Genomic DNA, 57671 nt, shown 5'->3' with positions numbered 1-57671 from the left:
TCCTGGCAGCTCCACTGCTAATCGGTTCATAACACGACCTCCCCCGCCCGAAATACCGGACCGTCGCTACATACTTTTTTATATGCCGTTTCGCTATGCGGCACGCGGCATACGCAGGCGAAACAAGCACCGATGCCGCAACCCATTCGTTCTTCAAGCGACAAATATACGTCTTGATGTGGAAACTCGTTTGCGAGCGCCCGTAGCATCGGCTTCGGTCCGCATGCATATAACACATGAAACGAAAGGCGATGGTGATGAATGACGTCGGTGACAAATCCTTTCATGCCGTACGAGCCGTCTACGGTCGCAACGTACGTCTCGCCAAACGATGCGAATCGCTCCTCGTAAAATACGACATCTTTCGTTTGAAAGCCGAGCACAATCGTCACAAATACTCCTTTTTTCACTAGTTGTTTTGCCAATTCATATAACGGTGGCACACCGATTCCCCCACCGACAAGAAGTGCGCGTTGTCCGCTTGACAGCGCAGAAACCGAAAAACCGTTTCCGAGCGGACCGAGCACATCGACCGTGTCTCCGGGCAATTTTTGCGAAAGGAGCGTCGTTCCTGCCCCTTCGGCGCGGTAAATGATCGTACATTCATTCGCTTCTTGATTGATGTCGCAAAGGCTGAGCGGACGTCTAAGTAGCGGTCCGCTGTTTGCTACTTTCATGTGCACAAACTGTCCCGGGGTACGCATGCGCTGAACGAGCGAGCCAGCGAGCGTCAATTCATAAATGTCTTTTGCGATTTGGCGGTTAGCGATGATCTTCATATTCTCCTTCATACATTCACCTTCTTTTCCGTCATCGCCATTGTCGAAAACGTCATCGCTTCTAAAACGAGAAGCATCGCTTTCGCCGTATCGAGCGACGTTAAACACGGAATGCCATTTTCGACTGCCTCGCGACGAATGCGGAAGCCGTCGCTTTCCGTTTCTTTTCCTTTTGTTAATGTGTTAATGACGACTTGCGCTTTGCCTTGACGAATCACATCAAGAATGTTTGGTGAACCAGTATGAATTTTATTGACGACGGTTACCGGAATGTTCGCTTCCCGTAACGTTTGTGCTGTGCCGTTTGTCGCAAGCAGCTGGTAACCGATATGGTAAAACCGGCGGGCGATGCCGATCGCTTCTTCTTTATCTTTGTCGGCGATCGTCAACAACACGGCACCGTATGGACGAATGTGAATGCCGGAAGCAACAAGTCCTTTATAAAGCGCCTTCGCAAACGTTTCATCTTTTCCGATCACTTCCCCTGTCGATTTCATTTCTGGTCCGAGCGAAATATCGACGTTGCGCAATTTCGCGAACGAAAAGACAGGGGCTTTCACATATACACCGTCGCTTTCTTCTTTTAATCCGGTGTTGTATCCGAGCGCTTGCAACGTTTCTCCTAAAATGACTTTTGTTGCTATGTTGGCCATCGGCACGTTCGTAATTTTACTTAAAAACGGAACGGTTCGGCTCGAACGCGGATTCACTTCTAGTACGTACACCTCGCCGTCATACAATACAAACTGAATGTTCAACAGTCCGACGATGCGCAACCCTTTCGCGAGCGCAATCGTGTAGTCGACAATTTTTTGTTGAATGTCTTTTGATAACGTTTGTGGCGGATATACGGCAATCGAATCGCCAGAGTGGACGCCCGCGCGCTCAATATGTTCCATAATGCCTGGGATAAACACATCTTCTCCGTCCGAAATGGCATCGACTTCGATTTCTTTTCCGATTAAATAACGGTCGATGAGTACTGGATGTTGTGGATTTACTTTGACCGCATGTTCCATATAATGAAGCAATTCTTCTTCCTTATACACGATTTCCATCGCCCGACCGCCGAGAACATACGATGGTCGAACGAGAACAGGGTAACCGATTTCGTTCGCAATATGGACAGCTTCTTGTACGGAATATGCTGTTTTTCCTTTCGGTTGCGGAATGCCGAGTTGCGCGAGCGTTCGTTCAAATTTATCGCGGTTTTCTGCACGATCTAAATCTTCAAGCGATGTGCCGAGAATGCGCACGCCGCGCGCCGCTAATTCCGCCGCTAAGTTGATCGCTGTTTGTCCGCCGAATTGGACGATGACGCCAATCGGCTGTTCTAAATCGATGACATGCATCACATCTTCAATCGTTAACGGTTCAAAGTACAACTTATCGGAAATGCTAAAGTCGGTTGAAACGGTTTCTGGATTGTTGTTAATAATGATTGCTTCATATCCCGCTTCTTTAATTGCCCATACACAATGAACGGTCGCGTAGTCAAACTCAATTCCTTGCCCGATCCGAATTGGACCAGAGCCGAGGACGACGACACTTTCCCTCGCGGTCACGATCGATTCGTTTTCTTCTTCGTACGTGCTGTAATAATACGGTGTTTCAGATTCAAATTCCGCCGCACACGTATCGACCATTTTATATACAGGTGTGATTTGGGCGCGTTTACGCATTTCATATACGTCGCGTTCAGCCATATGCCAAAGTTTAGCGATCGCCACATCAGAAAAGCCCATTGCTTTTGCTTGTTGAAGAACAGTCATATCGCCAACACGGTCGCTTAAAACCGTTTCGAAGGCGACGATACGGGCGATTTTCGTTAAAAAGAACGGGTCGATTTGGCTCCATGCATGCACTTGTTCGACCGTTATGCCGCGGCGAAACGCTTCGGCGATGTAAAATAGACGCTCATCTCCCGCTTTTCGAATGCGCTTTTGCAGCAAGGCGTCATCAACTTGTTCTTTTAACTCGAGATGATATACGTTCGTTTCAAGCGAGCGTACCGCTTTTAATAGCGACTCTTCAAACGTGCGCCCGATCGCCATCACTTCCCCTGTCGCTTTCATTTGCGTGCCGAGATGACGGTTCGCTGATTCAAATTTGTCAAACGGAAAGCGCGGAATTTTTGTCACGACGTAATCGAGCGCTGGCTCAAAGCAAGCATACGTCTTTCCTGTGACCGGATTCATCATTTCATCAAGCGTTAAGCCAACCGCAATTTTTGCGGCTAGTTTCGCAATCGGATATCCGGTCGCTTTAGATGCAAGCGCCGATGAGCGACTGACGCGCGGGTTTACTTCAATGACGTAATATTGAAAACTGTGCGGATCAAGAGCGAGCTGGACGTTGCACCCTCCTTCGATGCCGAGCGCGCGAATAATGCGAAGCGAGGCGTTTCGCAACAGTTGATATTCGCGATCGCTTAACGTTTGGCTCGGGGCGACGACGATCGAATCGCCCGTATGAATGCCGACAGGATCGATATTTTCCATATTGCAAACGACGATCGCGTTGTCTTTTGCATCGCGCATCACTTCGTACTCAATTTCTTTATAGCCTGCGATACTTTTTTCTAATAAACATTGATGAACCGGGCTCATTTTTAAGCCGCTGGAAACGATGTCGACAAGCTCTTCTTCGTTCGTACAAATGCCGCCGCCTGTTCCGCCGAGCGTAAATGCCGGGCGGACGATGACCGGATAACCAATTTGTTCAACGAACGCATACGCTTCTTGTAAACTATGAACGATGGCGCTTTCTGGAACCGGCTCGCCAAGTTCGTTCATGAGCGCGCGAAATTGTTCGCGGTCTTCTGCTTTTTCAATCGCTTCTAATTTCGTGCCGAGAATTTCAACGCCACATTCCTCAAGCACCCCTGCTTTCGCTAATTCGACCGCTAAATTTAGCCCTGTTTGCCCGCCAAGCGTCGGCAAAATGGCATCCGGACGCTCTTTCCGAATGACGCGCGCAACAAATTCAAGCGTTAACGGCTCCATATATACTTTGTCAGCAATTTCTGTATCAGTCATAATCGTTGCTGGATTGGAGTTGACGAGAATGACTTTATACCCTTCTTCTTTTAATGCTAAACATGCTTGCGTACCTGCATAATCAAACTCTGCTGCTTGACCGATGACGATCGGCCCTGAACCGATGACAAGAATCGTTTCAATATCTTGGCGTTTAGGCATGAACGACCCCTCTTTCTTTTTTAAACTGTTCAATCATCGTCATAAAATCATCGAATAAATCGTTTGCATCTTCTGGTCCCGGTGACGCTTCTGGATGGTATTGCACCGTAAATGCCGGCACGTCGCGATGGCGAAGCCCTTCAATCGTTCCGTCGTTTAAAGCGATGTGCGTCACTTCTAATCTCGTATGAGCAAGCGACTGCTCCGTGACGGTGTAGCCATGGTTTTGTGAAGTAATCGCGACTTTTCCTGTTCCAATTTGTTTTACCGGATGATTCGAGCCGCGATGACCGAACTTCATTTTTTCTGTGTTTGCTCCGCATGCGAGCGCAAACAGTTGATGGCCGAGACAAATCCCAAAAAGTGGAACGTGACCGAGTATGCCTTGAATCATATGAATCGCCTCTGGCACATCTTTCGGATCCCCCGGTCCGTTCGATAACATGACCCCATCAGGATGCAACTGCAACACTTCTTCTGCCGTTGCATTGTATGGGAGTACGATGACGTCGCAATGACGTTTATTTAACTCGCGCAAAATGCCGTGCTTCATGCCGAAGTCAATTAAAACGACGCGATGACCGCGCCCCGGACTAGCGTACGCACTTTTTGTCGATACGCGCTTCACTTGATCGCGTATAAGCTCCGTTTCTTTTAAATACGCGATCGCCTCTGTCACCGAAACGTCCATGTCGCAAATCATCCCTTTTAACGTGCCGTGTTGACGAATAATGCGCGTCAGCTTGCGCGTATCTACCCCTGATAAACCCGGGATGTTTTTCATGCGTAAATATTCGTCAATTGTCATTTCACTTCGCCAATTGGACGGAGATAGGCACGCTTCTTTTACAATAAACCCGAACACGTGCGGTTCGATCGATTCAAAATCGTCTCGGTTTACGCCGTAGTTGCCGATCAGCGGATATGTCATCGTTACAATTTGTCCGCAATACGACGGATCGGTTAAAATTTCTTGATATCCTGTCATCCCTGTGTTAAAAACGACTTCACCGACTGTTTGCCTCTTACTTCCGAACGCTTCTCCAACAAAACGTGTACCATCTTCTAAAATGAGTTGTCGTTTCATCACTCTCTCCCTTTCTGCCAAACAATGTTTCCGTCGACGACCGTCATCGTCGGCCACCCTTTACACGTCCAGCCTGCAAATGGCGTATTTTTTCCTTTCGAAACAAACGTCGCTGGATCAATCACTTGTGTTGTATGTAAATCGATGACCACGAAATCTGCTTTTGCGCCAACTTTTAATTGCCCGCCGTCAAGGCGAAACGTCTCCGCTGGTTTTTTCGACAACCAATCGACAAGCTGTTTTAACGTACATACCCCTTTTTCAACAAAATGTGTATATAAAAGCGGGAAGGCCGTTTCTAATCCGACAATTCCAAATGGGGCAAGGACCATTCCTTCGCTTTTTTCTTCTTCCGTATGCGGTGCATGGTCGGTCGCAATAAAATCAATCGTTCCATCAAGCAATCCTTCGATTAACGCATGTTGATCTTCTTTCGTTCGCAATGGTGGATTCATTTTAAAGTTTGCATGTAGCGAAGGAATGTCTTCCTCGCAAAGCAACAAATGGTGCGGCGTTACTTCAGCGGTGACGCGAATGCCTGCCCGCTTCGCCTCGCGCACGATGCGTACCGACTGTTTCGTACTGATATGGCAAACGTGATAATGACAGCCGGTTGTCTCCGCCAATAACACATCGCGCGCAATATGTACCGCTTCGCAAACGGAAGGAATGCCGGAAAGCCCGTGTCGTTTCGCAAACGCCCCATCGTGTACGCACCCTTTATACGTCAACGTTTCATCTTCGCAATGCGCGACGATCGGCATATCAAGAGCGGCGGCTTGTTGCATCGCTTCATACATCATGCGCGCGCTTTGCACACCAACGCCATCGTCTGTAAAAGCAAACGCCCCTGCTTCTTTTAATGCGGCAAAATCGACAAGCTGTTTTCCGGCTTGGCGTACAGTAATCGCCGCATATGGCAAAACGCGCACGTGCGCTGTTTCGCGAATGCGATTGACGAGCCATTCCATTTGTTGTTTCGTATCTGGCACAGGTTTTGTATTTGGCATCGCCGCAATTGTTGTAAATCCGCCTTTCGCCGCAGCGAGCGTACCGGTCGCAATCGTTTCTTTATGCTCTCCACCCGGTTCGCGCAAATGAACGTGAACGTCAATAAACCCCGGGGCGACAAATTGACCGTTTACATCAATCACTTCATCGTGATCGTCCTCATCCATATGAGAAGCGATATGAGTAATACGACCTTCATCGATTTTTATATCGGCCGAGATGAACTCACCTTGTTCATTAAGCAAGCGCGCACGTTTGAATATGGTAGCCATTTTGTGTCCCTCCTTTTTGTAATGCCCGTTTCAATACAGCCATGCGCACGTATACGCCGTTTTCCATTTGTTTAAAAATGCGAGACCGTTCGCATTCCACAAGTTCGCTTGCGATTTCCACATCGCGATTCACTGGGGCAGGATGTAAAATGATGCTCGTTTGTTTCATTTGTTTTTCCCTTTCGATCGTTAAGCCATATTGTTCATGGTATTGCTCTTTCGTCCAGCCCATTTTTTCGTCGTGGCGCTCGTGTTGAATGCGAAGAAGCATGACGACATCTGCTTCTTTTACTGCCGTATCAAGATCGACGTATGTGCCATAACGGTTTTCTGTATCTTGCCATTCCGGCGGGCTGCAAAATAAAACGTTTGCACCTAGCCTTGTTAATATTTCAGCATTGGAACGCGCCACTCGGCTATGACGAATATCACCAACGATCGCTACATCGAGCCCAATAAATGTGCCAAATTGTTGACGAATCGTCATTAAGTCTAGCAACGATTGTGTCGGATGATGGCCGCACCCGTCGCCTGCGTTAATGATCGGAATGTCAATCGCATGACGGAGCGGTTCAAAATAATGATCGGATGGGTGGCGAATGACAACGGCTTCCACACCGATTGCTTGCAACGTCCGAATCGTATCATACAACGTTTCTCCTTTTTGGACGCTCGACATATCTGCATCAAACGGAATGACTTCAAGCCCGAGTTTTCGTTCCGCCATTTCAAAGCTGCAACGCGTCCGCGTGCTCGGCTCAAAAAATAAGTTGGCGACAAACGTTTGTTTATTCACTTTCCACGTTTCCCCGTTCGCAAATCGTTCCGCTTCATGCAAAATGGCAAGCACATCATCAACCGATAACTCTGCTAACGTTAGTAAATGGTTCATGAAACATTCCTCCTTTTTAGTAAAAAAACACCTTGCCGAGCGAGGCAAGGTGTTTGAAAGCATGAGGAAAGAGACCGTTTTAGTAAACGGATTTCCTCGTTCACACCTTTGTAAGCCTCGCTGGACTTCTTTTAAAAGGTGTGTTATGCAACATCGTGTGTTTGTTCAAATACGCTATCGCTAACTTTCGGACGGCCTGGCAAGATGAGATTTAAGATGATGCCTGTCATCGCGGCAAGCGCCATGCCGTGCACTTCAAATTGTTCCGATACTTTCACGACCGCATCGCCAATTCCAATGACGAGAATGACTGATGAGATTACTAAGTTTCGCTTGTCGCCAAAGTCGATGCGGCTGTCGACAAGCATGCGCAAACCAGAAGAAGCGATAATGCCGAACAATAAGATCGACACGCCACCCATGACTGGCGTCGGAATCGAGCTGATGAGCGCCGTCACTTTTCCTAAAAATCCGAAGGCGATGGCGAGCACAGCTGCGCCAGCTAACACATATACGCTATACACGCGCGTAATCGCTAATACACCGATGTTTTCTCCGTATGTCGTCTTCGGTGGACCGCCGATGAGGGCAGAAATCATCGTCGCTAATCCGTCACCGAGAATCGAGCGGTGTAACCCTGGCTCTTTAATGTAGTCGCGACCGACTACTTTACTTAACACAAGCTGATGACCGATATGTTCAGATAACGTGACGATGGCGACAGGTACCATCAAAAGCACAATATCGAGCGTCACGCGCACATCGTAATGAACGAACGGCAATAAGAAATCTGGCATTTCAATCCATTTTGCTTTCGCAACGCCGGATAAATCAACGACGCCAATGGCTAACGCGTACACGTAACCGACGATAATTCCCATGAGTACAGGGACGAGGCTAAACATTCCTCTTGATAAAATCGAAAACATAATTGTTGCGGCAAGCGTGACAACTGCAACAGAAAAGTGCGTCAAACTATATTTTCCATCTGGACCGTTCATCGCCATGCTGACAGCGACGTTTGCTAATCCTAATCCGATGACGACAATGACCGGACCGACGACGATCGGCGGAAGTAAATTCATAATCCAACGATAGCCTGCTTTTTTAATCGCTAAAGCGACGATGCCGTATACAAGTCCTGCTAAAAAGCTGCCGATCATCGCTGCTCCCGGTCCGCCTGTTGCTTTCGCCGCAATAATTGGTGTAATGAACGCAAACGATGAACCGAGGTAAGCAGGCACTTGCCATTTTGTAACGATTAAAAAGGCGATTGTGCCAAGTCCGCTTGAAATGAGTGCCATCGCTGGGCTCAATCCGACTAAGTATGGCACTAAAATCGTTGCACCAAACATCGCAAATAAATGTTGTAAGCTAAGTGTCATGAGCTGTCCAAAAGAAGGGACATCTTTTACATCTAAAACCGGTTTGTTCATTTTCTCTCTCCCTTTCTATTTTAATAAAAAACCCTCTTTGTCCGCACGAAGGCACAAAGAGGGTATAGGAAACGAATCCCCTTTGTCAGCCTCGCTGGACTGCCTTTAAAAAGGGTGCTTTATTCATGTATGCTCACTTGATCGATGTCATCGACTTCTTTTAATTCGACGACGATCATTTCGGCGCTCGATGTCGGAATGTTTTTGCCGACGAAATCCGCGCGAATCGGTAGTTCGCGATGACCGCGGTCAACGAGAACGGCTAGTTGAATTTGCGCTGGGCGACCGAGATCCATGACGGCATCCATCGCTGCGCGCACCGTTCGTCCTGTAAATAACACATCATCGACTAAAATGACTTTTTGATTTGTCACAGAAAACGGGACGTCTGTTCCTTTCACAAGCGGTTCACGGTCTTCTGTTTTGACCGTTAAATCGTCTCGGTATAATGTAATATCTAACTCACCGACCGGAATCGATGTTCCTTCAATTTGTTCAATGCGTTCGGCTAATCGTTTCGCTAAGTAAATGCCGCGCGTTTTAATGCCGACGAGCACGCAGCCATCAATGCCTTTATTGCGCTCAATAATTTCGTGAGCAATGCGCGTTAACGCGCGCCGAATCGCTTGTTCATCAAGGACAACTGCCTTTTGCATCGTCTCACCTCCGTATCAGAAAAGCTCAAAGCGCCTACCTATCGGCGAAGAGTGCACAAGCCCAACCGAGGGGAGCTCGAACCAAGCGGTTGCTTAGTTCTGCGTGGGCAACAACACCGAAGTATCTCAATGTGTCGCGACCGAAAGAAGGGGCGGAGCGACTCGAGCAGATGGCGCTTGGAGCTAGACAGCTTTTCAGACCGAAAATTTTATACTTTCTTGACCACAAAAAACCCTCTCACCGCTTGGCGAGAGGGTACATGTAGGCATACGTCACCTAAATCCGACACCTTCTCAGCCTCACGGGACTGAATTTAAAGGTCTTGTTCACTTGAACTCATTGTACGTTTCTTTTTTTGTTTTGTCAACGATTATTTCGCAACATATCGAGCAAGCGCTCAAATTCATGAGGAAGCGGCGCTTCAAACTGCAAATATTCGCCTGTGCGCGGGTGATGAAACCCTAATACGCCAGCATGAAGCGCTTGTCCGTCAATCGGCAACGTTTTGCGCGGACCGTATTTCGGATCTCCAGCAAGCGGGTAGCCGATATATTTCATATGAACGCGAATTTGATGCGTTCGCCCTGTTTCGAGTTGACATTCGACGTACGTATAATGTTCAAATCGTTCAAGGACGCGAAAATGCGTCACCGCCTCTTTCCCGCTTTCAACAACGGCCATGCTTTGTCGGTCGCGTGGGTCGCGTCCAATGGGCGCATCAATCGTTCCGTAATCGTGAGGGATGACGCCATGAACGATCGCATGATATTTCCGCGTCACCGTTTTATTGACAAGCTGATTGACGAGCGACTCATGGGCGAGATCGTTTTTAGCGACCATTAATAAGCCAGACGTATCTTTATCGATGCGATGAACGATGCCCGGGCGCAATACGCCGTTAATCCCTGAAAGATCTTGACAATGAGCAAGCAAAGCATTGACGAGCGTTCCGCGCATATGACCGGGTGCTGGATGAACGACCATGCCGCGCGGCTTATTGACGACTAATACATCGGCATCTTCGTAATAAATGTCGAGCGGAATCGGCTCAGGCTCAACGTCTAACGGCTCGGGATTTGGAATGGAAATGACGACTTCATCATCGACATGGCATTTGTAGTTCGGTTTTACTGCTTTTCCGTTGACGAGCACGTGTCCTTCTTTTAGCCATTGTTGCACTTGGGAACGGGACCATTGTTCATTTAATCCAGCGATAATTTTATCAATGCGTTCCCCGTCATGTTGTTCTTCAATCGTTAGTTGAATTTGCTCCATCGCTCATTCCCTTTCGTTTTTTTTCTTCCGTCCATGTTTGGATAAACAAAAGCGCCACGCCAACCGTTAATGCGGCATCGGCGACGTTAAAAATCGGAAAGCTGTAATCGAAAATATACGTATGTACAAAATCGACGACTTCGTTTCGAAACACGCGATCAATAAAGTTACCGATCGCTCCGCCAAGCATAAGCCCAAGAGCAACGCCAAATAGCCGCTCCGTCGGCTGCAAGCGCTGAATATATACGATAATCCCAATGACGACAACAATCGTAATCAAGTAAAATAACCAAAATTGTCCTTGCAACATGCCCCATGCCGCCCCGCGATTGCGATGGGACGTCATATATAACACGTTTTCGATGATCGGAATGCTTTCCCCTAATTCCATATAGCGAACGACGAGCCATTTCGTCCATTGATCGATGACAATGACGACAAAAGCAAGCAAATAATATAACATCATACCCCTCCAAAGCGAAATTCTTTTTCATTTTATCATAAACAATCCCCCCTTAAAAGAGAGGGGGGATGTAGGTTATTGCTTGACAATTGCCGCACAACGTGGACATAGCTCTGGGTGGTTGGCATCTTCGCCGACCGTTGGTGTCACAACCCAGCAACGCGCACACGTTTTTCCTTCTGCTTGTTTGACGACGATCGCTGTTTTTGTAAATGTTTGCGCCTCGCTCGGTGCGTCCGCAAACGTTCCACCGATCGAAAATGCTGAAACGATTAATAGTTGTTGCATATCTTCTTCAATCGAATCGATGAGCGCTTTCGTTTCGTCTGTCGGATATAAAATGACATGCGCAGTGAGCGACTTACCGATGAGTTTTTCATTGCGCGCGACTTCTAACGCTTTTAACACTTCGTCGCGCAACTCCATAAATGCATCCCATTTTTTAACGATGCGATCTTCATCATCCATACGCACCGCTTCTGGCATATCAACAAGTTGCACACTTTCTTCTTTTACGTGCGGAATGTATGACCATACTTCATCTGCCGTATGTGGTAAAATTGGCGCAACAAGTTTCGTTAACGCCACAAGCGTGTCATACAACACCGTTTGAATGGAGCGTCGTTCATGGCTATTTGCCGCTTCAATGTACAACACGTCTTTTGAGAAGTCGAAGTAAAACGCGCTTAAATCAACGGTACAGAAGTTGTTCACTTCATGATAAATCGTCGCAAACTCATACGTTTCATACGCTTGTTTTACTTTTTCAATTAAACGATTCAGTTTAATGAGCATATAGCGATCGACTTCGCGCAATTCATTTATCGCCACGCGCTCTGCTGGGTTGAAATCGAATAAGTTACCGAGCATAAAGCGGAACGTATTGCGAATTTTTCGATACACTTCGGCGACTTGTTTTAAAATGTTATCAGAAATGCGCACGTCTGCTTGATAATCGACAGAAGCAACCCAAAGGCGCAAAATGTCCGCACCGAGCTGTTCCATCACTTTTGCCGGCACGACGACGTTGCCGAGCGATTTGCTCATTTTCCGCCCTTCTCCATCTAATACGAATCCGTGGCTTAAAACGCCTTTATACGGCGCTTTTCCTGTCACCGCCACCGCTGTGGAAAGCGATGAGTTAAACCAACCGCGATATTGGTCGGAACCTTCTAAATAAAGGTCCGCTGGGCGTTGTAAATCTGCGCGTTCTTCCAACACTGCTTGATGAGAAGAACCGGAGTCAAACCATACGTCCATAATGTCCGTTTCTTTCGTAAAGCGTCCGTTCGGACTGCCTGGGTGCGTAAACCCTTCTGGAAGTAAGTCTTTTGCTTCACGTTCAAACCAAACGTTAGAACCGTATTGGCGGAATAAGTTCGATACATGTTCAATCGTTTCGTCTGTAATAATTGGCTCGCCATTTTCCGCATAAAAGACAGGGATCGGTACACCCCATGCGCGTTGGCGCGAAATGCACCAGTCACCGCGATCGCGAATCATGTTATGGATGCGAATTTCACCCCATGCTGGCACCCATTTCGTTTCTTCCACCGCTTGCAACAGTTGCTCGCGAATTTTATCGATGGAAGCAAACCATTGTGCCGTCGCACGGAAAATGGTCGGTTGCTTCGTGCGCCAATCGTGCGGATACGAGTGTGTAATAAACGATAGTTTTAACAGGGCGCCTACTTCTTGTAGTTTTTCCGTAATCGCTTTGTTCGCCTCATCGTAAAACATGCCGGCAAATCCTGGCGCTTCTTCTGTCATATAGCCGCGCTCGTCAACTGGACAAAGCACGCCTAAACCGTATTTTTGCCCGACGATAAAGTCGTCTTCCCCGTGTCCTGGAGCTGTATGAACGCAACCTGTTCCAGCGTCCGTTGTGACGTGTTCGCCACAAATGACGAGCGAATCGCGGTCGTAAAACGGATGTTTCGCCACGACGTACTCAAGCTCGCTTCCTTTGACTGTTTTTAATACTGTCACATGTTCCCAACCAATTTCTTTTTGCACGGATGAAAGCAACTCGGATGCAACGACATATTTACGACCATCTGCTTCAACAACGCTATATTGCAGCTCTGGATGAACAGCGATGCCTAAGTTCGCTGGAATCGTCCATGGCGTTGTCGTCCAAATGACGATATGTTCATCGCCATCAAGCACACCTTTTCCGTCTTTCACAGGAAAAGCGACGTAAATAGACGGCGACCGTTTATCTTTATACTCAATTTCTGCTTCCGCAAGCGCTGATTCGCTTGATGGAGACCAATATACTGGCTTTAACCCTTTGTAAATTAACCCTTTTTTCGCCATTTCGCCAAACACTTTAATTTGTTGTGCTTCGTATTCTGGCGTTAACGTAATGTAAGGATTGTCCCAGTCGCCGCGCACGCCAAGTCGTTTAAATTGCTCGCGCTGACGGTCAATTTGCTCATATGCATATTGCTCACATAATTTTCGAAATTCAGCAACGCTCATTTCTTTTCGATTGACGCCTTTATTTTTCGTAAGCGCCGTTTCAATTGGCAATCCGTGCGTATCCCACCCCGGCACGTACGGTGCACAGTAGCCGCTCATCGATTTATAGCGAACGATGAAATCTTTTAAAATTTTATTGAGCGCATGACCCATATGAATGTCACCGTTTGCATACGGCGGTCCGTCATGTAGCACAAACAACGGACGATCTTTCGTGCGCTCTTGCACTTTACGGTAAATGTCCATCTCTTCCCATTTTGCTTGTATTTGCGGTTCGCGTTGCGGAAGATTGCCACGCATCGGGAAATCAGTCTTTGGCATGAGTAACGTATCTTTGTAATCCATGATGTTAAAACCTCCTTTATGTATGAAAATAAAAAAACCTTCTCATGCCCAAAAGGGACGAGAAGGTCTCGCGGTACCACCCTTATTGACTATGTTCCCATAGTCCACTCAACATTCGTAACGGGAATGACGCGCCGTGTCCTACTACTCATTCGGCACGGAACTCCGGGGTGATTTTCATTCCTTCGCTTATGCCGAGCTTCCACCACCCTCGACTCGCTGGAATAAGCTGTTGAAAGAACTACTGTCCCCTTCATCGTTTTTTCTTGTATAACTGTAATCGATATTATAGGCAATAACAACGCCGCTCGTCAAGACTCTGCTATTTCTTGTATTTCTTCATCATCAAGCTTATAATCTAATAAATGATCCCAGTCACCGTTGTTTAGCATATCAAGCTGTGCTTCAATTAACATTTTAAAACGATTGCGGAACACTTTCGCTTGACGCTTTAATTCTTCGACTTCCATCGCAATTTTCCGCGTTTTTGCAAGCGCTTCGCTAATGATGCGATCCGCGTTTTTCTCCGCTTCTTTAATGATGAGCTTCGCTTCTTTTTGGGCGTTTCGCTTCACTTCTTCCGCTGTTTCTTGCGCGATCAAAATCGATTTATTTAACGTTTCTTCAATATTTGTAAAATAGTTGAGCCTTTCTGTCAGCTCTCTCACTTTTTCTTCAAGCTGTTTTTTTTCACGCAAAATCATTTCGTAGTCTTTAATGACTTGATCTAAAAACTCGTTTACTTCATCTTCATCATATCCGCGAAAGCCCCGGCTAAATTCTTTATTATGAATATCTAACGGCGTTAACGGCATGTGGCCCACCTCCATCTTATGTACGTATGTGTTCATTCGACATGTCTCGCGAAAATCCTGCTTTTATTTTGCTTTTTCGACAACGATGCGCCATTTTTCTTTTTTTGTTTGACCAGCAATCGTTTGTAGTCGGCAACGACCGTACCCGCGCAGCGACAATAAATCGCCTTCTCGGCATTCCATATGCGCTTGGTCAACCGTTTTCCAGTTGACTTTCGCGAAGCTTTGTTCAATAAGCGCTTGCGCTTTTTGGCGCGATATGCGGAAACATTGGGCTAAAATGGCGTCAAGCCGCAAAGAAGAAACGGTCAACGTCTCTTCTTCCCATTCTTCTTTCACATCAAGAAGTTTGGAGAGCGGTTGTTCTTCTAGTAACACTTTTGCTTTTCCAATCGAAGTCACGTTCATTTTTACAAACGACGCAATTTCTTTGGCGACGACAAACTGAATGACATCTTCAACGATGACGATGTCGCCAAACTTTTCACGCTTTACACCGAGCGACAATAAGGCACCAAGCACATCGCGGTGCCCAAGCGTCACAAACTTTTTCGGATAGCGAACGGAAAACAACGATAATTGAAAATCATCTTCATTCGGTTGCAAGTACGGCGGGTATAGTAATGCACGCTTTCGCTCTACCGACGATGAACCGCCAAAAAAAGCAACGTGCACCTCATCGTGATTGCCGACAATCGAGCGGACGATTTGTTGTTCACGCGGAGTTAAAAAATCTGTGAGTTTCGGAGCATATTGTTCCGTCACGAGCCGCTTCCATTCGCAAACGAGATCAATAAAATGATGCTCTTCCTTTCGAAAATGTTGATAAATGTCCATTACAACCCTCGACTTACCATATCGACTAATCCATAAACCCCTGCCGTCGCAAAGCGTAAAACGAGCAAGGCGACGATCGGAGAAATGTCGATCATGCCAATCGGCGGAATGAAGCGGCGAAACGGCTCTAAATACGGCTCACAAATATTGGCGAAAAACTGTCCCACTTTCGTTTCGCGCGCATTCGGAAACCAAGACATTAAAATGTAAATGATGATCGCATACGAATATACTTCAATGACTGTTGCTAAAAAGTTTGCCATTTGATACAAATTTACCACCTCTTTATCGTCGGTTCATCGTCAGAAACAACGGAAATCGAGCCGCTTACATCGACATTATCTGGCGTGCATAAAAAAATCGTAGATCCGACTTGTTGAATATCTCCGCCAATCGCATACACCGTTCCGCTTAAAAAGTCAACGATGCGCCGCGCTTGGTCACGATCGACACGATGAACGTTGACAACAACGGCACGTCGATTTTTTAAATGGTCGGCAATTTCTTGTACTTCGGCATAAGCGCGTGGCTCAAATAAAACGAGCTTGGACGATTTTTGCACGCTTTGTAAACTGACGACGTTTTGCTTTTGTTCTACTTTCGGTTGCTGGGCGACTTCTTCTTGTTCATATTCATCTTCTTCCCATTTTTCTTCATCTAAATCAAAAAAGTCGCGAATTTTTTTCACAAATCCCATTTTACTCCACCTCCTCTTCACCAACAAGACATGTACCGAGTCGAAGAAACGTTGCTCCTTCTTCTACCGCAATGACATAATCGTTTGACATCCCCATCGACAATTGTGTACAAGGGGCGTACGGCAGTTGTTTTTCTTGCACGCGTTCTTTTAGCTCACGCAGCGTCCGAAAACAACGGCGAATCGTCGCTTCATCATCCGTATACGGCGCCATCGTCATCAACCCGACAACTTGAATACGTGAAAAAGCAGATAATGTTTCAATAAACGGCAATACGTCTTCTGGCGCTAATCCGTGTTTCGACTGTTCGCCTGACACATTCACTTGCACGAAACATTTGATCGTGCGATTCGCTCGCTTGTCGATTTCTTCTGCTAACGACAGACGGTCAAGCGAATGAATGTAATCGACGTCATCAATGATTTGTTTCACTTTTCTCGATTGCAATGTGCCGATGAAATGCCATGTTGCTTTTTTTCCGATCGCTTCGTATTTGTGTAAAAAACCGTCGGCACGGCTTTCCCCTAAATGAACGATGCCGGCTTCGATCGCCTCTTTTGCCCGTGCGATGCTTACGTATTTTGTTACTGCCACAATTTGAACATCTGATGCGTTTCGTCCTGTTTTTTCACACGCTTCAGCAATATGTTGTTGAATCGTTTGTAAACGTTGTTTAACCGTCATATAATCACCTCCAGCCAATAAGCGCCATCATTCTTCCTGTTTTTCCGCCATCGCGACGGTGAGAGAAAAATAATGACTGCTCACAGCTTGTGCAATACGATGAAACAGCGATATGACCGCTCGGAACACCTGCTTGTTGCAGGAGCTGTTTATTCATTTCTTTTAAATCGAGCGCATATTGTCCCTTACTTGTTTCATTATAAAGAGATTGGGGCGAGTTGACTAGCGCCTTTTGAACGAATTCGATGACGCGATCATCGACGACGTAACAACAACGGCCGATCGCCGGACCGATGACAACGTGAATATCGCGCGCATCTATCCCTTCTTCGTTCCATCGCTTCACCATTTCGCCTGCGATGTTGTGAACGGTTCCTTTCCAACCGGCGTGTGCCACTCCAATTCGCTTTTTATTTGGCGCAAAAAAGTAAAGCGGAACACAATCCGCAAAACAGAGCGCCAACATGATTTCTCGCTCGCTCGTATACAGCCCGTCTGTATGCGGCAAAGCGGTGTCGTACGTGCGCACACCTTTTCCCACATGCTCGTTCGTCACTTTTTCTATATGCACGCCATGCACTTGATCGGCACATACCCATCGATCAAGCGAAACGTTCAGTTCGTCCGCTACTTTTTTTCGATTGTGATACACAACAGTTTGATCATCTTGCACGTGCATACCGACGTTTAACGTCGCAAACGGTCCGGTGCTCACTCCCCCTCGCTTTGTGGTAAAGGCGACGACGACATGTTCCCATTGGTCAAATAAAAGCAATGATTCGCTCGCTTGGCGAAATATATCATTCATCATTCGACATCCTTTGTACAATTTTATCACTTTTTTTCCTATTTTATCACAGCTTGCCGAAAACGTGAATTATTCATCGCTATCTAATCGAACGAGAATGACGTCAGCGCCCACTTTCACAATATCGCGCCACGGAATGATCATTTCATCCGCCCGTCCAAATAAACCGAGCACTTTTCCCGTACCGATAATAATGATTGCTTCAATTTGACCGGTCGTTAAGTTAATATCGATGTCTCCAATATTTCCGAGTCGCTTGCCGTTTGCGACATTGACGACATCTTTTTGTTGTAATTCAGAAATTTTCACCATGTTTCTCCGCTCCTTTTTCATTTTATGTACTTATATGTATGCATGAGCGGGTTGTTGTAGTCACGACATAAGAAAAGCCCCCACCGTTTTTGGTGGAGGCGTCGTTTACCATTGAATGTTTTTATTCATTTGTTTAATGGCGGCTTTTTCTAAACGGGATACTTGCGCTTGAGAAATGCCGATTTCTTCAGCCACTTCCATTTGCGTTTTTCCTTGAAAAAATCGTTTGCGAATAATCATTTTTTCGCGCTCGTTTAAACGGCGAAGCCCTTCTTTCAACGCAATTTCTTCAATCCAATTTGTATCGCGATTTTTCTCGTCGCTCAGCTGATCCATCACATAAATCGGATCGCCACCGTCGTTGTAGATCGGTTCGAAAAGCGAAACAGGATCTTGAATCGCATCTAGCGCAAATACAACATCTTCATGAGGCACGTCTAGTATTTTCGCAATTTCTTCTGCCGTCGGCTCTTTTGCCGTTTCGCTCATGATTTTTTCTCGCAATTGAAGCGCTTTATACGCAATGTCGCGCAGCGAGCGGGACACGCGAATCGGATTATTGTCGCGTAAATATCGGCGAATTTCACCGATAATCATCGGCACGGCATACGTGGAAAATTTCACGTTTTGGCTTAAATCAAAGTTATCAATTGATTTCATAAGTCCGATACAGCCTACTTGAAACAAATCGTCGACATATTCACCACGATTGTTAAATCGCTGAATGACGCTTAATACGAGTCGCAAATTCCCATTAATTAATTTTTCGCGTGCCGATATGTCACCGGCTTGCATTTGCCGGAATAATTCACGCATTTCCTCATTTTTCAGTACGGGAAGTTTCGATGTATCAACGCCGCAAATTTCAACTTTGTTTCTTGCCATGTCTTTCCCTCCTAGCGGGAGATGCTGTCAGCTTTCAGTATCTCCTTCGAAGGGAAAAATATGCATTACATCATTTTGTTAAACTCTTTTCGCAATCGTTTAATAATTCGCTTTTCTAAACGGGAAATGTATGACTGGGAAATGCCTAATAAGTCCGCGACATCTTTTTGCGTTTTTTCTTCTCCTCCAGTTAAACCGAAGCGAAGTTCCATAATTTGTTTTTCCCTATCACTTAATTGATCGAGTGCACGAAATAGTAAATTGCGGTCAATATTCGCTTCTAAATCTTTCGTAATGATGTCATCTTCTGTCCCTAACACGTCCGACAACAACAATTCGTTGCCGTCCCAGTCAATGTTTAACGGTTCGTCAAATGACACTTCGGAGCGCACTTTATTGTTGCGCCGTAAATACATTAAAATTTCATTTTCAATGCAGCGCGACGCATATGTAGCGAGTTTAATTTTTTTCTCCGGATTAAACGTATTGACCGCTTTAATTAATCCGATCGTACCGATGCTAATTAAATCTTCAATATTAATGCCAGTATTTTCAAACTTTCGTGCAATGTAAACGACGAGACGAAGGTTTCGTTCAATAAGTAGCGAGCGCGCAGTTTCATCTCCAGAAGGAAGTTTTTGAAGCAACATTTCTTCTTCCTCTTTTGTAAGTGGCGGCGGCAACGCTTCACTTCCACCGATGTAATAAATTTCGTCCGCTTTCAGCCCTAATTTTTTTAATAGTTTGTACCATACATATGTGAGACGTAATTTGAATAACTTCATAAAAAACCTCCTTCTATTTCAGCACGAACGGCCGTATGATAATAATAATTACGAAGCTTGCGACATAACCATATGCGGATGAACGATGCAGTTATACTCTCCGTCTGCTGATAATGATGACGGATAAAAGCCAACAAGCACTTTTTTGACAGATGTCCATTGTTTTCCGTCCGACCATTGCACTTCGTCTGGCTTGATGGCTACTAGTAGCTGTTGCTCGACGCCAACGGCACGATACGGGATGAAACGTATTCGGCTCACCCATTCGCTCGGGATGTCATCTGTGTACGTCCGTTTTTGAATCATTTGTAAAACAGCTTGAGGGAAGATGTGTGCGAACGGTTGCAATTCGACGATCATGACCGGTGTATTTGTTAACGGATCACGCAATTGATTTCCGCTATCAACTAATCCTTTTAACGATACCGTTTGTCCGACACATGTCACACGCACATGAATGACATGTTCAAACCGCAACTTTTTTTCCCGAATCGTTCCCATTTGCACTTTCGATAGTAGCCATAAAATCGGAAACATGATGATAACAAACAACCAACTAATAGAAGTCGAATGTGTGAGCCATCCGGATGAATAAGGCGTCATTTCACTTTCTAGCAAAAAGTGAAAGGCGACCATTCCTCCGCCAAGCATAAACGTTGCAAAATAAAAAGCGAGCACATTTTCGATAAAAAAACGAAAGCGATGGAAACCAAAACAAATCCAAACGATGACAAAAGAGATGACGAGTTTCGTTACGAAATGAGATGTCATATAAGCAAAAGGAGTGAATACGAGCAAGACGAGCAGCGAGCCGAACAATGCAGAAAGCATAAGGCGCCATAAGTGCACGCGACGCTTCAGCATGATCGCTGCAAGCCATAGCAACATCGCATCGAAACAAAAATTTAATAACCATACGACATCGGCATAAATCAGCGGCATCCCCTCCTTATCTTGAAACATCTTGAAACTAGTATATAGCACTTCCAATAGAAAAGTGTGTCAAACGATGACGTCATTTCTTTAGAGATTTTGTCAAATGATGAATAAAAAAAACGCCCACGAGTCGTGAGCGTTTTTTTAACGGCGACGATTGCGGTTGCGCAAAAAGGCTGGGATGTCGAGCGGGTCTTCTACTTGTTGGCCGCGCGTTGGCGGATAGTCGACGACTGGTTCTTCTTTTTTCTCGCGCTTGACGCCAACCGTTGGTTTGACAACGGCTTGTCGCGTTGCTTTTGCTTGGTTAACTTCTTCGTTAAATCCTGTCGCAATGACAGTAACGATAATTTCGTCTTTTAAGTTTTCGTTAATGACAGAACCGAAAATCATATTTACATCTTGGTCGGCAGCGGATGCGACGATGTCGGCTGCTTCTTGCACTTCGTACAAGCTTAAATTCGTGCCGCCTGTAATGTTCATTAACACCCCTTGCGCACCGTCGATCGACGTTTCTAATAGCGGGCTTGAAATCGCCTTTTTCGCAGCTTCTGCCGCGCGATTTTCTCCCGTTGCGACGCCGATTCCCATCAGAGCGGAACCTTTATTTGACATAATTGTTTTCACATCAGCGAAGTCTAAGTTAATTAATCCCGGCACAGCAATTAAGTCAGAGATGCCTTGTACGCCTTGACGAAGCACGTTGTCTGCTTCACGGAACGCTTCTAGCATCGGCGTATTTTTATCAACAATTTCTAATAAACGATCGTTCGGAATGACGATGAGCGTATCGACCGCTTCTTTCATCGCTGCTATACCGCTTGCCGCCTGCATCGCACGCTTCCTTCCTTCGAACGTAAACGGTCGGGTAACGACGCCGACTGTGAGCGCACCTAAATCGCGCGCAATTTGAGCGATGACTGGAGCCGCCCCTGTTCCTGTTCCTCCGCCCATGCCGGCTGTAACGAATACCATATCGGCCCCTTTGAGCGCTTCTTCAATTTGTTCTTTACTTTCTTCCGCCGCTTTTTTTCCTACTTCTGGATTTGCCCCCGCACCTAATCCGCGCGTCAATTTCGCTCCAATTTGCAGTTTCGTTGGCGCTTTTGATAAGTTTAACGCTTGGGCATCTGTATTGACCGCAATAAATTCAACACCTTGTACTCCATGTTCAATCATGCGGTTGACAGCGTTGTTTCCGCCGCCGCCGACACCGATTACTTTAATTGTCGCTAACTGATCAACAGTCGTGTCAAACTCCAACATGACATAATCCTCCTAGCCATTCAAATTGTCATTCAAAAAAGTATCCGAAAAATTTCTTTACTTTCTGTCCTAAATGTTCTTCTTTTTGTTTCGGCTTCGCTGGCGCTTTATGCACCTTTTTTTCCGCTTGGAAATCGTTTGCCGCTCCGAGAGAAAGAACAGGAACGTTTCTTCCTTGCAACTTCGCATTTTTATAAGAGAATTGAATGAAACCGACACCGTTTGTATATTGCGGATCGCGCACGCCAATATAATCTGGCATCGCCACGCGAACGGTATGGTTAAATATCGCTTCCGCAAGTTCTAATACGCCCGGCATATTTACTGTGCCACCGGTCAGCACATATCCGCCAGGCAAGTCGCGAAATCCGCGTCTTCGAATTTCTGCTTGTACCATTTGTAAAATTTCTTCTACCCGTGCCTCGATCATATCGGCAATTTCTAATTGGGTAAATTGTTGATGTTGATCGGTGCCGATAATCGGAACGGTGAATACTTCTTCATCAGAAGCGAGATCATAAAACGCATGTCCATGTTTTAGTTTAATGCGTTCTGCATCTTCTGTCGACGTGCGCATGCCGATCGATAAGTCTTTTGTAATATGTTCGCCACCGATCGGAAGCACGGTCGTCGCCTGTAAAAATCCTTGTTCAAATACGGCAACTGTCGTCGAACCGCCGCCGATATCAACGAGCGCAACACCTAAATTTTTCTCATCTTTCGATAGGGCAATCGACGCTGCGGCCAGCGGTTGAAGACATACGTCAAGCACTTGTAATCCCGCTCGTTCTACACAACGAAGCACGTTATGTAAAGCGGTTTTTGATGCGGTAATCATCGTGCCTTCCATTTCTAAGCGAACGCCTAGCATACCGCGCGGATCGTTAATTCCGTCAAGCCCATCGACGATAAACTGTTTCGGAATGACATCGATAATTTCGCGCTCTGGGGGAATGGAAACGACTTGTGCCGCTTCAATGACGCGCGTCACATCTTCATTTGTAATTTCTTTATTTTCGCTTGATACAGCAACAATTCCGTTGCACGGCTGAAGTTGAATATGATTGCCGTTCACTCCGACAATCGCGCCTTTAATCGTTACGCCGACCATCCGTTCTGCTTGTTCAACCGCTCGTTTAATTGATTGTACTGTTTCATCTATATCAATAATAGAGCCTTTTTTCAGCCCTTGCGATTTCACATTGCCGACACCGATGATGTTTAACTGATCATTGATCATTTCGCCAATGATCACTTTTACACTAGATGTACCGATGTCAAGACTAACATAAAAATCGTTGCTGTTCATTCTGGTGGCACCTCCTTTACAAAATGAACGTTGCTATGTATATCAACACTATATTCCACATTCGAACAGCATTCCCTTTTTTATAAGCGATTTTTTTGGCGGTTTTCTAACCATTTTGTTAGCAAAATTCGGCGGATGACAGCGATGTTTTGAAACAGGCGCACACCGAACGCAAATACAGCTGCTAAATACAAGTCTACACCAAGATGAACACCGAGAAAAGCTAAACTTGTTGCTAAAATAATATTAAAAAAAAATCCGGATACAAATACGTGCTCATCGTAAATATTTTGTAAATGGGCACGAATGCCGCCAATGAGCGTATCGAACGCCGCCAGCACAGCGATAGATAAGTAGCTCGAATATTCGCTCGGAATGCGCCAATCCGTCAACAATCCGAGCAGTATGCCGAGCAGTAAACCGAGCAATGGAAGCCACATCCTTTTCACCTCCTATCCTCTTCGACCGCTTCCATTCGTTTCACACGCACTGTGCCATCGTATGGAGAGATCACGACCCGTTGTTGTGGCTCTGAAACGGTAAGGAGCAAATTTTCAAGCGCAAAGTCATCGGCAATAGTTGATGCTTTCAGTCGGTTGTACATTTTTTCAGCATCGGGGGTAATGACTTTTATTTCAATTGGAAAGGAGCGAAGCGGATACGAATCAACTTTCGTCACACCGTTAATGTCGCGAATGACCGTTGTGTTAACAAGGCGTTGATCGGCAATCGATATATGTTCAGCTCCGTACATATTTAATTCGTTAATTAGCCGGCGCAGTAAATCTGCTGATATCGTATCGCTAACCGGACCGACGTATGATTCGTCATACATTTGCTCAATATAAAGCACGATCCCTTCACCGACAACTTCTGTCAATCCCGCTTCTTTTTTCAACTCCTCTACCGTTTGGCGCAAAATAGCCCCTTTATTTTCTGAACGTTGCTGTTCGTATTGTTCTAACGTCTCTTCATATTTTCGAATTTCATTTAACAGCTGTTTATGTAACTCTTGTTCTTTTTGTAAATCTCGTCGTATTTCCCATATGTCACGTGTATCGCGCACATCAGGCTCTTGGCTCGTCTGAAATTGGATCGCTAACATAAAGCCGATAATAAGCGAAACAAACGTAAAATGCCATATCGTTTTTCGCGTCAACAGCGCCCCTCCTTTTATTTTTGCATAATTGGTTCCATCGTCACTTCTGCCTTTTCTACAATATCAACAACAATATGATCGCTCGTCAATTGATCTTTGACACCACCGGCAATCGTTAACGCTGGAATGAGCACGTTCGGATCGCCGATCGCTTGAATGACAAACGGAGCGGGATGCTGTGTTCCATCAATTTCAATGACCGGACCGTTACAAACGATGTACGAACGATGCGACAGTCGCTGCCCGTTAATCGCCACCGCCGATGCCCCTGCAATCCATAGTTCGTTTACAACTTGAAATACGTGTTGCTCATGAACAATATAGTTTGTCGCATTCGCTTCAGAAGGGATGTACGACGCGTCAGATAACGTCACTTCTACTCCTTTTCCTTTTACCTTTACTTTTCCGAGATACATACGCAATCGTTCTGCATCTTCAACGAGGTTAAAGTACACTTGTTCTTCGTTTGCTAGCTCTTTTTCAATTTCACGCACACGTTGTTGTTTGTTAAATAGTTCCGCTTGCAGTTTGCGATTTTGTTCTTGTTGCTTAATCAACTGCTCGCGGTATTCGTACTCTTTATCCCATTGGCGTTCTAGTTGGCGGTTAGCCGTTTCTTTTTTTGCCATTTGGTAGGAGAGGACGAGCATAAAGCCTAAAACTAAGCAAACGAACGATAAAACGACGTGATTACCGTTCATTTTCATCTTTTTCATTCCCTTCATCCGCTTCGTACGGCTTGAAATATGTGCTCATCTCTAGATGAAGAACACCTTTCATCCCCGGTTGCAACTGGCTGACAATCGAAGGATAGTGAGCGATTTTTTCCGCAAAACGATCAATCGTCGCACTGACTTCTATGCCATCATTCATATAGACGGTAATATGTCTTCGGTCAGATGAGCTTGGGGTGTAATGAATTTCTGAAATGAGGTTTAAAATCGAACTTGGCGTATGTGCCAATTGGGTAGCCATATCTTGAATAGCCTCCCCTTCTTTCCATCCAATTAAGATGGGGGCATCGCTCGGAATCGCCCGTTTGACATCCGTTAACACTTTTCCATTCTCTAAAATCGGCAGAAACGAATGCTTGTCTAAAATGTAAGCGATGCGCTTTCGTTCGACGATCACGATGTCAATGCGATTCGGAATTCGTTTTTTCACGCTTACTTCTTTCACTTCTGGATGTTGTTGAATGCGCTGTTCGACTTCGTCTTTTTTCACTTTCCAAAAGCTTGTTTTTTTCGTCACACCGCTTAATTGAATGACATCTTGAGAAGCGATATGCCGATTCCCTTCAACGTGGATGACTGCGACATTGCTAAGCGGCGACTGGGCATAAATGACAGCTAACAAAAGCATAAAAAATAGAGCGATATATGCAACAAGTAAGCGATTCGCGCGCTGTCTTCGCTGCTCTTTTAACTTCGGTACACGTTCTTCAAGAACAACAACTTTTCCTTTTTCCATTCACTCCACCTCGGTCGATGGACCAAATCAAAATAACAAGAAAACTAACGGTGTACGTCAGCAACCGTTAGTTCATTGTTTCAAAATTTATTATAGCATGATATAGAAAAAATTAGGATGGGGAAAATGTATTACTTCCGCCCAACAATTTCAACTTCTGTTTGCAACGAAACACCGTATAAATCGTAAATGGTTTTTTTCACGTAATCGATGAGCTCGAGCACATCTTTTGCCGTCGCTCCGCCTGCATTCACAATAAAATTCGCATGTTGTTCTGAAATTTTCGCCCCACCGATCGTATAGCCTTTTAATCCTGCTTTTTCAATTAACTGTCCGGCGTAGTGAGGGAGCGGATTGCGAAAAATACTTCCGGCGCACGGATAGTTCCACGGTTGTGTTTCGCGGCGATAATCTTTGTTTTTTTGCATCGCCGCGACAATTTCGTCGCGGTTTCCTTTTTTCATTTCAAGTGTTGCTGCGACACAAATGCCTTTACGCTTTGTTTGTAAAACGGATGTGCGATACGAAAATTCCATTTCTTCATTCGTCAACCATTCGATCGTCCCGTCTTCAAATAAAATTTGTGCTTTTTTGACGATGCGCGACATATCGGAACCGTGGGCGCCCGCATTCATATATACCGCTCCGCCAACCGATCCCGGAATACCGCCAGCAAACTCAAGGCCAGACAATCCTTGTTTACTAATGACTGTCGCGAGTTTAATAAGCGAATAGCCACCGCCAACCGTCACTTCTGTCCCGTTTATTTGTAAGTCGTCTAATCCTTCGCCAAGTTTAATGACGACGCCTTCAATGCCTTCGTCTAGCACGAGCAAGTTCGAACCACGGCCGATCGCACGCCAACGGACGTTATATTTTTTCACGATTTCCATCGTCTTTTTTAAACGATCTAGATTTTTCGGCTCAACAAACAAGTCAGCTGGTCCGCCGATTTTCATCGTTGTATGATTTGCCATTCGTTCGTTCTCTTTCACCGTTCCAACGTTTGCTTCAAGCAGCTCTTCACGTAGTTTTTCCAATGGCCTATCCTCCTCTACCTCTTTCCTATATCGTATGCAACTTATGAAATCATCTCCACCATGACGCGATATAAACGTTGTGCCGCATCGCGAATGCCTAATTGAAATGCCGCTTCTTTCATTTTTGTCAACGTTTGTTCGTCTAACAATATGTGATCGATATCTTCAAGCAAGCGCACGCCCGTCAATTCGCCTTCTAAACGGACGATCGCTGCTCCTTTTTTTTCAAGCGCTCGGGCATTTTTTTCTTGATGATTATTTGTCACATATGGGCTTGGGATTAAAATGCTCGGGATGCCGAGCGCTGTAATTTCTGCTAGCGTCGTTGCGCCCGCGCGAGCGACGATGACATCGACCCCTGCCAATACTTCTGGCATATTATGAATAAACGGGCGAATGATGACGTTTGAAGGATTGCCGACATCGTTCACCGCCTTTATTACTTTATCATAATGAACGTCACCTGTAACATATAAAAATTGGTACGGTTTTTGTTCGACTTGTTGTAGCACTTGTAAAAACGCCTCATTTATCGGGCGCGCCCCACGACTTCCGCCAACAATGAGCACCGTCTTTTTTTTCTCATCTAACCCGAGCGATCGTTTCGCCTCTCGCCCATCTTTTCCTACGACTTCTGAAGCGCGCGGGTTTCCAGTTAACGCGACTTTTTCGGGTGGAAAATATTGTTTTGTTTCTTCAAAGCAAATGGCAACTTTATGAACATAGCGACTTAAAAATTTGTTCGTCAGTCCCGGAATGCTATTTTGTTCATGAATGATCGTTGGGATACCTAGTTTAGCTGCCGCATACACGACAGGTCCGCACACGTATCCGCCCGTTCCGAGCACAACGTCTGGCTTATATTGTTTCAACAGTTTTTTACACGTGCGCACACTTTTAATAAAGCGGGCAATTGTTTTGACGTTTTCAAAAGATAAACTACGCTTGAATCCGCTAATGTCAATCGCATAAAACGGAATGTTTTCTCTTGGAACGATCGTGCTTTCTAATCCTTTTTTCGTCCCGATATATAATACATCAACGTTTGGGTGTTGTTTTTTCACCTCATGAATGAATGAAAGAGCAGGATAAATATGTCCGCCTGTTCCGCCACCACTAACTACAATTTTCATTGTTTTTCCCCCTCATCGAAAGTAACAGAAGAAGCTGACTTCCATGAAGTCAGCCTTTAATATCGCGCGTAACGGCTAATGTTTAACAAGACGCCAATCGCCATAAGCATGAGCGTCAAAGACGATCCACCATAGCTTAAAAACGGCAACGTAATACCTGTCACCGGCATTAATCCGGTCACCACTCCGATATTAATCATCACTTGAATCGCAATCATCGCGATAATGCCGACAGCTAAAAAACTGCCGTACAAATCCGGTGCGCCTAAAGCGATGCGAATGCCGCGCCAAAGCAATAAACTAAACAAAAGCAAAACGAGCGAACCGCCGATAAATCCGAGTTCTTCCGCTAAAATGGCAAAAATAAAGTCCGTTTGGGGCTCAGGTAAGTAAAAAAACTTTTGCCGGCTTTGCCCTAACCCGAGCCCAAATAGCCCGCCCGGTCCGATCGCATAAAGCGATTGAATGATTTGAAAACCACTTCCTAACGGATCTTCCCACGGGTTTAAAAACGACGTAATACGCTTGATGCGATACGGAGCAGATAACACGAGCCCGGCAAACCCTGCTAATCCGAGCAAACCGAGAACGACAAAATGACTCATGCGCGCGCCAGCAACAAAAATCATGACGACACACGTGCCGACCATCACCGTTCCTGTTCCTAAATCGGGCTGCAACATAATCATGCCAAACGCGATAAAAACGAGCGTCAATGATGGGAGTAACCCTTGTTTAAACGACGCGATTTTTTTTTGATTTTCAGATAAATATTTCGCCAAAAATGCGATCATCGCCATTTTCATAAATTCAGATGGCTGAATGGAAAACGCGCCAACGCCAATCCAGCTTCGCGAACCGTTGCGCACCATGCCGATGCCTGGAATTAAGACGAGGACGAGAAGAATGAAACAAACAATAAGCAACACTTTCGCCCACGTGCGCCACGTCCAATAGTCGATGTTCATGAAAAAAAACATCGCTACAATGCCAACCCCTGCAAACAACAGCTGGCGCTTGGCAAAGAAAAACGAATCGTAAAACTTGTAGTCCGCCCAAATGGCGCTTGCGCTATACACCATGATGAGCCCGATCGCCAACAACGAAAACGTGATGATCATTAACAAAAAATCAGGTGCAGACTTTTTTCCATGCAATGCGGAACACCTCAATTTACTTAAAATTCGTCTTATTTAAGCTTATGCACCGCATGTACAAACATGTCCCCACGCTGTTCGAAAGTTTTATATTGATCCCAACTTGCACAAGCTGGGGAGAGTAAAATCACATCGCCCGGCGACGACCATTCATATGCGGCAAAAGCTGCTTGTTCCACATTATCGACACGTTTCACTTGCTGTATTCCTGCTTCACGCGCAACACGTTCAATTTTCGGTGCTGTCTGTCCGAACGTAATGACCGCTTTTACATTGTTTAAATACGGCAATAGCTCATCAAATTCATTGCCGCGATCTAACCCGCCCGCAAGTAAAATGACCGGCTCATGAAAAGCGCTTAACGCTTTTTGTGTCGCCAGCATGTTTGTCGCTTTCGAGTCGTTATAAAATTTTCGACCGTTTATTTCAGTGACGAATTGCAATCGATGTGGCACACCTGTAAACGTCGTTAATACGCCGCGTATTGAATCGTTGTCTGCACCCGCAAGTTTTGCCGCAGCAACAGCCGCTAGTATATTTTCTATGTTATGCGCCCCCCGCAATGCTATATTTGCGATATCGATGATGCGCTCGTCATGAAAATAAATGGCCCCTTCTTTTACTGTCGCCCCGTATGATAATGGCGTTTTAGCGGAAAATGGCACTTTTTGCGCGCGGCTTTTTTCCACCAATTGCATAACGATTGGATCGTCGGCATTGACGACGGCGTAGTCGGTTTCTGTTTGGTTTTTAAAAATGTTTCCTTTCGCTTCCGCATACGCTTCTTTCGTCCCATGGTAGTCTAAATGCGCATCGAAAATGTTTAACAACACCGCGATGTGCGGGCGAAAACGAAGCGTCCCAAGCAGCTGGAACGAAGATAACTCCATGACGATGACGTCATCTTTTGTCGCTTGTTTCGCGACTTCGCACGCGACCGTTCCGATATTTCCGGCGATTAACGGACGCCGTTTTGCTTCTTGCAACATATGAAAAATGAGCGTCGTCGTCGTCGTTTTTCCGTTTGAACCTGTAATGCCGATAATCGGCGCTTCTGACGTTTCATAAGCAATTTCCACTTCGGTAATGACCGGGATATGTTTGTTAAGCGCTTTTTGTACCAGCTCGTTCGTGTACGGAATGCCTGGATTTTTTACAACGAAATCAAACGGCTCATCAAGCAATTCAAGCGGATGTCCGCCGCACACGAGACGAATGCCGAGCGCTTCTAGCTCCCGTCTTTGTTGTTCACTTGGTTCATTTCGATCATTGACGACGACATCGGCGCCGAGCTCACGAAGCCGTTTCGCCGCTGCCCATCCGCTTTTCGCTAAACCTAATACAAACACTTTTTTTCCGTTATATATCATACCCACACCTCAATATAAATTCCTAAGATGGCAAATAGTAGGCCAACCGCCCAAAACGTTACAACGACGCGCCATTCAGACCAGCCGATTAATTCGTAATGATGATGAAGCGGGCTCATGCGAAACACGCGTTTGCCTGTCGTTTTAAACGAAATGACTTGAATAATAACAGATAACGTTTCGATGACGAATACGCCGCCGATAATGACTAATAATATTTCAAGTTTCGTTAAAATCGCAACGGTGACAATCGCCCCACCAAGCGCAAGTGAGCCGGTATCCCCCATAAACACTTTTGCAGGGTGCGCGTTAAATACGAGAAATCCAAGCACTGCACCGACGACAGCAACGTTAAAAATGGCGATATCGTACTGCCCTTGATTCCACGCCAATACAGCATATGCACCAAACGCGATCGCTGCTGTTCCCGCAAGCAAGCCGTCTAATCCATCTGTTAAATTGACGGCATTCGAACCGCCAACAAGCATAAAAATAATAAGCAAAATATACGCAGCTCCTAAATCAATGGAAACGTCTGTCCCTGGGATCGAAACGACCGTTGAAATGCTATAGTGTTGAAAGAAAAAGTAAAAGATGAGCGCAATGAGTAATTGCCCTGCTAGTTTTTGTTTGCTCGTTAAGCCAAGGTTGCGCTTCATAACAACTTTAATGAAATCGTCAACAAAGCCGAGCAATCCGTAGCCTATCGTCACAAACAACAATAAGTACGTTTGTGCTGTCCGTTCAAAAAATAGATCGCTCATGACAAATGTCGTGATCGAAAGCGATAGTAAAATCATTAACCCGCCCATCGTTGGCGTCCCTGATTTTTTTTGATGTGATTTTGGTCCTTCCTCACGAATGCTTTGCCCAAATTTTAATCGCCTTAAAAACGGAATGAAAATGGGCGATAATACAACCGTAATAATAAAAGCAAGCCCTGCCGTAAACAAAATGACTTTCTCGTTCATGATCGCTGCACCTTCCTCATCTCCTATTTATCTTTTCTTCGTTGAATAGCTTCGCGTGCGACGACACGATCATCGAAATATAACACGTCTTTGCCAATTATTTGATACGTTTCATGTCCTTTTCCTGCGATTAAAACGACATCGCCTTCTTCAGCTTGCTCAATCGCATATGTAATCGCCTCTTTTCGATCGACGATACATACGACATCTTCTGTTACCCCTTGTTTCATATCATTTAAAATGGCGAGCGGTTCTTCTGAGCGCGGATTATCGGATGTAAAAATCGGCACATCGCTATATTGGACAGCGATTTGTGCCATCAATGGCCGCTTCGTCCGATCGCGATCTCCACCGCAACCGACGACGACAAATACGCGCTTTTTCGCAAACTGCCGAATTGTTTGCAACACATTTTCTAAACTATCTGGCGTATGGGCGTAATCGACGATGACCGTAAACGGCTGGCCAGCGTCCACAACTTCAAAGCGGCCCGGAACGCCTTCCATATGAGCGATCGCTTCAACAATCGTCGTGAGCGGAATGTTCGAGACGAGACAAGCGCTCACAGCAGCTAATATATTATACACGTTAAACATGCCAATTAACTTCATTTTCACTTGCACCGTTTCGATTGGTGTAACGAGCTGAAACGTCGTGCCACTCGTTGCCATTTCAATGTTTTTCGCCATGATGTCACTTTCATGATGAATGCCGTATGTGACAACATGGGCCGCTGTACTTTTTTTGTATTCTTCGGAAGCCGCATCGTCTGCATTCAATATCGCAAACTTTGGACGTTGATGGTCAAAACGGTTGCCGAGTTGCGCAAACAATAACCCTTTCGACCAACGATAATGGTCCATCGTTTGATGGTAGTCTAAATGGTCTTGCGTTAAATTCGTAAACACAGCAACATCAAAATCGCAACCATGCACCCTCCCCATATGTAGCGCATGTGAAGAGACTTCCATCGCAGCAACGTCCACATCCGCATCGACCATTTTACGAAACATTTTTTGCAAGATGAGCGATTCAGGTGTTGTATTGTTTACATCATACGTTTCATCGCCTATTTTCATGTTAATCGTGCCAATGAGACCCGTTTTTTTTCCCGCATGACGACATATGCGTTCAATGAAATGCGTCGTCGACGTTTTTCCGTTCGTTCCCGTTACACCGATTAAATGAAGATGATGCGTCGGCTGACCGTAAAACGCATCAGCTAACATCGCTAATGCTCTGCGGCTATCGTTCACATAAATGACCGGCACAGGCAATGCGAGCGGTCGTTCCGCAATGATCGCAACCGCTCCGCGCGCTACGGCTTGTTCAGCAAAATCGTGACCGTCTACGGTAAACCCTTTGATGCATACAAACAACGAACCTTGTTGCACTTCTCTTGAGTCCATTTCAATGGATGTAATCGTTGGATTTTCTGTTACGCATGGTGTAAAGTTATGTAAATATTGAAGCAACGTTTGTAACTTCATGCCGATCGTTCCTTTCTTTTTTCTTATACAAACAGAAAAAGAAGCCATGAGGATACTTCCTCTAGGCTTTACCGTTTCGTTCCAAAATAAACCCGGATCGTCGCTCCTTCTTTCACTTTGACTCCAGGCTTCGGCGCCTGTTCAATGACCGTATCACCTTCGCCACTACCATCTAATTTTAAGTGAAAAAGCTGTTGTTGCAAATCTTTTTTTGTTAAACCGATTAAATTCGGCACTTCTACATAGCGCACATCGAGCCACGTCGTCTCTTTTTCTATTTGTTGTTTACGCGGTTTTACACCGAGTGCACGCAAACTATCTTCCATAATATTTCCAACAATCGGAGCGGCGACGACACCCCCAAATTGCACCGTTCCTTTCGGATTGTCGACAGCGACATATACAACAATTTGCGGATCGTCCGCTGGAGCAAAGCCGATAAATGAAACGATATGGTTATCTTTTAAATATTGACCATCTTTCGCTTTTTGTGCCGTACCTGTTTTACCGCCAACGCGATAACCATCGACAAACGCTCCCTTACCTGTTCCTTGTGCCACAACGCTTTCAAGCGCATAGCGAATTTGCTTGGACGTTTCCTCGGAAATAACTCTCCGTTTTGCTTTCGGCGTTTGACGGCGTACGACTTCCCCCGTGACCGGATCGAGCCATTCTTTTGCAATGTACGGTTGATATAAAATGCCACCGTTTACCGCCGCTGCGACCGCTGCGACTTGTTGAATCGGTGTAACAGCTACCCCTTGACCGAAAGCTGTCGTCGCTTGTTCGACCGGTCCGACGCGATGGAGCGGAAACAAAATACCTTTTCCTTCTCCTTGCAAATCGATTCCTGTTTTTTCACCAAAGCCGAATGCGCGAATATATTGAAATAGTTTTTCTTTGCCAAGCCGTTCACCGAGTTCAACGAATCCGGGGTTGCACGAGTTTTGCACAACTTCAAGAAACGTTTGGTCGCCATGACCACCACGCTTCCAACAATGAAGCGTCGCCCCAGCGACTTTCACATATCCCGGATCGTAAAAATGTTCTTTCAACAAATCGACTTTTTTTTCTTCTAATGCCGCCGCAAGCGTAATAATTTTAAACGTCGATCCCGGTTCATACGTACTCCAAATCGGCAAGTTACGGTTAAAAATTTCAGGAGGAACGTGTTGAAAATCGGCAGGGTCAAACGTCGGACGGCTTGCCATCCCTAAAATTTCTCCGTTGTTCGGGTTCATCGCAATCGCCATGATGCCATCTGGGCGATATGTCGCTTCTGCGATCGTCAGTTCCCGTTCTAAAATCGTTTGGACGCGCGTGTCAATCGTCAATTTTAAGTCAAGACCGTCCACAGGCGGTGTGTATGCATCTGCCATTCCCGGCATGCGCTTTCCTTTCGCATCGGAATAAAATTGAACCGACCCCGGTTTACCGCTTAGTTGTTTATCGTAATATAGTTCAAGACCCATTAATCCTTGATTGTCAATACCTGCAAATCCGAGCACGTGCGATAAATAGCTTCCAAACGGATAGTAACGTTTCGAGTCTTCCGCGATATATACCCCTTTCATCCCTAAATCGCGAATTTGCTTTGCTTGCTCATTTGAAATTTTTCGCCCTTCTGGATGAATGCGTTCAATAGACGTTTTTTTCGTCACATGTTTATATGCTTTTTCGACGGGCATATTTAATATGCGTGCAAGTTCATTCGCGACTTCAGATGGGTTTTCAATTTGTCTTGGAACGACGAGCACAGACGGGGCGCTCACGTTTGTCGCTAAAGGCACCCCGTTGCGATCGACGATTTCTCCGCGCTCTGGCTCAAACGGAATATTCCGGCTCCATAAATCTTTCGCTCGTTCCGTTAACATATCTCCTAAAACGAATTGGACATAACCGAGACGTATATCAATAATCGCAAAAATGAGAAATCCGATCAACAAAACGGCCGTTAATCGTTTGCGAACGGTCACTGCGCGCATATCGTAGAACCTCCTTATATGTTTCAGCTCGTTCCACTATATGCTTGTACCGTTCTATATAGAACTAATCGACTGGACCGTCTACTTGTTGTTCGGTGTCTGTTTGTTGTTTTTCATCAATATGTGACGGTTTTGCAAGCTCGACAATGATATAGTCGTGTTGTTTTACAACCGCTCCCGGAGAGATATTTTGTCTAAACACATATCCACTTCCGATAAAGCTTGGTTTTAACTGCAACAAATCAGCTAGCTTCATAACATCGCGCAACGACCAGCCTGTCACATCTGGCATGATCGCTTGTCCGTCCGTTTGCAACAAAATGCGATCGGGTGCAACGACGTGTTCCCCTTCTTTCGGAATTTGCGAGCGCACTTCTGTTCCTTTTCCGATGATCGTTACATTGAACCCTTTTTTTTCAACGACTGTGACGCCTGTTCAACCGATTGACCGACATACGAAGGAAGAGGGATGCTTTTGTCTTTTTTCTCCCGCTTTTTCTCAACAGTCGGTTGAATGTTTAAATATTGTAAACTATTTTTCATGACGGGATTAAAAATCATCGATACGGGCGCCGCTCCCGTTTCCGTATATGAAATGTTTGGTTGTTGCACAGCGACATACATAATTAAGCGCGGATTTTCGCGCGGTGCCATGCCTAAGAACGAGAACATATAGTTTTGGTGCCCTATTAAATATCCGCCTTTCGGATCTGGAATTTGCGCCGTTCCTGTTTTCCCTGCCACTCGATAACCTTCAATCTGGTACGGACGCCCTGTTCCTTTTTCAGATGTAACGACCGTTTCTAAAATGTCTAATACTTTTTCTGCTGTTTCTTTTGAAATCGGTGTATCGACAACGGTCGGTTCATGTTTTGCGACCGTTTTCCCGCTGTCTGGATCAACGATGCGATCGACAACGTACGGTTTCATCATTTTTCCGCCGTTTGCAATCGCCGTAGCCGCTTGAATTTGTTGAATTGGTGTAACCGATGTTCCTTGGCCGAAACCTGTCGTCACTTTTTCGATCGGATAGCGATATAAAATGTTTCCCACCTTTTCTCCCGGCAATTCAATGCCTGTCGGCTCGTTAAAATGGAAGCGATGCAAATATTGTAAAAAGCGATCTTCCCCTAGTTTTTCGCGCACAATTTTTGCGAATGCAACGTTTGACGAACGTTGCACGCCTTCAAGAAACGTAATTTTTCCCCAACCGACTTTATTATGGTCGCGAATCCGATGGTTTCCAACTTGATAAGAACCGGATTGATACGTCTCGTTTGCTTGAAACACACCTTCATTCACGGCGGCTGCAAGCGTAAAAATTTTCATTGTCGATCCCGGTTCGTATGGGTACGCAATCGCATCGTTCAAGTAGTTTTCAATATTTCGTTTGTTCGGATTAAAGCTTGGGCGAGTGCTCATCGCTAAAATCGCCCCTGTTTTCGCATCTGCCACGATGGCGATCATTTTTTTCGGAGCATATTGTTTTTCAACCGCATTCATCGCATCTTCTAAAAACGTTTGGATTTTTTTGTCAATTGTCAAATATATATCTTTTCCGTTTTGCGGTGGAACGATGTCTTCATCTGAATAAGGTAGTTTAAACCCTTGTTGGTCGCCTTTATAATAGACCTTTCCATCTTTTTCTTTTAACTGTTCATTAAACTGTTTTTCAATGCCCATTTTTCCGATAATCTCGCCCGTCGCCTCATCTTTTTGAGCATAGCCGACAACGTATGATGCAAACGTACCGTTCGGATAAAATCGTTTTGAATCGCGTACAAACGTAATGCCTGGAAGCTGTAACGCCTCAATTTTTTGCTTAAGCGTATGGCTAATGCCGCGACCGTTCGGGCCGAACTCGACTTGATGCGCCTTTTTTTTCAAAATGCGCTCTACATCCGCTACATCCATCTTTAATAGCGGTGCGAGTTTACGGGCTGTTTCTTCCGGATCAGTCACGTGTTGCGGCATGTTCGGATCGAGAATGGCAACGACCGTGTAAGAAGGAATGTCTTCTGCGATGACTTCACCGTACCGATCAAAAATCGTCCCTCGCTTCGCTTCAAGCACTTGTTTTTTTAAATAACGTTCTTGCGCCTCAATCGCTAGCACTCTTCCATCCGCTTTCCCTGTTGCTTGTAAATAAACGAAACGCCCAAACAATATAAAAAAGAGCAAGCTAAAAAAAGCGAAACATATAGCTGCTCCTCTATGTGTATGTTTATGCTTTCTCATTTGGCATCAGTCCTGCACAACTTTTACGTTATTTTCGTTTAATGTTAAACCAAGTTCTCTCGCTTTCGCTAAAATGCGCTCATATGTGCTTAACTCTTGCACTTGTGCGTATAAATCGCGATTTTGTTTTTGTTGCTCTTGAATGTCTGCTTGTAATTGTTGCACTTCTTTATTGATATTGTAAATTGTAAACTGATTGGAAACAATCGTTATGCTACTATATAGCGAAAATGCGAGAAACGAAACAAACACCATTTTTTCCCCGAATGTCCAACGTATATTTTGTTTTTTCTTTTTCTTCGGCGCGCGTTGGACGTGTTGTTCGCGTTGTTGTACTTTTTGTTGTATACGAACAGCAGCCATACTATGTTCTCCCCTTTTTACAGTTTTTCAGCGATGCGTAACTTCGCAGATCGTGCGCGGTGATTATGTTGCAATTCTTCTTCTGACGGGACGATCGGTTTTTTTGTAATGATTTTTAATTTTGGCTTGTATTCATCAGGAATGATCGGCAATCCCGGCGGCAAGTGCGGCGTTTCACTTGCTTGTTTAAACGCAAGCTTACAAATGCGGTCTTCAAGCGAATGGAACGTAATGACGCTCATTCGTCCGCCAGGTTTTAATAGGTCAATCGCTTGTTCAATCGCTTCTTCAAACGCGCGCAACTCGTCGTTGACCGCAATGCGAATCGCTTGAAACACCCGTTTTGCTGGGTGCCCTCCTGTTCGACGCGCCGGTGCCGGAATGGCTTCTTTAATGATTTCGGCGAGCTCGGTCGTCGTTTCAATCGGCTTTTGCTTGCGCGTTTGCTCAATTTTACGGGCGATTGCTTTTGAAAATTTTTCTTCGCCATATTGAAAGAAAATTTTTACCAGCTTTTCATACGGCCATGTGTTCACGACATCATACGCCGTTAACGTTTGTTCGCGATCCATGCGCATATCGAGCGGTGCCTCATGTTGATAACTAAACCCCCGCTCAGGCATATCTAACTGCGGAGATGATACGCCAAGATCAAACAAAATGCCGTCTACTTCATACACACCGTAAAGGGCTAGCTGTTGTTTCATATAGCGAAAGTTACTTTTAATAATCGTAAACTGACCGCTATATCGTTCAAGTTTTTGCTGTGCATGACGAATCGCCACATCGTCTTGATCGAAAGCAAACAATCTTCCTTCTGGCGATAATTGCGATAATAAATATTCGCTATGTCCAGCTCCGCCGAGCGTACAATCTACATATGTACCGTCTTTTTTAATATTTAATCCGTCAACCGTTTCTTTTAATAATACCGTTACATGATGAAACAACGATGTCACCTCCCTCGATTCCACTTGCTTTATAAGAAAAGCGCAAAGCGCCCGCCTATCGGCGAAGAGCGCACAAGCCCCACCGAGGAGGCTGTCGCCGCCACAGTGTGGGGCGGAGCGACTCGAGCCGATGGCGCTTGGAGCTAGACAGCTCCCTAAATCTGAAATTTTATACTTTCTTATCTGTTAAAAAATGAGTGCAATTGTATTGTACCATCATTTCACTAAATTCACTACTTACTTCCGAACTATTCTATTGTACATAAAAAAAATCCTGTACGCGACAGGATTTTTTTATCGACGAAAACAGTTAAATATATACAATTTTATGCATCCCGTTCCAACGATAATCGACATGAAGAAGGCGGGAAACAAAATCTAATCCATAGCGATTCATATAGTAAATGATGTTCCAGACACGCTCTTGTGGCATATTGTTCGGGCGAAGCGACAGTTCAATGCGCTCATATTTGCGCACGTGCACATCATGTTTTTGCAACATGCGTCTTGTAATCAATTGTTGAAGATAATCGATTTGTGTTTCGATTCGTTCGGCATTTTTCAACATCACTCCCTCCAAATGAGGATCAATTTGCATGCCGAGTTGACGCAGTTGTTCATGAATGTGCGCCATTTGTTTTTTCGCTTCATCAAACGTTTCATCAAATTGTGCAGGTTGATTTGTGCGCAACCATGTGTCTACTGCCTGCTTCGTCCCTTTTGTCAACACCTCTTCTACCGTCATGCGCACATCCGCTAAATCAGCAGCAATATGGCGCTCAACAAGCGTGAAAGAAAGGCGCGGCACAACGGGCGGCATATGCCAATGAAAATGCTCAAACACGCGTTTTAACTCTGCCCAATAAGCCATTTCGCCCGGACCAGCAATAAAAGCAAGCGTCGGAAATAGCCACTCTTGCATAAGCGGTCGTGTGACGACGTTGTTACTAAATGATTGCGGTTCGCTTTCGATTCGTTGTCTTAATTCATCTGGCGTAAAACGATATGCCCCATCTTTCGTGTAAAAAAGTTGCTTGTCATCGTCGTAATATAATAACCGCCGTTGACCGTCATCATAAAACAAATGAGCGCACAATGGCGACAAATCAATGGCTCGTGCATAGCCTAGCTGTGCAAGATGGCGTTGTTGGGTTTGAAGGGCGTTTGTAATCGCTTTATGTTCATAAGCAAGCGTCATAAACCATTCGCGCTCGATCGCCCGAAGCTGCGGATGAGCGGCATCAACGACGACGATGCCTTCTTTCGCAAACAACGTTAAAATGATAGCCGCAAAAAAGTCCGTCACCGTATCGGATTGCATGATACATTCATGTATGTATGCGCGCAACTCGTTTGTCACGTCCGTTTCGCCATACGTTTTTAACACCTCGTCAACCCAATGCTTCAACGCATCCGCATCGATGTCAATATGAGCAGCCATTCGCTTTTCTTTCGCTAATGGCGGATACACATATTTTTTTACTTTTCCATGTTCAGCGATATGTACATAATTGATTTCTGAAATATCATGGTCTTCAGAAGCCATCCAAAATATCGGCACGACAGGAACGCCAAGCTGTTTCTCTTGTTGCTTTGCTAATACGATAATCGAAATGATTTTATATATCGTATATAGCGGTCCGGTTAAAAGTCCTGCTTGTTGTCCGCCGATGACAACAACGCTTTCTCGCTGACGTAGTTTTTCAATGTTTGCGATCGTTTCACGACTTGCTTGAAACTTTTGATGATACGTTAATAAATGATCCGCAAGCGCTTCGCGGGCATACGTTCGTTTTTGCAGTTCACGCAAACGTTGTTCAAACGAACAAGGGTGAAACGCCTCGTTTACAGGAAACTTCCCTTCAATATATTCCGTTGCTAAACGGTTTGTTGCTGGCAATGACAGCTCGATGATTTCCATTGTAAACTTCCTTTCCCATTCATGATAAAATTGCGATCATGACACGATGAATAATCCCATATATGAACAATCCAATATAAGCGGTTGTAAATAATAAAAATTGCATTTTCCAGTACAATTTAAACGTTCGTTGTAACGATACATCACCTGTTTTTTTCCAATATAAAACGATCCCAATCATAAATGTAACAATAAAAAAAATAAGCAATTCAACGATATACGATCGTTGAAAAATGGCTTGCAATAAGACGTGAACGGCGAAAATAAAAAAAATGGTCGAGCCGTTCACCGCGAGATGAAACGCACGCTTTCCTTTCCGCTTAAAAACCGTTTTTGCGAGCACAAACATAAAAAAAAACGAAAAAAACGGCATGACAATCATGATCGCAATGAAAGAGACGAGTATATCTTTCATCTCTCCTTCTCCCCCTCTAATTGTTTCCCTTTCACAAGCGCATATAAAAATGTACTAATTGGCGCTGGGACGCATCGCTCGTTCGCCCGCTCGATCACATAACGTAAAATCGCATCTAATTCCGTCTTTCGCCCCGACTCGATGTCACGCAACATCGATGAACGATTGGCGGCCGTTTGATGACAGATCGTCTCAATATGTTTCCAGATGCTTTCTCGTTGTTCGAGTTGAAAAACGGACGCCACTTCTTGAAACAACTGCTTCATCGCTTGTCGATACGGCTCATGTGTCACTAACATGCCGTTCGGGACGCGCAATAAAGCGGTGAGCGGATTAATCGCTACGTTTACCATTAATTTTTCAAGCAGCATCGCTTCCCAATCGTCGACATATTGAAACGGAAAGCGACTGTTTGTCGATGATAAAAACGAAAACGCTTCTTTTTCCCCTCGCCATACGCTCCATTTCGTTTGACCGACACCGGTATGAGAAACGGTCGTATCATCGATTTTTAAGGCACCATGTTCGACGACAGCGAGCGCAATATGATGATGCGGCACATGCGGCAAATACGACACATGTCCCATGCCGTTTTGTAAAAACATGATCGCGTTTGCTTGAAGCATATGTATGCGCGTTTGCAATATGTTTGCCAAATCGTATTGTTTCACGGCGATAAACAACATCTCTTCTTCGATTTCACGAACAAACGGTTCGGCATGTACGCGATGCGTCGTCCGTTCGTTTCCGCATATGACCGTCAGTCCATTTGTGCATAGCTTTTCCGCTTGCTCATCTCGGCGTGTATAAATCGTGACGTCATGGTCGCCACAAAAATAAGCCGCCGTCAACAATCCAATTGCTCCGCCCCCTACAATTCCGATGCGCACCGCACATCCTCCTCTTTTCTTACTATGTTTTATTGTATAAAAAAAAGTAGCTGTCGTCTATCAGCTACTACACAGACAATTGGCGTGCGCGTTCTAAAATGTGCATAATGGCTTGATATTCTTGTTGTACCGCTTGCAGTTGTTTTTCAAGCGCCTCTTTTTCTTTTTGGAGCGTCCGTACTTGCTCTCGCAATCGTTCAATTTCTTGTTGCCCTTCTCCACGCTGTTGCAACGTTTGTAAAAAAGAAATGACATCTTGTAACGTCATATCGCGTTCGGTCGTTTGCGGTCCTTTTTTCTTTTTCCGCTGCTGTTTTGCCAACTCTAGTTCCTCTTCATATCGCTTGCGCACGTATGCGTTCCAACGAAATCCGCAAGCTGCTGCCGTTCGCGATAGTTTTTTCCCTACTTCTTCAAACGCTCGTAATTGTGTGCTTCCTTCGCGTACAAAAGCTAGCACCGTTTCTGCAAGCAACATATCTTCTTCTTCTGTCCACGCATCTTGACGCATCATTTCTATCCCTCCTCGCTGCATTTACTATATGCGTATGCAGCTAATAGAGAAGATAGAAGATTATTTGTTTCGTTTTGCTAAAAATGATTGCACCGCTCGATCGTGCTCTTCGCTTTCCCACAAATACGCACATCGTTCAATTTCAGCGAAAAAGCGTTGGCGAAACTCCTCTGTTTTCCAACGTCCGACCGCTGCTTCTTTATAAGCGCGCAATACCGCAGTCGATTTATTCGTATAACAACGTAATTGTTTTTCACATCGTTCGCGCAACGAGTCATGGAAAACGCGATGAACGAAACCGATGCGCTCCGCCTCCTCGGCTGTGATCGTTTGCGCATGTAACAATAAATCGAGCGCTTTGTCGTACTCCATTTTTTCAAATAACATTGCTGCGCCGCCCCAGCCTGTTGTAATGGCTAAATTCGCTTGTACAAATCCAAGGCGGGCACCGGCACGGGCGAAGCGAAAATCACACGCTGTCGCCAATTCACAACCTCCGCCGATCGCCGTACCGTTCATGAGCGCAACCGTTGGCTTCGGTAACGTCAATAAGCGATACAAAATATTGCCCATTTTCGAAAGCATGGCGTACGCTTCCTCTTTTGTTTTTAGCTGGTGAAAGACTTGTAAGTCGCCACCAGCGCAAAATGCTTCTTCCCCTTCGCCAGTAATGACGAGCACTTTCGCTTCATCATCGAATTCGACGAGCTGAAGCGCCTGTTCAAGTTCGTCCATCACCGCGTAATCAATCGCATTTCGCCTTGCCGGGCGACAAATCGTAAACCAAACGATCCCATGTTGTTTTTCAATCATCTTCCCTCTCCCCTTTATTGTATGTACGTCATGTTTATTCGCTTTTTATGCTTTTTTTCCTTTTAAAAAGAAAAGCGCAAGGGAACGACCCTTACGCTTCTCTTATTTGTTTACAACGTCTTTTCCTTTGTATGTTCCACAAACTTTACATACGCGATGAGCAAGTTTCATTTCACCGCAGTTTGGGCATTCTACCATACCAGGTACGCGCAATTTAAAGTGCGTACGACGTAGTCTCTTTTTCATTTTCGATGTTCTTCTAAAAGGTACTGCCATCATTTCCACCTCCTTAAAGAGATTTAGGCGAATATGGAGGCCGGTGTAGTTCCGGATCTTCCCTTAAGATTCGTGTTTGTTTTCGAAAAACTTCGCTAGCTTCGCAAGGCGCGGATCGATTTTATTTTCATGTTCTTCTTCCGAAATGACCGCCCAATCTTTTCCTGATTGCGGAACGGCATCGGGATGATCCGGCTGCTCGCTAAACACTTGCATTGGAATTTCAAGAAGGATAAGTTCTTTAATGATCGGCATTAAGTCGATCGCTTCTCCTTGAACAATGTGCGACTCTTCATCCGTTGCGTCATAGTCATTTAGAAAAAACGTTTCTGTGCTTTCGATCGCGAATGGATACGATACGTCCACAAGCGTACGGGAGCAAGGAAGCTTCATCGTTCCCTCGATCGTTAAGTGGAACGTAAATTTTTTCGCGCTTATATCTGCCCGTCCAGAAATATGAACCGGAGAAATGTCGCGAATGGAAGCATCCACTTGTTTCAGCTCGGACACATCGGCCATTTCGTCAATCGTCAGCCCTTTATGCTGCAACTGATGAAGTTGATGAATAGACCATCTCAATGATAATCACCTCAAGACAACAAAGAAAATTATACGTTTGAACACCCATTTTGTCAATATTTTTTCTTTACACTACTTCCATTATAATCGATTTATACTCACTGTATCACGTTTTAAACAAAAAAGAAAGGTGGACGACAAATGAAAGCGGTCGGCATCGTGGTAGAATACAATCCGTTTCATAACGGGCATTTATATCATGTGCAACAAACGCGAAAAAAAACGAAGGCGGATTGCATCATCGCCGTCATGAGCAGCTCGTTTACGCAACGAGGGGAACCTGCCATCGTGCCAAAATGGGAACGGGCTCGCATGGCGCTTGCAGGCGGTGTCGATCTCGTCGTCGAACTTCCTTATCCGTTTGCGGTACAAACGGCCGAATCGTTCGCCCATGGCGCCATTTCGATTCTCGATGCTCTTTTTTGTGAACAATTATGTTTCGGAAGCGAACACGGAAACATCGATGCGTTTATCGAAATCGCTCAATTGCTGACAAATGAAAAAGAGCAACATGACGAAAAAGTGAAACATTATATGAAACAAGGGATGAGCTATGCGAAAGCATACGCGTTAGCGCTGAATGATATCGGTCACGATATACTTGATATATCGCAACCAAACAACATTTTAGGGCTGCATTACGTCAAAGCAATTATCGAACAACAAAGCAAAATGACACCGGAGACGATTCAACGAACGGTAGCCCATTATCACGATAAGACGCTCCCTGTGAATGAAAGCATTGCGAGCGCCACAAGCATTCGACGTTTTTTACAGTCCAATCATGACGACGTCGTACGCTACGTTCCTAAAACGACATACGACACGTTACAAACGTATCGGCATACATATACGACATGGCACGATTGGGAAACATATTTTCCGCTTCTCAAATATCGTTTATTGACGATGGAGCCAGATGACATTCGTTACATCGCTGAAGTCGAAGAAGGAATTGAACATCGGCTGAAAAAAGCGGTGGCACACGCCACGTCGTTTCACGATTTTCTTTCCGCGATCAAAACGAAACGATATACGTGGACGCGGTTGCAACGCATATGTACGCACATATTGACGAACGTCACGAAAAAAGAAATGGCAAAAGCGCTAAAAAATAAGCGTGCGACGTACATTCGTCTACTAGCGATGAATGAAATCGGAAGAGCGTATGTACGAAAAGTGAAAAAACAAACAACATTGCCGATCGTCACAAACGTAAAACATATACAAAATGATGCTGTATATCATATCGAAAAAAAAGCGGCGCAAGCATATATGTGTATATTGCCTGAGCCGCTTCGAACGGAAGCGTTGCAACGTGAATACGCAACACCTCCGTTACGATAACTTTCGCAAAAATTGAACGGCATCATCGAACGTATCGACAGGAACAATTTTCATCTTCGTTCCGATGTCTTTTGCCGTTTTCACCGCTTCTTTATAATTTGAATGTTTCGCTCCGCGTTCGTTCGGAGCGAAAAAAATGTCCGCGCCTGCTTTATGGGCCGCGATCACCTTTTGAGAAATGCCGCCGATCGGTCCGACTTCTCCGTCGATGTTAATCGTTCCTGTCCCAGCAATGCGATATCCTTTTGTCAAATCCACAGGAATGAGTTGGTTGTACACTTCGAGCGCAAACATCAAACCAGCTGACGGTCCACCAATTTCATCCGATTCAATGCGAACAGGTGGATCGGTCACAATTTCGCGATCAGTCATGACAGAAACACCGAGACCGACGCGATTTTTTTCTTTCGGAAACGGCGCGAGCGTCAATGTCGCTGTTTTTTCTTTCCCCGCTCGCTTATATGTGACACGAACGCGATCCCCTTTTTTCTTTCCGCTTACGTATTGAATAAACGCATCTGCATCTAACATTCGTTGCCCGTCAATCGCAACGATTTGATCGCCGCTTTTCAACACGTTTGCCGCTGGCATGCCTTCAACGACGTAAAGCACATACACCCCTTTATTTCGATACGAAAACGATCGATTTGCTTTTTTATATGCGACAGCAATCGCCGTTTCTTTTGAATTTTCCATCATTTTTAATTGACGGTGCGCATATTCTTCGTCGTTTTCCCCTTCTTGACGCACTTCATCTATACGATATAGTTCGTTATATTTACTCATATGCGCAAGCGCAAATGAAAAAAGATTCGCATACCCCATTCGAACGGTCGTTAACATAAATTTTCCTTTTTCTTCGTAGCCACCTTCGACTTCAACGAGCGGACGCAACGGTTCAGCCGTTCCGGGCATTGTGACGTAATACGGCAAATGAAAAAACGTAGCAAAAGCGAATAATAGTGCGATCATGATTGTCGTTGCAATATAGCGTTTTTTCTTCATTGTTCAAACCCCTTCTCTGCAAGCAGTTGACGGATAGCTGGAAGCTGTTTCCGCGCCGCTTCTTCACCGATTTGAATCATTTCTTTTGCATGGGTAAATGCATACGAACTATAACGTTCTAGTTGCGGGCGAATGACGATATCCGCTTGGGCGATACGGTGAGAAGCGAGCTCAGCTTGAATAATGTCTAAACTTTGTAAAATGACATCGAAAATCGATGAAATCGTATCGTTCTTTTTGACAGAAGCGACATCGACAGCGATGACAACGTCAGCCCCCATCTCACGAACAACGGTTGCCGGTACGCGATCGATCACCCCGCCATCGACAAGCAATCGCCCGTTCCATCGCTCTGGTACAAAAATGCCGGGAATCGAAATGCTTGCCCGTACCGCATCTGCTATTTTTCCTTCGCGAAACACAACTTTTTCCCCTTTTTGTAAATCCGTTGCGACAATCGCTAACGGAATACGAGTATGTTCGATGCGCATTTGTTTTGTAATGACAGCGATGAACTGCTTAATATGTGCCCCTGAAATCAACCCCATTTTCGGCACTGTCCAATCAATATAATCGTTGCGTCGAAACGCCGTCGCTAACCGATATAATCGTTCCGTTGACATCCCCGATGCATATAACGCTCCGACGAGGGCGCCCATGCTGCTTCCTGCGATCATATGAATCGGGATATTTTCTTCCTCTAACACTTTAATGACGCCCGCATGTGCAAAGCCGCGCGCCCCACCCGAGCCTAATGCTAACCCGATTTTCATTCATGTTCCCCCTTCCCTGTTCAATACTATGGTCTAAAATGTCCACATATACTCGTATATTAAAACGAGCACGATCGGCGAATGAGGAGGCCAACGAACGATGAAAGAAAAATGGAAAACGTTGATGCTATCGTCTATAATTGTTTGTCTATGTATCGCATTGCTCCGCTATCCACAACAGTCGTTTGAAGCAGCAGTGCGCGGATTGCATATGTGGTGGGATGTCGTCTTCCCTTCCCTTCTCCCTTTTTTTATTGTATCAGAAATTTTAATCGGATTTGGTGTCGTTCATTTTCTCGGTGTATTGCTTGAACCATTCATGCGTCCGCTTTTTAAAGTGCCGGGCATCGGCGGGTTCGTTTGGGCGATGGGGATGGCTTCCGGCTACCCTGCCGGCGCCAAGCTGACCGCGCGCTTAAGACAGCAACAACAACTTTCCGCCATTGAAGCAGAACGGCTCGTTTCGTTTACAAACTCGTCTAATCCGCTCTTTATTTTTGGCGCTATTTCGGTCGGTTTTTTTCATAATCCGAACATCGGTATCGTTCTTGCCTTATCTCATTATCTTGGCAACATTTGCGTCGGATTGATCATGCGCTTTCACGGAAAGGAGGAAGAATATGTTGTTCAAAAACAAAAAAAAGGCATTTTCCGTCAAGCGTTCCGCGCGATGCATAAAACGCGCTTAAAAAATAACCAAGCGATCGGAAAGCTGCTCGGAGATGCCGTCCGCTCCTCCATTCAAACGCTTTTTATGATCGGCGGGTTTATTATTTTATTTTCTGTTTTCAATCGATTGCTTTATGTGACAAATATGACCGACATGCTTGCACATGTTGTGCAATACGTGCTAGCCATTTTTCATTTGCCGCGTGAATTAAGTGTTCCCCTCATCGCAGGGGTGTTTGAAATTACGCTTGGCAGCCAAATGGCGAGCGAAGCAACAAATGCGACATTGTTGCAAAAAGTGATTATTACAAGCTTTATCCTCGCTTTTGGCGGTTTTTCGGTACAAGCACAAGTGGCGAGCATTTTAGCGGAAGCGAATATTCGCTTTCAACCGTTTTTCATCGCTCGCATATTTCATGGGCTATTTGCTGCTTTTTTCGCTTCAATTCTTTGGAAACCGCTATACGTTCAGCCACTTGAATCGGTAGAAACGTTACCGGTATCGCTTCCGAAAGCGACAACCGATTGGCCTGTATTATACATACATTGGATCGAACAATACGGCTTTATGATCACCGCAACAGCCTGTTTGTTATATGTCGCCATCGCTTTTCGACGTGAAAAACCACCTGCTTAAAGGTGGTTTTTTACATCAGAAAACTTTTTCCGAAGCGCTTCTTCCACAACTTTTGGCACGAGTTCGGAAATGTTGCCGTTATATTTCGCTACTTCTTTTACGATGCTTGAACTTAAAAAAGAGTATTGGTTGTTCGTCATCATAAAAAACGTTTCGATTTGTTCGTTTAATATGCGGTTCATCGATGTAATTTGCATTTCGTATTCAAAATCGGAGACGGCGCGCAACCCGCGCAAAATCGCGCTCGCCTGCTTACTTTTCGCATAGTCGACAAGCAGCCCTTGATGAGAGTCGACTACGACGTTATGTAAATCTTTCGTCACTTCTTCTAGCAATTGCACTCGCTCTTCTGTTGAAAATAATGGTTTTTTCGATGAATTGTTTAATACGACAACATATACTTTGTCAAACACTTTTGCCCCGCGGCGAATAATATCTAAATGCCCATACGTAACAGGGTCAAAACTCCCTGGACATACTGCGATGCTTGCCATATTTATTCCCCTTCCTCATCGACATAGGCGTAAATCGATACAGCGGTGATGCCATACGTTTCATGTTTTACTTGCGTTAAGCGTCCAATTTGTTTGGCGAGTTGCCCTTCCGCTCCATGCTCAGCGACAACAAAGCCGTCTTTTTGTAATAGTTGATGACTATCGATAATCCCAATGAGCGCTTCAAGCTGCTTATTTTTATAAGGTGGATCAAGAAAAATGAGGCGAAACGTCAAGCCTCGTTTTATGATTGCTTTTAATGCCCGTTCAGCATCGTTGCGATAAATTTCCGCTTGATCTGTCAGGCGACAAGCGGTGACGTTCTTTTTTATCGTTTGAACGGCTTTTGCGTCATGGTCAACGAAAATGACGCGATCTAAACCGCGGCTGAGCGCTTCAATACCGAGTCCACCGCTTCCGCCAAATAAATCGAGCCCAAGCCCTCCTGAAAAATACGGACCAATCATATTAAAGATCGCTTCTTTTACTTTATCTGTCGTCGGACGCGTCGTCATCCCCGGAACAGCTTGAAGCGGTTTGCCTTTACATTTCCCTGATATGACTCGCATCATATTTCACCTCGCTTTTATGAATCAGGACATTCCGAAACGATAGACGGAAAAAATATGATAATCATGTATACAATGCAAAACAATGGTTATACTCATAGTAACAACATCGTTGATGATGTTGTTGCCAACCACGGAGAAGACTTACGTTCCCCATAAGTTCTTCCTCCGGTTTCTCCTCTCCCTTTTTTCCTTCTCTTTTTCGGCTTGTCCGAAAAAGATATGGAAGGATCCCTGCGGCATATGCCACAGGGCATTTTTTTATAATTATTGCCCAATGACGTGTATTTCTTCGCTCGTTTCACTAATGTAGACGGAAAACCATTTTGGAAATTCGGTTCGCTCAATGTATAACGTTCCGTCCCACTGTTGAATGACCGTCTTCGTATCGTTTATAAAAAAGCGCCAACGTGCCCCATCTTTTTCAATAAATACCGCTTCTCCTGATCGGTTCACCGTATAGCCAAGCGTACGCATAATCGGAACAAACGGAAACAGCTGTTGGCCATCTTTTAATAACACATGAGTTGTCGGCAATTTTACGTCATTGACGACGAGCATTTTTCGTTCCGTAAATGTCATGTACGGCTCCTCATTTTGGAAAAATGTCGTATTCCCGCCATACGCCTTTCCTAGCCATTCATCTAACTTTTTCATCGTCAACGATTGACCATCGCTCGTTTGAACGAGCGTCCAAAACGTTTGTTGTTCTTCTTTCGTTAACGTTTGTTTCAATTGTTGCAATGCACGTTTTGCCTGTTTTGTGACCGGCTCAGTTTTCGTCATATATGAAACGAGCAAATCCCATATCCAATCGGGGACAGCGCTATTTGGAAACCGCTCTTCTAACTGCACGCGAACGTAAGCGCGCTGCACGTCGGAAAAAGAAGACGTATCCGGTATAATGACGAACGTCGGCGTCATGTACTGAAGACGAAACGGGTTGACGACAAGCGTCTGCACGCCGCTTTGCCTCCAAAATGATCGCTCGGCATCGTTTAATGGCTTTGTCGTATAGATGCTAACATTTTCATCAAACGATGTGCGCAACGACTTCGTTTGAAAATAAAGGGGAACGGTTTGTCCCCCTTCTTTCTCCCACATAAAAAACGAAAGAGACGGTTTATATACGTAGCCAACGAGCTTTCCGTCCGCCGCCCACATGCCTTTCGGATGAACGACATCGGTGAGCGATATATTCATTTGTTGCGGTTGTTTCGTATGAAAACGAATGAGCCATTCTTTTATGAAAATCGGATCTTTTTGTGCAACCGTCACACGATAAGTGAGGGAAAGCGTATGTGTATTTGGCACATGGACGATCGTCTTTCCATTTTTTTGCTTCGCGCATTGTTTTTGTTTTACACACGAAACATCTTTCACTTCTTTTGGGACCGTTACTTCGTATGTGTTCGTGACAGCCCCGCGTATATGATGAACGACTTCAATCGTTTTTCCGGTAAACGTTGCTTCAACGTCATGCTGGAGCACCGATTGCTTTGTCGCTTCCGTATGATATTCATCCCATTGGTAATATAAAGCTCCTGCGCTAACTCCAAGGAAAAGGAGCGTTGAAATGAAAGCTATTCTCCACATACAATGGCTCCTTCATTAGCAGTTTATATTATAACAATAACAAAATTTCATTCCGTTGTCATACACCGTTTTCACTAATTGTCGAAAAAAGTTGAACGTGATAAAGTAATGATGGAATACATATAAAGTGAGGGAATGAACAGATGATTCAACGTTTTATTGAACTAGGAGAAGGATATTCTGATATTTATGAACTCATCGAAATCGCGAAATCAAACCGTCACCGCTTATCTGGTTTGTTCGCCTTTCATACGATGAAAGACGGGAAAGCGCTCACATCGTTCGTCGTTGTGCTTCACCCGACCGATCCAGGTGATTTTCAACCGTTATACATTTGTCGCGAAGGCATTCCGCATCCGTCTGTGAAAGTGACGAAGCGATACGAGTTGTTCCTCGATTTAGCGAAAGAATTGAATCAAGAAATTATTCATTTAGATGTAAAACCATCGAATTTTTTTGCTGACTTACAATTGTACTATCAACATTTAATCGGCATTATGCGCATGAATCGGTTCATTCCGCCTCTGCAATAAAAAAAGCGAAAGGATGTCACTCGTGGACATCCTTTTATATTCCGTATTCATATTCTTTTTCTTTATCTGCTTTCGATTCGAATTCGACTTTAACATACGGGCGGTAAGACGGCTCCACTCGCTTCACAAACGGTAAAGAAGCGAGTTTTTTCATTACGTCTTCTGCTTCTTCCATATTGCAATATAAAACAGCATATTTTAATCGTTTCGATACGTAATGAACGTTTCCGTATTTTCGTAATTGTTTGCTATGTTTTAACGAATAAAGCCAAACGATAATGCCTTGACGCATTGGAAACATGCGCCCATCCCCCCTTTTTTCATTTCGTCCGACAGCCGCACGCTCCGCCAGATCCGCATCCTCCACCGCAAGATAAAGAATCGAAATACGGATTTCCAGTCGGCACTTTAATGTTTTCAGATACCGCCCGACCGATCATCGTGCTAATTTCATCTAAAAGCGATTGCATCTCTTTTTCCGCTCGTTTAAACGCGGCAATCGGACCGTATAAATCTAATTCACGCTTTGCCTCGCGCACTTGTTTTGTCACTTCTTTGTAGTCTGGATGATATTTTCCAAAGCGCTGCACGTCTTCGTATCGTTCTTTTAACTGAACGAAACGATGAATGAGCTGCTGCGCTCTCTCATCTTGCTGCATATGATAAAAACAGCGGCGATATTCCTCCGCCACGTCTGATTCGACAATCATTTTGCCAAGTTGTTCAGCAACATCTAACAACTGCAATCGTTCGATCGTTGCTACAAGCACGAGCAACACCTCCACAACCGTATCATAACACGATTTTCTCAACAAAACAAATAAGTCTGGTCTCCCCAGACTTATGGAATCGTTACCGTAAATTCGTGCGAAACGTGATACTTACTTGCATCGTTATGCACAAGCTCTAATCGGATCGTATGTTTCCCGACAGGCAAACCGCGAATAACGAAAGCGGCCGTTGTCGTTTCGCTCACCCTTTTTCCATTCACATAAATGTGAATCCGTCCTTGTCCGTTTTGTTTCGGACGTGTTCCTTTCGTAAACATAAATTGATCAACGATACATTCAACAAATACGTTATTTCCTTTGACATGATGTTTGACAAATAACGTTTGCTTTTGTTCAGCAAAAGCGGTATCATAATCGTTCATATACGTGGAAAACAATAGCGCCATACATAAAAAAAAGAAGCGCAACACGTTCACCATCCTTTCGTAGTGATAGTGTTTGCGTTTCTCGTTTAATTATGAGTGTCCTTCATCAGTTTCATCATCGCCATCATCATTTTTGCCATTTCAATCGTTTGGACAACTTGTTCGACTTTATGCGGCAACGTCTGTTTATAATATTGGCGCGCCTCTTTTTCCATTTCTTTTATATCCATCGGTCGTCTCGCTAGACGTCGATACCATGACGGCTGTTCACGCAAAAATTGATGAAGCTTTGGCTTTGCGGCAATATATTCGTACACATCTTTTCTCATCCGTGATCTCCTTAATCTTTTCGAAACGAAAACGGGTCTTTTTTTGTATGTTGCATTTGACGGACGACTTCTTGAATGGACGCGATCGCTTGTTGAACGTTTGTAATGTACGTTTGAAGTTCGTTGACGTCAAGATGTTTTAAATAACTGGCTAACTTTTGGACGAGAGCTCCTTGTTCATCTTTCTCCGCTGTGGACCGATACTCATCCCACATATCATCATCCTCGCCAAATACGTACCAATCGTTATATAGCTCTTTCCACGTTTTTTTTCCTTGACGCACCTCTTCAATGAGTTTCGGATGTTTTTTCACAAACTGTTTAAATTGTTCAATGGACATATCGGTCGCTCCTTTCTAGCTTTTTGCCTACCATATATTACGACCGAATGGCCAATAGGTGCGCCTATTTTGGCTGGGAAAAAGGACGAATAAAGTTTTGTGTATAATGCCGCTTATATACGCCTACTCCTAAATGCGTCAATTCTTCATTTAACAACGTTTGGCGATGGCTTCGGCTATTTAACCACGCTTCGACAACAGCAGGTGCATCAATATATTCTGCTGCAATATTTTCTCCAGCGACTTCAAATGGAATGTTTGCTTTTATGAGCCGTTGTTGTAAATCGCCGGTTGTTGGCGATTCGTGCGCAAAAAATTTGTTTTCCACCATATCTTTACTATGTTCATATGCCACTTTCGCCACGCGCTCATCCCATGTCAATGGAGGAACACCATGACGTGCGCGCATCACGTTCGTTATATCAAAAATTTGATTCGCATTCGCTTGCTCCACTTGTTTTTCCATCGTTTCATCAAGTGTTACTTCCGGCAGTGGTCCACGATACTCCAATTCGTACGGGCGAAGCTTCACTAACGTCTCCCCATCGATCCATCGCACGCTTGATAAGTTGCCGGTAAACCGGTCAATATATAACTGTACATATGCATCGCCAAAAGAAAGAAGCGGTTGAATCATTAAGTCTTCTTCAGTTAGTTGGAAGCGGTACACTCCATCGTCAAGCTGTACATGAATGTTATCTTGAAGCGGCATCGTTTGCAATAAGTCATTAATCGAGCGATTTAATTGAAATGGAGCGACGTTTGTTTCAGGTCCGCACGCATAAATGGTGACGACTCGTCCATCAAGTATACCAACTTGCATATACGTTTTCGGGTCGTTATACACCCACCAGACGTAACCGTAAGCGGACGGATCGATACGAGCAGGTTGTCCGAACGTTCGTTTCACTTCTTCTTCTGTTTTTCCAATCCATGTACCGAGCCCTTCTGAAACGATTTTTTCGTTCGCTTGTTCACTCATGATCGACGTATCGTTTGACGGGGCTTGTTCATTTGTTGGTGAGAAATAAAAAATGATCATAAAAATAAATATAAGAGCCACTATCCAACGCATGCATCATTCTCCCTCAATCTTGTATATACTTCCATTATATACAGCTTACCTACGTCGCAACACTAAAAAATAAGGCTATGCGAAAACATAGCCTTGTTTTATTAATGATATTGTGATATTTCTGTTAATGCTTCGCCAGCTTGTTCGTCGCTTGCTTCATGGATCGCTAAATCGCCAAGCGACATCATTCCGACAAGCGTATCCCCTTCGACAACAGGTAAGCGGCGAATTTGATGTTTCGCCATTAAACGAGCCGCCTCGGTGACAGAAGCGTCCGGTGAAATCGTGACAAGCTGTTCACTCATCACTTCTGTGACAGCTGTTGAACCGGGCTTTTTCTCGGCAATGCCGCGCACGACTAAATCGCGGTCCGTCACAATACCAATGAGCCGAGTTCCATCTGTAACTGGAATGGCACCGACGTTATAATCGCGCATTTTGACCGCTGCTTCGTACATATTATCAAGCGGCGTGCAACATTCGACTTCTGTCGTCATCATCTCTTTTACTTTTGACATATTCATCTCCCCTTTCGCACATTAGTTTCACCAAAATCGGAACAATTATGAAGCTCGTCATTGAAAGTTATGCGCTTTCGTACTATTATTAATGGAGGAATGTTTTATTTTACATAAGGGGGATATGAACGATGCGCTTTGAAAATACAGGTATTGAAAATCAAACAGCGCCATTAACACGTTTAGACGAACTCATGGAAAGCCTCGGCTTTGTGCGTGCAGGTCAATGGGATTACGACCGTGTCACATATGACCGCAAATTCGAGATTAAAAATGATGTGTTTTATTTACGCGTGCAAGGCTATGCGATTGAAGGGGATGTTGGCGGTCGCCATGCAGTCATTAAGTTAATGAAACCGCTGCTTGGCAAACATTATTATCCACATGGTGTAGAATATGGTGAGGGAGAAAACTTCCCTTCGTCATTAGTAAGCCAATGTGAAGCAATTTTAGCGAAAGTAAAAGAAGGTCTGGCGAACATAAACGCATGAGCGTGCTCATGCGTTTTTTCCGTCGACGAGCCGACGAACGTATAGATGCACAGCAAAAACTTCTTTTCCTGTCATTTCGTATATGTCGTCAATAACTTGTTTTTGAATATGTTCGCAGAAAGCGAGCATATTTTGCTTCATTTTGAACGAAACTGTCACATGAATCGTCAGTCGCTTTTGTTGCTCATACACTTTCACACCTTCTAATATGACATCATCAAACGGTTGTACACTCATCGCAACAATCGTTATAATGGGTTTATGCATATACATCCTCCATACGATTTATGAAATGAAAGCAGGTGTCGTTTCGTTGTTCGAGAAAATTCCAAAGCGATCGATATATATGATTGTTATTTTACTCGCGATCGTCTTATTGACATACTGGGTCGCTCCCATTGCCGTTCCAATTTTATTTGCATTGATTACTGCTATTTTTTTAGAGCCAGCAGTGAAAGTAGCACAGCAGCGGCTTGGGTTTAAACGACAGTCCGCTACCCTTCTTGTGTTTAGTTTATTTACGCTATTTATGTGTTTAAGCGGTTATTTTATTATTACAAAAATTGTGACGGAAGCGTTTCACTTTTTTAGAAACTCGCCGCTATATTTGAATGAAATGATTGCAGGATGGAATGAGCTTGTCGCTCGCTGGTACAAGCAGACAGAAAAATTGCCGCCGTTTGTTGTGGCGGAATTAAGCCATCAAGTTGATTTGTTTTTAACAAAATTAAAGACGCAACTAACCGCTTCATTAAGCTTTAATAAAGTAAGCGCACTTGTCGCAAACGTTCCAAAGTTTTTAATTAACTTTCTCGTTTATTTAATTACTTTATTTTTATTTATGCACGATTTACCGAAAATACGCGAAGCGATTTTTTCGCATTTAACAGAAGAAACGAGAGAAAAAGTACATTTTATGATGTCGCGTCTATCGTATGTCGTGTTTGGCTTTTGGAAAGCGCAATTTCTCGTTAGTTTAATTATTTTTGCCGTATCTCTCGTCGGACTGTTGCTCATTACACCGAAAGTGGCGTTATTTACCGCATTTATTATTTGGGTGATCGATTTTATTCCAATTATCGGATCAATTATCGTGATGGCACCTTGGGCCATTTTCCATTTTGTCACAGGCGATACGGTATTAGCGACAAAACTATCGATTCTCGGTGTCATTTTGTTAATTTTACGCCGAACGATTGAGCCGAAAGTGATGGGCGCGCATATCGGCTTATCCCCGTTAGCGACGCTCATTTCGATGTACTTAGGCGTGAAAATGATGGGCGGACTCGGTCTCATTTTATTCCCGCTCTTACTCATTGCGATCAAATCAGCGAAAGAAGCAGGGATTATTAAATTTCACTTTAAACTATAAAGAGGGTGAATGTTCACCCTCTTTTTAAAATCCTAAAATCGCTTTAATAACTGAAGTCGTTTCCCCGCCACGATAAAATACATATAACAATAAATAAACAGCAACTCCTGTTGTTGCGGTAAAAAACCATATGATACTCGTGATCGGACCAATTTTTTTATGGCGCAACCAATTTTTTTTCACAGCAGACAGCAACGTGACAATGCCGAAAACAGCCCCAGCCGTTGCTAAAAAAATGTGGAAAAACAAAAAGATCGTATAGTATATTTTTATATCATCCGGGCCACCGAAGCTTGTATTGCCGATAAAAATCGTGCGCGACAAGTAAATGATGAAAAACGCGAGCGCAAAAGCAGCAGCAAGCCACATCGTCTTTTCATGCTTCTCGATTTGTTTTTGACGAATAAAATACCAGCCAATCGCAACGAGAATGGCACTAATGACGATAAAGCTTGTACTAATTGTAGGTAAAATCGGTACCATCGTTTCTCCCTCTCTTTATTGTGTGAGTAAAATATTTGTGGGTGACATTCAGGAATGATTCCCCGACGAGGGTTGCGAACTTTTGTTCGCGACGCTCGTCGGGGCCACCAAGCGAAGCGCGGTAGAAAAAAGCAAATGTCATGCAAAAAGGACTCTCTCCCTGCTATGATGGTGATGACCAACATCAATAAAACAGGAGGGAGAGAGTCCATGAAACATTTTACCACAGAATGGCCTTTATTAAAAGAGCTGGAGGAACAATTAGTCAGAACTCTTCAAAAGGTGTTCGCTGTCTTGTTGGCGGCCCTTTTGG

General features: G+C 44.6%; 62 protein-coding genes, 1 pseudogene and 1 other annotated feature (1 of these 64 running past the window's edge). Of the genes and pseudogenes, 5 read left to right on the top strand and 58 right to left on the bottom strand.

What is annotated here, in order from left to right:
- The 44 genes and pseudogenes from LH47_RS00320 to LH47_RS00105 all read right to left on the bottom strand — a co-directional run.
- On the bottom strand, nucleotides 1-30 hold the 5' portion of the coding sequence (locus LH47_RS00320; protein ID WP_043963637.1) for a dihydroorotate dehydrogenase. Its footprint begins 909 nt before the window's first position; the window shows 30 of its 939 coding nt (coding positions 1-30); its start codon is at nucleotides 28-30; its stop codon lies off the left edge, out of view.
- Nucleotides 27-791, bottom strand: coding sequence for a dihydroorotate dehydrogenase electron transfer subunit (locus LH47_RS00315; RefSeq protein WP_043963634.1), 765 nt, complete (start codon nucleotides 789-791; stop codon nucleotides 27-29). The genes LH47_RS00320 and LH47_RS00315 overlap by 4 nt, the downstream gene beginning before the upstream one ends.
- Complete coding sequence (gene carB, locus LH47_RS00310) at nucleotides 788-3979, bottom strand: carbamoyl-phosphate synthase large subunit (RefSeq protein ID WP_043963633.1); 3192 nt, start codon at nucleotides 3977-3979, stop codon at nucleotides 788-790. The genes LH47_RS00315 and carB overlap by 4 nt, the downstream gene beginning before the upstream one ends.
- A complete protein-coding gene (locus LH47_RS00305; RefSeq protein ID WP_043963631.1) occupies nucleotides 3972-5066 on the bottom strand; it encodes a carbamoyl phosphate synthase small subunit in 1095 nt (364 codons plus the stop codon). Before LH47_RS00305 ends, carB begins: the two co-directional genes overlap by 8 nt.
- Nucleotides 5066-6349 (bottom strand): dihydroorotase, encoded by a 1284-nt coding sequence (locus tag LH47_RS00300; protein WP_043963629.1) that lies wholly within the window; start codon nucleotides 6347-6349, stop codon nucleotides 5066-5068. The genes LH47_RS00305 and LH47_RS00300 overlap by 1 nt, the downstream gene beginning before the upstream one ends.
- A complete protein-coding gene (locus LH47_RS00295) occupies nucleotides 6315-7241 on the bottom strand; it encodes an aspartate carbamoyltransferase catalytic subunit (protein ID WP_043963627.1) in 927 nt (308 codons plus the stop codon). Before LH47_RS00295 ends, LH47_RS00300 begins: the two co-directional genes overlap by 35 nt.
- Before the next feature lie 143 nt (nucleotides 7242-7384).
- Complete coding sequence (locus tag LH47_RS00290) at nucleotides 7385-8677, bottom strand: solute carrier family 23 protein (RefSeq protein WP_043963625.1); 1293 nt, start codon at nucleotides 8675-8677, stop codon at nucleotides 7385-7387.
- Nucleotides 8678-8796: 119 nt separating this feature from the next.
- Complete coding sequence (gene pyrR, locus LH47_RS00285; protein ID WP_021094892.1) at nucleotides 8797-9333, bottom strand: bifunctional pyr operon transcriptional regulator/uracil phosphoribosyltransferase PyrR; 537 nt, start codon at nucleotides 9331-9333, stop codon at nucleotides 8797-8799.
- 364 nt (nucleotides 9334-9697) lie between these two features.
- Complete coding sequence (locus LH47_RS00280) at nucleotides 9698-10609, bottom strand: RluA family pseudouridine synthase (protein ID WP_043963622.1); 912 nt, start codon at nucleotides 10607-10609, stop codon at nucleotides 9698-9700.
- Entirely contained in the window at nucleotides 10584-11075 is a 492-nt protein-coding gene (gene lspA / locus LH47_RS00275) for a signal peptidase II (protein ID WP_084221216.1), read from the bottom strand. Before lspA ends, LH47_RS00280 begins: the two co-directional genes overlap by 26 nt.
- A gap of 72 nt (nucleotides 11076-11147) precedes the next feature.
- A complete protein-coding gene (gene ileS / locus LH47_RS00270) occupies nucleotides 11148-13901 on the bottom strand; it encodes an isoleucine--tRNA ligase (protein WP_043963618.1) in 2754 nt (917 codons plus the stop codon).
- A gap of 50 nt (nucleotides 13902-13951) precedes the next feature.
- Nucleotides 13952-14167, bottom strand: a binding site (T-box leader).
- A gap of 45 nt (nucleotides 14168-14212) precedes the next feature.
- On the bottom strand, nucleotides 14213-14716 hold the full coding sequence (locus tag LH47_RS00265) for a DivIVA domain-containing protein (protein ID WP_009373553.1): 504 nt from the start codon (nucleotides 14714-14716) through the stop codon (nucleotides 14213-14215).
- A 63-nt stretch (nucleotides 14717-14779) separates the two neighbouring features.
- A complete protein-coding gene (locus tag LH47_RS00260) occupies nucleotides 14780-15553 on the bottom strand; it encodes a YlmH family RNA-binding protein (protein ID WP_043963613.1) in 774 nt (257 codons plus the stop codon).
- Nucleotides 15553-15816: a YggT family protein gene (locus LH47_RS00255; RefSeq protein ID WP_043963722.1), complete on the bottom strand. Its 264-nt coding sequence runs from the start codon at nucleotides 15814-15816 to the stop codon at nucleotides 15553-15555. The genes LH47_RS00260 and LH47_RS00255 overlap by 1 nt, the downstream gene beginning before the upstream one ends.
- Nucleotides 15817-15827: 11 nt before the next feature.
- A complete protein-coding gene (locus LH47_RS00250; RefSeq protein WP_021094886.1) occupies nucleotides 15828-16250 on the bottom strand; it encodes a cell division protein SepF in 423 nt (140 codons plus the stop codon).
- Nucleotide 16251: 1 nt separating this feature from the next.
- On the bottom strand, nucleotides 16252-16935 hold the full coding sequence (locus LH47_RS00245) for a YggS family pyridoxal phosphate-dependent enzyme (RefSeq protein ID WP_043963611.1): 684 nt from the start codon (nucleotides 16933-16935) through the stop codon (nucleotides 16252-16254).
- A gap of 4 nt (nucleotides 16936-16939) precedes the next feature.
- Nucleotides 16940-17743: a peptidoglycan editing factor PgeF gene (gene pgeF, locus LH47_RS00240; RefSeq protein WP_043963609.1), complete on the bottom strand. Its 804-nt coding sequence runs from the start codon at nucleotides 17741-17743 to the stop codon at nucleotides 16940-16942.
- Nucleotides 17744-17812: 69 nt separating this feature from the next.
- Entirely contained in the window at nucleotides 17813-18055 is a 243-nt protein-coding gene (locus LH47_RS00235) for a YlmC/YmxH family sporulation protein (protein ID WP_043963607.1), read from the bottom strand.
- A gap of 105 nt (nucleotides 18056-18160) precedes the next feature.
- On the bottom strand, nucleotides 18161-18940 hold the full coding sequence (gene sigG, locus LH47_RS00230; protein WP_043963606.1) for an RNA polymerase sporulation sigma factor SigG: 780 nt from the start codon (nucleotides 18938-18940) through the stop codon (nucleotides 18161-18163).
- A 65-nt stretch (nucleotides 18941-19005) separates the two neighbouring features.
- Entirely contained in the window at nucleotides 19006-19725 is a 720-nt protein-coding gene (sigE, locus tag LH47_RS00225) for an RNA polymerase sporulation sigma factor SigE (RefSeq protein WP_043963604.1), read from the bottom strand.
- A 48-nt stretch (nucleotides 19726-19773) separates the two neighbouring features.
- On the bottom strand, nucleotides 19774-20667 hold the full coding sequence (gene spoIIGA / locus LH47_RS00220) for a sigma-E processing peptidase SpoIIGA (protein ID WP_043963602.1): 894 nt from the start codon (nucleotides 20665-20667) through the stop codon (nucleotides 19774-19776).
- Between the two features lie 138 nt (nucleotides 20668-20805).
- Nucleotides 20806-21927: a cell division protein FtsZ gene (gene ftsZ, locus LH47_RS00215; protein WP_043963600.1), complete on the bottom strand. Its 1122-nt coding sequence runs from the start codon at nucleotides 21925-21927 to the stop codon at nucleotides 20806-20808.
- A gap of 28 nt (nucleotides 21928-21955) precedes the next feature.
- Nucleotides 21956-23236, bottom strand: coding sequence for a cell division protein FtsA (gene ftsA, locus LH47_RS00210; RefSeq protein WP_043963598.1), 1281 nt, complete (start codon nucleotides 23234-23236; stop codon nucleotides 21956-21958).
- An 80-nt stretch (nucleotides 23237-23316) separates the two neighbouring features.
- A complete protein-coding gene (locus LH47_RS00205; RefSeq protein WP_021094878.1) occupies nucleotides 23317-23676 on the bottom strand; it encodes a small basic family protein in 360 nt (119 codons plus the stop codon).
- A 5-nt stretch (nucleotides 23677-23681) separates the two neighbouring features.
- Nucleotides 23682-24398 carry a DUF881 domain-containing protein gene (locus LH47_RS00200; RefSeq protein ID WP_043963596.1) on the bottom strand — a complete coding sequence of 239 codons (717 nt, stop codon included), beginning with the start codon at nucleotides 24396-24398 and terminating at the stop codon, nucleotides 23682-23684.
- An 11-nt stretch (nucleotides 24399-24409) separates the two neighbouring features.
- Nucleotides 24410-25102 carry a DUF881 domain-containing protein gene (locus LH47_RS00195; protein WP_043963594.1) on the bottom strand — a complete coding sequence of 231 codons (693 nt, stop codon included), beginning with the start codon at nucleotides 25100-25102 and terminating at the stop codon, nucleotides 24410-24412.
- Complete coding sequence (locus LH47_RS00190) at nucleotides 25086-25865, bottom strand: cell division protein FtsQ/DivIB (protein ID WP_043963593.1); 780 nt, start codon at nucleotides 25863-25865, stop codon at nucleotides 25086-25088. Before LH47_RS00190 ends, LH47_RS00195 begins: the two co-directional genes overlap by 17 nt.
- 131 nt (nucleotides 25866-25996) lie before the next feature.
- Nucleotides 25997-26905 carry a UDP-N-acetylmuramate dehydrogenase gene (gene murB, locus LH47_RS00185; protein ID WP_043963591.1) on the bottom strand — a complete coding sequence of 303 codons (909 nt, stop codon included), beginning with the start codon at nucleotides 26903-26905 and terminating at the stop codon, nucleotides 25997-25999.
- A 41-nt stretch (nucleotides 26906-26946) separates the two neighbouring features.
- The gene (gene murG / locus LH47_RS00180) at nucleotides 26947-28038 is read right to left on the bottom strand and encodes an undecaprenyldiphospho-muramoylpentapeptide beta-N-acetylglucosaminyltransferase (RefSeq protein ID WP_043963589.1); all 1092 of its coding nucleotides are present in this window, start codon (nucleotides 28036-28038) and stop codon (nucleotides 26947-26949) included.
- 56 nt (nucleotides 28039-28094) lie between these two features.
- Complete coding sequence (spoVE, locus tag LH47_RS00175) at nucleotides 28095-29159, bottom strand: stage V sporulation protein E (RefSeq protein ID WP_043963720.1); 1065 nt, start codon at nucleotides 29157-29159, stop codon at nucleotides 28095-28097.
- A gap of 68 nt (nucleotides 29160-29227) precedes the next feature.
- A complete protein-coding gene (murD, locus tag LH47_RS00170) occupies nucleotides 29228-30565 on the bottom strand; it encodes a UDP-N-acetylmuramoyl-L-alanine--D-glutamate ligase (protein ID WP_043963585.1) in 1338 nt (445 codons plus the stop codon).
- On the bottom strand, nucleotides 30562-31536 hold the full coding sequence (mraY, locus tag LH47_RS00165) for a phospho-N-acetylmuramoyl-pentapeptide-transferase (RefSeq protein ID WP_043963583.1): 975 nt from the start codon (nucleotides 31534-31536) through the stop codon (nucleotides 30562-30564). Before mraY ends, murD begins: the two co-directional genes overlap by 4 nt.
- Nucleotides 31537-31559: 23 nt before the next feature.
- Nucleotides 31560-33026 (bottom strand): UDP-N-acetylmuramoyl-L-alanyl-D-glutamate--2,6-diaminopimelate ligase, encoded by a 1467-nt coding sequence (locus LH47_RS00160; RefSeq protein WP_043963717.1) that lies wholly within the window; start codon nucleotides 33024-33026, stop codon nucleotides 31560-31562.
- 68 nt (nucleotides 33027-33094) lie between these two features.
- Nucleotides 33095-35011, bottom strand: a complete 1917-nt coding sequence (locus tag LH47_RS00155) for a stage V sporulation protein D (protein WP_043963581.1) — start codon at nucleotides 35009-35011, stop codon at nucleotides 33095-33097.
- A 64-nt stretch (nucleotides 35012-35075) separates the two neighbouring features.
- Nucleotides 35076-37249 (bottom strand): annotated as a pseudogene (locus tag LH47_RS00150) (penicillin-binding protein).
- Between the two features lie 6 nt (nucleotides 37250-37255).
- Nucleotides 37256-37612: a cell division protein FtsL gene (ftsL, locus tag LH47_RS00145; protein ID WP_043963579.1), complete on the bottom strand. Its 357-nt coding sequence runs from the start codon at nucleotides 37610-37612 to the stop codon at nucleotides 37256-37258.
- Nucleotides 37613-37629: 17 nt separating this feature from the next.
- Entirely contained in the window at nucleotides 37630-38562 is a 933-nt protein-coding gene (rsmH, locus tag LH47_RS00140; RefSeq protein WP_043963576.1) for a 16S rRNA (cytosine(1402)-N(4))-methyltransferase RsmH, read from the bottom strand.
- 310 nt (nucleotides 38563-38872) lie between these two features.
- The gene (bshC, locus tag LH47_RS00135) at nucleotides 38873-40483 is read right to left on the bottom strand and encodes a bacillithiol biosynthesis cysteine-adding enzyme BshC (RefSeq protein ID WP_043963574.1); all 1611 of its coding nucleotides are present in this window, start codon (nucleotides 40481-40483) and stop codon (nucleotides 38873-38875) included.
- Between the two features lie 19 nt (nucleotides 40484-40502).
- Nucleotides 40503-40898, bottom strand: a complete 396-nt coding sequence (locus LH47_RS00130) for a DUF3397 domain-containing protein (protein ID WP_043963573.1) — start codon at nucleotides 40896-40898, stop codon at nucleotides 40503-40505.
- On the bottom strand, nucleotides 40895-41788 hold the full coding sequence (locus LH47_RS00125; protein ID WP_043963571.1) for a 2-dehydropantoate 2-reductase: 894 nt from the start codon (nucleotides 41786-41788) through the stop codon (nucleotides 40895-40897). Before LH47_RS00125 ends, LH47_RS00130 begins: the two co-directional genes overlap by 4 nt.
- A gap of 67 nt (nucleotides 41789-41855) precedes the next feature.
- On the bottom strand, nucleotides 41856-42302 hold the full coding sequence (locus LH47_RS00120) for an RsfA family transcriptional regulator (protein WP_043963569.1): 447 nt from the start codon (nucleotides 42300-42302) through the stop codon (nucleotides 41856-41858).
- 60 nt (nucleotides 42303-42362) lie between these two features.
- Nucleotides 42363-43115 carry an enoyl-CoA hydratase/isomerase family protein gene (locus tag LH47_RS00115; protein WP_043963567.1) on the bottom strand — a complete coding sequence of 251 codons (753 nt, stop codon included), beginning with the start codon at nucleotides 43113-43115 and terminating at the stop codon, nucleotides 42363-42365.
- Between the two features lie 102 nt (nucleotides 43116-43217).
- Nucleotides 43218-43391, bottom strand: coding sequence for a 50S ribosomal protein L32 (rpmF, locus tag LH47_RS00110; RefSeq protein ID WP_003395111.1), 174 nt, complete (start codon nucleotides 43389-43391; stop codon nucleotides 43218-43220).
- A gap of 63 nt (nucleotides 43392-43454) precedes the next feature.
- A complete protein-coding gene (locus tag LH47_RS00105; protein ID WP_021094861.1) occupies nucleotides 43455-43970 on the bottom strand; it encodes a YceD family protein in 516 nt (171 codons plus the stop codon).
- A 141-nt stretch (nucleotides 43971-44111) separates the two neighbouring features.
- On the opposite strand from LH47_RS00105, the gene LH47_RS00100 reads away from it, so the two are divergent.
- Complete coding sequence (locus tag LH47_RS00100) at nucleotides 44112-45317, top strand: nucleotidyltransferase (RefSeq protein WP_043963560.1); 1206 nt, start codon at nucleotides 44112-44114, stop codon at nucleotides 45315-45317.
- On the opposite strand, the gene LH47_RS00095 is transcribed toward LH47_RS00100, so the two are convergent.
- Together LH47_RS00095 and LH47_RS00090 are read right to left on the bottom strand one after the other, a co-directional pair.
- The gene (locus tag LH47_RS00095; RefSeq protein ID WP_043963558.1) at nucleotides 45309-46322 is read right to left on the bottom strand and encodes a SepM family pheromone-processing serine protease; all 1014 of its coding nucleotides are present in this window, start codon (nucleotides 46320-46322) and stop codon (nucleotides 45309-45311) included. The two genes, LH47_RS00100 and LH47_RS00095, sit on opposite strands and share 9 nt — an antisense overlap.
- Entirely contained in the window at nucleotides 46319-47095 is a 777-nt protein-coding gene (locus LH47_RS00090) for a patatin-like phospholipase family protein (protein WP_043963556.1), read from the bottom strand. Before LH47_RS00090 ends, LH47_RS00095 begins: the two co-directional genes overlap by 4 nt.
- A 100-nt stretch (nucleotides 47096-47195) precedes the next feature.
- Here LH47_RS00090 and ylbJ point away from each other — a divergent pair, with 100 nt between their 5' ends.
- Nucleotides 47196-48401, top strand: coding sequence for a sporulation integral membrane protein YlbJ (gene ylbJ / locus LH47_RS00085; protein WP_043963554.1), 1206 nt, complete (start codon nucleotides 47196-47198; stop codon nucleotides 48399-48401).
- Here ylbJ and coaD read toward each other — a convergent pair.
- The 3 genes from coaD to LH47_RS00070 all read right to left on the bottom strand — a co-directional run bounded on the left by coaD (nucleotide 48398) and on the right by LH47_RS00070 (nucleotide 51060).
- Nucleotides 48398-48895, bottom strand: a complete 498-nt coding sequence (coaD, locus tag LH47_RS00080) for a pantetheine-phosphate adenylyltransferase (RefSeq protein ID WP_043963552.1) — start codon at nucleotides 48893-48895, stop codon at nucleotides 48398-48400. The genes ylbJ and coaD overlap by 4 nt on opposite strands.
- A 2-nt stretch (nucleotides 48896-48897) precedes the next feature.
- Nucleotides 48898-49464 carry a 16S rRNA (guanine(966)-N(2))-methyltransferase RsmD gene (gene rsmD / locus LH47_RS00075; RefSeq protein WP_039938185.1) on the bottom strand — a complete coding sequence of 189 codons (567 nt, stop codon included), beginning with the start codon at nucleotides 49462-49464 and terminating at the stop codon, nucleotides 48898-48900.
- Nucleotides 49465-49731: 267 nt separating this feature from the next.
- Nucleotides 49732-51060 carry a hypothetical protein gene (locus tag LH47_RS00070; protein ID WP_043963550.1) on the bottom strand — a complete coding sequence of 443 codons (1329 nt, stop codon included), beginning with the start codon at nucleotides 51058-51060 and terminating at the stop codon, nucleotides 49732-49734.
- A 143-nt stretch (nucleotides 51061-51203) separates the two neighbouring features.
- Between LH47_RS00070 and LH47_RS00065 the strand changes: the two genes are divergently transcribed.
- Nucleotides 51204-51593, top strand: a complete 390-nt coding sequence (locus tag LH47_RS00065) for a DUF7147 family protein (protein ID WP_004891245.1) — start codon at nucleotides 51204-51206, stop codon at nucleotides 51591-51593.
- Nucleotides 51594-51627: 34 nt separating this feature from the next.
- On the opposite strand, the gene LH47_RS00060 is transcribed toward LH47_RS00065, so the two are convergent.
- From LH47_RS00060 to LH47_RS00030, 7 genes are all read right to left on the bottom strand, one after another.
- Entirely contained in the window at nucleotides 51628-51894 is a 267-nt protein-coding gene (locus tag LH47_RS00060; protein WP_043963545.1) for a YlbG family protein, read from the bottom strand.
- A 19-nt stretch (nucleotides 51895-51913) separates the two neighbouring features.
- The gene (locus LH47_RS00055; RefSeq protein WP_043963543.1) at nucleotides 51914-52363 is read right to left on the bottom strand and encodes a YlbF family regulator; all 450 of its coding nucleotides are present in this window, start codon (nucleotides 52361-52363) and stop codon (nucleotides 51914-51916) included.
- A 71-nt stretch (nucleotides 52364-52434) separates the two neighbouring features.
- A complete protein-coding gene (locus LH47_RS00050) occupies nucleotides 52435-52803 on the bottom strand; it encodes a hypothetical protein (RefSeq protein WP_235341001.1) in 369 nt (122 codons plus the stop codon).
- Nucleotides 52804-52835: 32 nt separating this feature from the next.
- The gene (locus tag LH47_RS00045) at nucleotides 52836-53078 is read right to left on the bottom strand and encodes a YlbE-like family protein (RefSeq protein ID WP_042533787.1); all 243 of its coding nucleotides are present in this window, start codon (nucleotides 53076-53078) and stop codon (nucleotides 52836-52838) included.
- An 11-nt stretch (nucleotides 53079-53089) separates the two neighbouring features.
- Complete coding sequence (locus tag LH47_RS00040) at nucleotides 53090-53419, bottom strand: YlbD family protein (protein ID WP_021096017.1); 330 nt, start codon at nucleotides 53417-53419, stop codon at nucleotides 53090-53092.
- A 64-nt stretch (nucleotides 53420-53483) separates the two neighbouring features.
- Nucleotides 53484-54494: a CAP domain-containing protein gene (locus tag LH47_RS00035; RefSeq protein ID WP_043963536.1), complete on the bottom strand. Its 1011-nt coding sequence runs from the start codon at nucleotides 54492-54494 to the stop codon at nucleotides 53484-53486.
- A gap of 101 nt (nucleotides 54495-54595) precedes the next feature.
- Complete coding sequence (locus LH47_RS00030) at nucleotides 54596-55012, bottom strand: CBS domain-containing protein (RefSeq protein WP_043963534.1); 417 nt, start codon at nucleotides 55010-55012, stop codon at nucleotides 54596-54598.
- A gap of 131 nt (nucleotides 55013-55143) precedes the next feature.
- Between LH47_RS00030 and LH47_RS00025 the strand changes: the two genes are divergently transcribed.
- Nucleotides 55144-55503 (top strand): YugN family protein, encoded by a 360-nt coding sequence (locus LH47_RS00025; RefSeq protein WP_043963533.1) that lies wholly within the window; start codon nucleotides 55144-55146, stop codon nucleotides 55501-55503.
- 6 nt (nucleotides 55504-55509) lie between these two features.
- Here the strand turns inward: LH47_RS00025 and LH47_RS00020 are convergent, their stop codons facing one another.
- Nucleotides 55510-55770 carry an Asp23/Gls24 family envelope stress response protein gene (locus LH47_RS00020; protein WP_043963531.1) on the bottom strand — a complete coding sequence of 87 codons (261 nt, stop codon included), beginning with the start codon at nucleotides 55768-55770 and terminating at the stop codon, nucleotides 55510-55512.
- Between LH47_RS00020 and ytvI the strand changes: the two genes are divergently transcribed.
- Complete coding sequence (ytvI, locus tag LH47_RS00015) at nucleotides 55757-56875, top strand: sporulation integral membrane protein YtvI (protein WP_200890832.1); 1119 nt, start codon at nucleotides 55757-55759, stop codon at nucleotides 56873-56875. The genes LH47_RS00020 and ytvI overlap by 14 nt on opposite strands.
- A gap of 24 nt (nucleotides 56876-56899) precedes the next feature.
- Here the strand turns inward: ytvI and LH47_RS00010 are convergent, their stop codons facing one another.
- Entirely contained in the window at nucleotides 56900-57358 is a 459-nt protein-coding gene (locus tag LH47_RS00010) for a DUF420 domain-containing protein (protein ID WP_043963526.1), read from the bottom strand.
- Between the last annotated feature and the right edge of the window lie 313 nt (nucleotides 57359-57671).

This window comes from Anoxybacillus thermarum, from assembly GCF_000836725.1.
In the GTDB taxonomy this organism is placed as follows: Bacteria; Bacillota; Bacilli; order Bacillales; family Anoxybacillaceae; genus Anoxybacillus; species Anoxybacillus thermarum.
Note: the sequence above shows the minus strand (reverse complement) of the source record. Positions and strands in the feature narration are given on the sequence as shown.

Coding starts and splice junctions, on each gene's coding strand:
- LH47_RS00070 (WP_043963550.1), bottom strand. CDS start 51,060: ATGTGGAGAATAGCTTTCATTTCAACGCTCCTTTTCCTTGGAGTTAGC.
- LH47_RS00280 (WP_043963622.1), bottom strand. CDS start 10,609: ATGGAGCAAATTCAACTAACGATTGAAGAACAACATGACGGGGAACGC.
- LH47_RS00160 (WP_043963717.1), bottom strand. CDS start 33,026: ATGAAGTTACAAACGTTGCTTCAATATTTACATAACTTTACACCATGC.
- LH47_RS00205 (WP_021094878.1), bottom strand. CDS start 23,676: ATGTGGCTTCCATTGCTCGGTTTACTGCTCGGCATACTGCTCGGATTG.
- LH47_RS00040 (WP_021096017.1), bottom strand. CDS start 53,419: ATGTCCATTGAACAATTTAAACAGTTTGTGAAAAAACATCCGAAACTC.
- spoIIGA (WP_043963602.1), bottom strand. CDS start 20,667: ATGCCGCTGATTTATGCCGATGTCGTATGGTTATTAAATTTTTGTTTC.
- LH47_RS00265 (WP_009373553.1), bottom strand. CDS start 14,716: ATGCCGTTAACGCCGTTAGATATTCATAATAAAGAATTTAGCCGGGGC.
- LH47_RS00315 (WP_043963634.1), bottom strand. CDS start 791: ATGAAGGAGAATATGAAGATCATCGCTAACCGCCAAATCGCAAAAGAC.
- LH47_RS00260 (WP_043963613.1), bottom strand. CDS start 15,553: ATGGACATTTATCAACATTTTCGAAAGGAAGAGCATCATTTTATTGAT.
- LH47_RS00155 (WP_043963581.1), bottom strand. CDS start 35,011: ATGCGCGCAGTGACCGTTCGCAAACGATTAACGGCCGTTTTGTTGATC.
- LH47_RS00120 (WP_043963569.1), bottom strand. CDS start 42,302: ATGATGCGTCAAGATGCGTGGACAGAAGAAGAAGATATGTTGCTTGCA.
- LH47_RS00100 (WP_043963560.1), top strand. CDS start 44,112: ATGAAAGCGGTCGGCATCGTGGTAGAATACAATCCGTTTCATAACGGG.
- pyrR (WP_021094892.1), bottom strand. CDS start 9,333: ATGCAAAAGGCAGTTGTCCTTGATGAACAAGCGATTCGGCGCGCGTTA.
- LH47_RS00190 (WP_043963593.1), bottom strand. CDS start 25,865: ATGGAAAAAGGAAAAGTTGTTGTTCTTGAAGAACGTGTACCGAAGTTA.
- carB (WP_043963633.1), bottom strand. CDS start 3,979: ATGCCTAAACGCCAAGATATTGAAACGATTCTTGTCATCGGTTCAGGG.
- murG (WP_043963589.1), bottom strand. CDS start 28,038: ATGAAAATTGTAGTTAGTGGTGGCGGAACAGGCGGACATATTTATCCT.
- rsmD (WP_039938185.1), bottom strand. CDS start 49,464: ATGCGAGTCATATCAGGGAAATGTAAAGGCAAACCGCTTCAAGCTGTT.
- LH47_RS00065 (WP_004891245.1), top strand. CDS start 51,204: ATGATTCAACGTTTTATTGAACTAGGAGAAGGATATTCTGATATTTAT.
- LH47_RS00305 (WP_043963631.1), bottom strand. CDS start 5,066: ATGAAACGACAACTCATTTTAGAAGATGGTACACGTTTTGTTGGAGAA.
- LH47_RS00090 (WP_043963556.1), bottom strand. CDS start 47,095: ATGAAAATCGGGTTAGCATTAGGCTCGGGTGGGGCGCGCGGCTTTGCA.
- sigE (WP_043963604.1), bottom strand. CDS start 19,725: ATGAAGTTATTCAAATTACGTCTCACATATGTATGGTACAAACTATTA.
- ftsZ (WP_043963600.1), bottom strand. CDS start 21,927: ATGTTGGAGTTTGACACGACTGTTGATCAGTTAGCGACAATTAAAGTA.
- lspA (WP_084221216.1), bottom strand. CDS start 11,075: ATGATGTTATATTATTTGCTTGCTTTTGTCGTCATTGTCATCGATCAA.
- LH47_RS00290 (WP_043963625.1), bottom strand. CDS start 8,677: ATGAACAAACCGGTTTTAGATGTAAAAGATGTCCCTTCTTTTGGACAG.
- LH47_RS00250 (WP_021094886.1), bottom strand. CDS start 16,250: ATGGGATTTGTGAAAAAAATTCGCGACTTTTTTGATTTAGATGAAGAA.
- LH47_RS00060 (WP_043963545.1), bottom strand. CDS start 51,894: ATGTTTCCAATGCGTCAAGGCATTATCGTTTGGCTTTATTCGTTAAAA.
- mraY (WP_043963583.1), bottom strand. CDS start 31,536: ATGAACGAGAAAGTCATTTTGTTTACGGCAGGGCTTGCTTTTATTATT.
- LH47_RS00035 (WP_043963536.1), bottom strand. CDS start 54,494: ATGCGTTGGATAGTGGCTCTTATATTTATTTTTATGATCATTTTTTAT.
- ftsA (WP_043963598.1), bottom strand. CDS start 23,236: ATGAACAGCAACGATTTTTATGTTAGTCTTGACATCGGTACATCTAGT.
- LH47_RS00020 (WP_043963531.1), bottom strand. CDS start 55,770: ATGCATAAACCCATTATAACGATTGTTGCGATGAGTGTACAACCGTTT.
- LH47_RS00025 (WP_043963533.1), top strand. CDS start 55,144: ATGCGCTTTGAAAATACAGGTATTGAAAATCAAACAGCGCCATTAACA.
- pgeF (WP_043963609.1), bottom strand. CDS start 17,743: ATGAATGATATATTTCGCCAAGCGAGCGAATCATTGCTTTTATTTGAC.
- LH47_RS00255 (WP_043963722.1), bottom strand. CDS start 15,816: ATGGCAAACTTTTTAGCAACAGTCATTGAAGTATATTCGTATGCGATC.
- LH47_RS00245 (WP_043963611.1), bottom strand. CDS start 16,935: ATGACGGTTAAACAACGTTTACAAACGATTCAACAACATATTGCTGAA.
- ytvI (WP_200890832.1), top strand. CDS start 55,757: ATGGGTTTATGCATATACATCCTCCATACGATTTATGAAATGAAAGCA.
- coaD (WP_043963552.1), bottom strand. CDS start 48,895: ATGGCAAGCATCGCAGTATGTCCAGGGAGTTTTGACCCTGTTACGTAT.
- LH47_RS00030 (WP_043963534.1), bottom strand. CDS start 55,012: ATGTCAAAAGTAAAAGAGATGATGACGACAGAAGTCGAATGTTGCACG.
- LH47_RS00300 (WP_043963629.1), bottom strand. CDS start 6,349: ATGGCTACCATATTCAAACGTGCGCGCTTGCTTAATGAACAAGGTGAG.
- ylbJ (WP_043963554.1), top strand. CDS start 47,196: ATGAAAGAAAAATGGAAAACGTTGATGCTATCGTCTATAATTGTTTGT.
- bshC (WP_043963574.1), bottom strand. CDS start 40,483: ATGGAAATCATCGAGCTGTCATTGCCAGCAACAAACCGTTTAGCAACG.
- murD (WP_043963585.1), bottom strand. CDS start 30,565: ATGATATATAACGGAAAAAAAGTGTTTGTATTAGGTTTAGCGAAAAGC.
- LH47_RS00115 (WP_043963567.1), bottom strand. CDS start 43,115: ATGATTGAAAAACAACATGGGATCGTTTGGTTTACGATTTGTCGCCCG.
- LH47_RS00045 (WP_042533787.1), bottom strand. CDS start 53,078: ATGAGAAAAGATGTGTACGAATATATTGCCGCAAAGCCAAAGCTTCAT.
- LH47_RS00130 (WP_043963573.1), bottom strand. CDS start 40,898: ATGAAAGATATACTCGTCTCTTTCATTGCGATCATGATTGTCATGCCG.
- ileS (WP_043963618.1), bottom strand. CDS start 13,901: ATGGATTACAAAGATACGTTACTCATGCCAAAGACTGATTTCCCGATG.
- spoVE (WP_043963720.1), bottom strand. CDS start 29,159: ATGATCATCACGTTTTCGTTGTTGGCGATCGGGCTCATCATGGTGTAT.
- LH47_RS00235 (WP_043963607.1), bottom strand. CDS start 18,055: ATGGTGAAAATTTCTGAATTACAACAAAAAGATGTCGTCAATGTCGCA.
- LH47_RS00050 (WP_235341001.1), bottom strand. CDS start 52,803: ATGGTGAACGTGTTGCGCTTCTTTTTTTTATGTATGGCGCTATTGTTT.
- LH47_RS00010 (WP_043963526.1), bottom strand. CDS start 57,358: ATGGTACCGATTTTACCTACAATTAGTACAAGCTTTATCGTCATTAGT.
- ftsL (WP_043963579.1), bottom strand. CDS start 37,612: ATGGCTGCTGTTCGTATACAACAAAAAGTACAACAACGCGAACAACAC.
- sigG (WP_043963606.1), bottom strand. CDS start 18,940: ATGGCAAGAAACAAAGTTGAAATTTGCGGCGTTGATACATCGAAACTT.
- LH47_RS00195 (WP_043963594.1), bottom strand. CDS start 25,102: ATGAAAATGAACGGTAATCACGTCGTTTTATCGTTCGTTTGCTTAGTT.
- rpmF (WP_003395111.1), bottom strand. CDS start 43,391: ATGGCAGTACCTTTTAGAAGAACATCGAAAATGAAAAAGAGACTACGT.
- LH47_RS00095 (WP_043963558.1), bottom strand. CDS start 46,322: ATGAAGAAAAAACGCTATATTGCAACGACAATCATGATCGCACTATTA.
- LH47_RS00295 (WP_043963627.1), bottom strand. CDS start 7,241: ATGAACCATTTACTAACGTTAGCAGAGTTATCGGTTGATGATGTGCTT.